This is a genomic window from Bacillus sp. sid0103, from assembly GCF_019219025.1.
Window position 1 is genome coordinate 57,672 of record NZ_JAHUWN010000013.1, and the last position, 57,671, is coordinate 115,342.

A 57,671-nucleotide genomic window follows, 5' to 3' on the forward strand; every position below is an offset into this window, starting at 1 on the left:
TCATGCCCTAAGCGTGACATCCCAATGGAAAAATTGACCTCCGCTCCTGCAACAAAACGATCAAATCGCTCAACATTTTCTAAGGAACCCTCTTGGTTTGCTACAAAGAGTGCCATAGGTTCTCCCACAGTTATAATTCTACTCATACGATACTCCCCTTAATTGCAAGAGAGACATACGCTGTATATGTCTCCCTTGATTTACTTATCAAGCCGTGGCTTTATTTCCGCTTGGCACTACTGATTCTTTGTTTTTCTTTTTCATATATTGTGACCAATAGGCAGTTAAAATCGGAACTAATATCGACGTAACGATCACAGATGCTGCACACAAAGCAGTTGCCGATTGTGCAACCGGAAGAAATTCAGGTTTCATCGTAGCAATGATCATTGGATTGGCCACTGCAGCGCCTGCTGTACTTGATGCTGCAAGTCCTGCTGTACCGTTTCCGCCACCGATAAATTTATCAGCTAGCATTAATGGAATTCCTGTGATAGCGATTACAAGAAGACCCAATAAAATTCCTGCCAGACCTGTCTTCGCAATTACAGTCAGATCAATCGAGTTACCTAGAGCAAAACCAAAGAATGGAATCATGGTATGTGTAGCTTTACTGAAAAATTCACGGAAATCTTTATCCAAGTTACCAAGAATAAACCCTACTAAGAAAGGTAAGACAGCGCCTACAAATGCTTGCGGTTGGAATGCAGCTAACCCAGTTGAACCAAGAATTAACATCGTCACTAGTGGACCTGATTCAAGTGACATAAGTACAAACGCACCAGCTTCTTCTTTACTGCCGTACTGCTGCATAATGGAAGCATATAAACCGCCGTTTGTCATATCCATACAGGCAATTAAAGCGAGAACAGAGAACCCTGCAAAAAAGCCTGTTTGAATCCCGCCATCTGGGATAAACATAGCGGCAACGATGGCAACTACCCATGCAACCGCTATCTTTGTTACCACAAGTGTTCCTGATTTCCGTAAAACAGTACCTGTTGCTTTAATATTGATTCCTGCACCCATACAGAAAAACCAGACTGCTAGAATTGGTACAGTTCCGGTCATTAACCCATTCGTAAATGAACCAAGATACTCACCAGATTTTGGGGCGAGCGTATGAATAATTGCACCTAAAAATAATGGAACCAGCATAAGTCCACCAGGGATTTTTTCAATCGTCTTCATAATTTTCATAATTGCATACCTTACCTTTCGGTTTATAATGGGTAATTTTTTTAGTAAAAAGTCGAGACATGCTGTGTTATGTTCCTGAATCAAATTTTGACCAATCAAAGGCGGCTGGATTTAAGCGATACTGACCTTGAACCGCCTCTGACTTTTGAATCTCTATTTCCTTTTCCCGGATTACCGGGCCAACCAACCGCCATCAACTGCTAAAATATGTCCATTCATATAATCGGATGCTTTACTAGATAAGAAGACAACTACCCCCATAAGGTCTGAAGGATCCGCCCATCTTCCTGCTGGAATACGTGACAGAATTTCCGCGTTTCGTTCTTCATCCTCACGAATAGGTGCTGTATTGGCGGTAGCAATATACCCTGGAGCAATAGCATTAATCTGGATATTGTAGTGACCTAATTCGTTTGCAAATGCTTTTGTAAGTCCAGCCACCCCATGCTTACTTGCAGTGTATGGCGGAATAAACTTACCACCTTGGAAGGACAGCATCGAGCCAATATTGATAATTTTTCCGCTTTCCTGCTTAGCCATAACTCTAGCAACCTCTTGACTTAGAAAATAGACTGCGTTCAGGTTAATATCCATGACCGCATCCCAATCCTCTTGTTTGTATTCTAGTAATGGAGTCCGGCGGATTGTCCCGGCATTATTTACGAGAATATCTATTTTTCCATAGACATTCAGACACTCATCAACAATCTGCTTAATAGTTTCCCTTGCTGTTAAGTCAGCCTGATGAAAGTGGACCTTGCGCCCTGTCTCTTCGATCAGTGCTTTAGTTACATCCCAGTTGGAATCGTGAGATACAATAAATAAATCGGCCCCTGCTTTCGCTAATGCAATCGCGTATCCCTGGCCAAGCCCCGTATTTCCTCCGGTCACAATCGCAACCTTATCCGTTAACTTAAAAAAATCTAGTGAAAAATCTCTCAAACTCATTTGTTAGCACCTCTTTTTTTATGTCTTCTAATCTTGCAGTCTACAAGTTATCTCAATTGGTCCATGGTAACTTGATCCATATCGTTATAGGTTTTATTTTCACCAGCCATGGCCCAGATAAAAGTATAGTTACTGGTTGCACTACCGCAGTGAATGGACCAAGGTGGTGAAATGACCGCTTGTTCGTTCTTCATCACAAGATGACGCGTTTCCGTTGGCTCACCCATCATATGGAACATTCGTGCATTTTCATCTAAATCAATATATAGATAGACTTCCATTCTACGGTCATGGGTATGCGTTGGCATTGAATTCCATACGCTTCCCGTATTTAATTGCGTTAAACCCATAACAACCTGGCAGCTTTGAATCCCTTCATTATGTATCATGCGGCGAATCACTCGATCATTTGCATTTTCAAGTGATCCTAAGCGGTCACCTTCAATACCCTTAAAGGCTACGTGTTGGACTGGATACTCTTTATGAGCAGGGGCAGAGAATAAATAAAACTTTGCTGGACTTACAGGGGATTCACTAGTGAACAGTAACTCTTTCTTCCCTAATCCAACATACAGACAATCTTTGTTGTCCATATCGTACGTCTCACCATCAACGGTGATCTTCCCTCTTCCGCCGACATTGAAAATCCCCACTTCTCTTCGCTCTAAGAAGTAATCGGCTTTGATTTGGTCATATCCTTTTAAAGAAATCGTCTCTCCCATTGGTGTAATGCCACCGACAATGGCACGGTCTTCCATGGTATAAACAAGCTTAATTTCGCCTGGCACAAATAACTCTTCTATAAGATAGTGTTTGCGAAGTTCCTCGGTTGTAAATGTTTTGGCATGATCCGGGTGTGTTGAGTACCTAGTTTCCACAATATCCATCTCCTTATATGTATTTACAATTAACTTGGATTCGTTTTGTTCCACATAGTGGTACGTTGTTTCATAATTTAATTATAGCGTTTTCATTTTCAAATGGCTAGTAGTAATTTGACAAAAAAGTGAATTTTATTTTTAGATGCTTTCGTTGGCTGAACAATCGAAAATGATAGCGAGGTTTAACCCCTTTTGGTAAAATTATCTAAAGCATTTAGGGGGGATGTTCATCATGATTACCTTTCCATATTTAAAAAATGGCGCAACAATTGGAGTGACTGCACCCTCATCAGGGGTGCCATCACCTTTACACGAAGTCCTTAAACTTGCAAGCAGCAGGCTGGAACAAAGAGGTTTCAAGATAGTGCTGGGTGAGACGGCTTGGACTCAGGACAAGGCTAAATCAGCCCCGGCATTAAAACGTGCGACTGAATTTAATGAGATGATACGCGACAGTAACATCGACATCATCATTCCACCTTGGGGCGGCGAGTTATTAATCGAGATCCTTGAACATATTGACTTTGAAACTATAAAAAACAAATGGATTTTAGGCTATTCTGATGTCAGTGCGCTATTGCTGGCGATTACCTTAATGACGGGTATCGCAACGGCACATGGAACAAATATAGTAGATTTACGAGGGGAATTTATGGATGAAACAACAGCCAAGTGGGAGGCTGTTTTAGCAACAAACACGGGGGAATCGATTATTCAGTATTCCTCGGACCGCTTTCAAAAGGAATGGCAGCATGCTAATCCTTCGCCCTGCGTTTTTCATTTAACTGAACAAACTACTTGGAAAACGGTAGGAAATGGTCCCGCTAGGATCGAAGGACGTTTACTCGGCGGATGTATAGATATTATTAGACATCTTATTGGGACACCCTTTGGTGATGTAGATACTTTTAGAAAAAAACATATCAATGGAGAGCCCGTTATTTGGTATTTAGAGAATTGTGAAATGAATACCACGGATTTAAGAAGATCCTTGGTCCAAATGAAATTAGCGGGCTGGTTTGAAAACTGTTCCGGACTGTTGTTTGGGCGGAGTGATGCCAATAAGCCCGTGGAAAACTATACGGTGGAAGATGTTTATCGAGACCTTGCAGATGAGCTTGAAATACCAGTTATTTATGATATTGATTGCGGGCATCTCCCACCACAAATCACCTTCATCAATGGGGCTTATGCAGAGGTGAAAGTTTTCGAAGGTAAAGGTACCGTTTTACAATTTTTCCGGCCGTAATTACAACAATTGTCTGCATGGCATTCGGACAGCTTTTTCCGATTTTCCGCTCCACCTGTCTGAATAAGCCCCGAATTCGGACAGCTTTTTCCGATTTTCCGCTTCACCTGTCCGAATAAGCCCTGCATTCGGACAGCTTTTTCCAATTTCCCACTTCTCCTGTCCGAATAAGCCCCGCATTCGGACAGCTTTTTCCGATTTTTCGCTTCTCCTGTCCGAATAAGATGGTAAGCAAAAATACCTACTTTCTAATTTTTAAAGTGGACCTTAGAAATGATACATAAAAGACCAAATCACCTGCGATTGGTCTCTACTTAAAATGCTATTTGTATTTCTCAACAAATATGAAAGTAACTACTTTACTTGTATACCGGTTCCTTTTTCTTTACTAATTCATAGTAAAGGGCTGTGCTTGTCTGAACCACTAAAAATACGACCAATGAATACTTAATACTATAACCATGCTGATAATGTGTTAGTCCCATAATGCCGGAGACTTTTTCCATTAGCAGACCAATAATGCACCAACCAAGTACATAAAATATAAATGTTTTCCTGCCGATTTTAAATCTTTCATAAAAGTAGATGAAAAAATAGCTGAACGGGGCAAACAAAAAATAGCTGAGCAAATCAAACAGCTCATATTTGTTAGAATCATTGACCTTATAAAAATCAAGCAAGCCACCGCCGATCGTGAAATCGAACAAGGTAGAGCTTGCGAATCCCCAAACTAAAAATAAAATGGTAATCGATGTAGGTAATCTTTTCGGAAATAGAAAAAATGCAGTATAGGTAACAACCAGCATAATTAAGATATAGATCTCATTTTTATCGAAATCTTCCCATAATATCATTAATAACTCACCACATTCCGAGAGACTCTCGCAAATAACTTATAAGAAAAAATCGCAATACCATTTAGAATGAGGAAATAGATTCCATCATACCAGTAATTCCAATGTTTATAGTCGATTATGCCAAAAAAGTTAGAGAGACTACTTACACCAATCATTAAAATAACAACTGAAATAATTAGTGTTATTTTCATCATCATCGTTTTACTCCATTGAAGCAGATTTACCAAAACTAGGACTAAAATTGGTGTGATTACACTTCGATTGAGCAGGAATCCCGTATATTCCAAACCTGATTTAGTAAGTTTTATTAGCTTTAGTTCTTCAATGACAATCCAGGAATAGTTAATACTAACAATTAAAACAACTAAAAACACCAAGGTATTCTCAGCAAATGTTAGTTTCTTCTTTATAACGGCCAAAAGAGCCCCAACCAGCCATGCCAGAAAGAAAAAGACAACAAAGCCCATATAAAGCCTCCCAAAGATTTTTCTATTAGCTTTGCTAATTTATGAAAAATCATACTAAACATAGGCAAACTTCACTGTATTTGGAAGATAACGGCCCACTACATAACTTTTATTAATCTTTTGGATTTGTGAACTCAATATTTAGTGCATCGGCTTGAGCTGGAAAGGATTCTCTGATTCCACCTTTAATCCAAACAACAACCTCTTGTCTTTCTAGATATTTAGAGATATCACCATTTTCTTGTAAGGCGACCCAGACTAACCCCTCGTGCTTATCCTCTACTAGTATCTTATTCCCCTCATAATCGACCTCTTTAATGATCCCCTTAATATCAACCCTTCCTTTCTCTGCATTCCCCCCGTTACAACCAACTAATGTAAAGCAAACGATTAAGATCAACAATAAATGTTTTTTCAAAATGGAACTCCCCCCATCTTAGCACCTGTTATTATGGTCGATTTTAACATGAATAAAGCCACAAACCTGCTATTACAAAGCAGAAATTGACAGGAATGTATGAAGTTTTACTGTTATTATTTAATCAAGGGGTGAGCAAAATGGAATGGGTCGAATCGTTACAACGGGCAATCGATTATATGGAAGAACATCTACTTGATGAACTATCCATTGAAGATATCGCAAAACAAGCGTATGTATCCGAATTTCATTTTCAACGGATTTTTACCATATTAACTGGTATAACTTTTGGAGAATATCTACGTCGCAGGCGGTTAACGCTTGCAGCACAGGAACTATCTAATACAAGCATCCGAATAATTGATATCGCATTGAAGTATGGCTATGACACTCCCGAGGCTTTTTCAAAAGCATTCCGCAGGCAGCATGACCTAACACCCAGTCAAGCACGCAAAACACACGCTAAACTGAAATCATATAATCGCCTGGCCATACAGGTAACATTGAAAGGAGCGGAACCTATGAAATATAAAATTATCGAAAGAGAAAGTTTCCAAGTTGTTGGAATCAAGCGCGAATTATCATGTGAGAATGGTGAGAACTTAACGGAGATCCCAAAAATGTGGGCTGAAGTCCATAATGATGGAACGAACGATTTATTATTCAAGGTGAATAATGGGGAAATTAATGGCGTCCTTGGTGTATGTGCTGAAAAACGAGGCACTCAGTCGCAATTAATGGATTACTGGATTGCTACAGAACATACTGGTGACACGCCAGAAGGTTTAATGAATCTTGAGATACCTGCTTCTAAATGGGCCGTATTTGAAGTTCACGGCGCCATGCCCGATGCTATACAAAAAGTGTGGCAACAAATATATAGCGAATGGTTCCCTTCCAGTCGTTACAAGCATGCTGGCACACCTGATTTGGAAGTCTATTCCGCCGGAGATCCTTGGAGCCCTGATTACTTCTCTGAAATCTGGATTCCTATAAAGTAAGTTGTTATTTTTTTAATCAAACGTTTGATTAGTTTATAACCAAAATTAACTAATGATTAATATTTAGTTCATATTTTATTAATAATATGGAGATATAGTACATATTAGAGGGGATAGCACGCGTGGCTATCATGGTATTAGGCGTAGGCGGAGCCGATACCTTAGGAAGAGCACAAAGCATAGTTGTCGCTCCCTTAAATATGTAATTATTTTTCTCGTTTGATACCTAAGAAAACTAAACTGGAGTGCACCTCTTTAAGAAGGAGGTGTGCTCTTTTTTATTGCCCGTTTTCGTAAATAGTGTTGTTAGAACTAAAGGAGAAGCTCATAAAAATGATATTTCGTGTAAAATTACACTGCAAAATTTGGATAATGTTGTTTTATTTAACGACTTATCTCTTCAATGGACGAATTATTGAGTTTTATGAGCGAATCTTGGATTTCAATGGGCGAATTTTGGGCTTTTATGGGCGAATCTAGTGTTTTAATGGGCGAATTTAAGAATCAACAATCTTGCTCATATATTTGAAAAGGAAGAAGGACAATTAGGGTTAATTGCGGAATAACATGAAATGGAATGACTAAATCTACACCTTTGGTCAAATTTTTAAACATCGAGGGATGGATAATGAGCACTAAACTTATTGTAAGACAAGCTACCATTGAAGATTTGCCTAAGCTAGTTCCGATATTTGATTCCTATCGTGAGTATTTTAAGCATCCAAAGAACCCTTCGAAAGTAGAAAATTTTCTATATGAAAAATTTGAACACTTAGAATCTGTCATTTTTATTGCGGAGCAAGAAAGTGAAGTAATTGGCTTTGCGCAGCTTTATCCTATTTTTTCGTCCTTAAGTTTACAACGTGTTTGGTTATTAAACGACTTTTATATAGCTGAAGACTGTCGTAATAGAGGAATTGGGAAACAGCTTTTTGCCAAAGTAAAGGAATTTACATTATTAACAAAATCTAAAGGTATCGAACTTTCAGTCGAGCATTCCAATGAAAGGGCTTGGCACTTTTGGGAAAAACAAGGATTTAAAATAGATAACGAGTTTCGTTATTATTTTTTATAAGTTATGACATACAAAAAAAGCTTGGGGACAAATCATCCCCAAGTTCTGGTTATTTACCGATAAATTCCTGTGTCCAGTAATTCCCTTGTGACACATAACCCACACCAATATAGTTGTAGTTCGAGCTAAGGATATTCTTACGGTGTCCTTCACTATTCATCCAAGCCTTGACTACTTCCTCAGGAGTCCTCTGTCCCATCGCAATATTTTCACCAGCGTATCGATAGGTAATCCCGTATTTTTTCATCATATCAAATGGTGAACCATATGTTGGGCTTGTATGACTGAAGTAGCCATTAGCAGACATATCACGAGATTTTTCATGAGCCATTTTGCTAAGCGTTACATCCACTTTAAGTGCTGGCAAGCCATTCTTGGCCCTTTCTTGATTGGTTAGATCCACTACTTTTTGCTCATAAGCACTTAAGGCACTTGTAGATTGTGTTGTAGTAGGTTGCGGCGCAGCTGCCGATTGTTGCACAGGTTGTGGTGCCGCTGGTTGAGCAGGTTTCTGTGTTGAGACCGTTTGATTTGGTTGAGTCTGTGCTGGCTGCTTGACCGTATTTTGTGAAAACGAGAATCCTAAACTAGCAAGATAGTTTTCGATGATACTATTAATCTCATTCATATTAGTCCCTTGATATACATAAACCTTTTCCTGCACCGACGGACTTGTTGAGGCAGCATGAGCTTTATTTAAGACTGGATTTGACATCATTAATGCAGCCGCAGCTGCAACAGTTAGAATTGCTTTTTTCTTCATCATCTTTTCTTCCTCCTGTTTTGACAATTTGCCGTTTTTCCACAAATTCATCGTAACATATAATTTTCGTCATATTTGAGGAAGGATTTTACAATAATTAAGCACAGTTTGTTCTTATTAAAGTCTTAAATCTAGCTAGGTCCTGATACTCTAAGTATCTGAGACGTCAAGAATAAAAACCCTCTTTCGCAGCTCTTACTAAATTACGGAACTATTACCAAAAATTATATAGAATAATAGTATTGACAACCTTTACAACGTTCATCATTCTTAACAAATATTTCAGAAAAGTGTCGTATTTTACAATTATTTATTAAGAGTAACCGGAGTAAGTGCTTCACTACCTGTTAAAACACTCAGCATATTATCCGCTGCTAAATGAGCCATTTTCATTCTTGTTTTCAGACTTGCACTTCCAATGTGAGGCAGTGTCACCACATTGGGCAGAGTTAATAAGGGATGATTAATAGACACGGGTTCTTGTTCAAACACATCCAGTCCGGCGCCCCAAATCTCCCCATTTTTCAAAGAATGATATAATGCTTCCTCATCGACAATGCCCCCTCTTGCTGTATTTATCAAGATGGCATTTCTTTTCATAAGGGCCAATTCTTCTTTACCGATTAGGTGATGGGCTTCAGCACTGTAAGGGAGCAACAAGCAGACAAAATCAGATTGCTGCAGCAACTCCTTCATTTCTCGGTAGTGAATCCCGAGCTTTTCCTCCGTTTCCTGTTTCCGTGTCCGATTATAATAAAGAACATTCATATCAAAGCCCTGTGCCCGCTTGACGAGGGCTTCTCCAATTCTGCCTAACCCAATAATTCCTAGGGTGGCCCCATAAATATCTTGTCCGGTCATCTGCATGAGAGACCAGGCGCCCCATTCCCCACTGCGTAAGTAGTCCGATCCCTCGACGACTCTTCGTGCTGCAGCCATTAACAGGGCGAACGTTAAATCAGCTGTCGTTTCGGTTAATACACCTGGCGTATTGGTAACGACAATTCCCCTCTCCGTTGTCGCTTGAATATCGATATTATTGTAGCCTACCGCGATGTTACTAATGACCTTTAACTGTTTCGCTTTACTTAGCACCTCTTCGTCTATCTTTTCCGTTAATAGACAGACTAGCCCGTCGACCTCTTCTATTTCTTTCAATAAAACATCCCTTAGAACAGGAACATTTTCTTCCGGCCACATCTTCACATGAAATTGACTTGAGAGTTTATCGACAATTTCATCGGGTAGTTTTCTTGTAATATAAATCGTTTTTTTCAAACATACCTCCACCTTTCAGCATACACATGATTTAAGCAGTAAACATTTCTAAGAAATGTTCAATAACAATCGAAGACGTCCCTAATGCGGGAGCATTTTTTCCTAAGGAAGAGAGAAATAATTCCTGACTGTTGGTAAGTTGGTCATTACTTCTTGATGAAATAGAATTTCTAATCGAGTTCATAACCATAGGCAGGGCTTCAACAATGTCATTCCGGATAATAACTGCTTTTGGGTTAAATGTATTTAAAATACTTGTCAATCCAATTCCAAGGTAGAAACCGAAATTTTGTAATCCCATTAATATATCTGGATCATTTTGGTTGGCCAGATGGATTAGTTCCTGACTGGAAGTGATCCGGTTGTTTTGCTGAAGAGTATGGAGTAATGCTTTTTCAGAAGCGTATAATTCCCAGCACCCTTTGTTGCCGCAACTGCATTTTAGTCCATTATAGTCGATGGTTAGATGACCCATTTCACCTGCGAACCCATTCACCCCTCGATATATATCATGATTAATGACAATACCGATTCCGATTCCCGTACCGACACTCACGTAAATTAAGTTTTCGTAATTTTTAGCTGCCCCAAAGACTTTTTCTCCATAGGCACCGGCATTGGCTTCATTTTCTATAAAGACAGGTACTTGAAATTCCTTTTCGATATCGGCTTTTAAGTCTAGTTGATAATTCCAATCGATGTTCGGAGTGAAAATAACCTTTTGCTCTGTACTGACGAGACCTGGTACACATACCCCGATACCAATTAAACCATAAGGAGATTCCGGAATTTGAGTGCTAAGTTCCTTAATCATTGAAAATAATATATCTTTGTTGTTATCAAGAGAAGGTTTCTCTAGACGATGGTATTGATCTACGATAATGTTTCCTTTTAAATCTGTTAGAATCCCATTAATAGAATCAACGCCAATATCAATGCTGATTGAATATCCGGCATTTTTGTTAAAAACGAGCATAACAGGCTTTCTTCCGCCGCTGGATTGCCCTTGTCCAATTTCAAAAATCAGCTTCTTTTCTATTAATGTATTTACTTGGGATGATACAGTCGATTTATTTAATCCTGTTATTTCCGATAATCTTGCCCTCGAGATCGGAGAATTAGAAACAATTTCATTCAATAATACCTTTTGGTTCATTTTTTTCACTAATATTTGATCCGCGATCATCAATAGTTTACACCCCGTTTGTATAATGCGTAAATTAAGTCACCATATTATTCTGGTCATTTACTTTCATTATAAATCAATTATTAGTTAAATTACACTTCTATTGTTAAAAACACCTTATTCATTATATTTCGTTAGTTTATCCGAACAACAAACTAATTATTTGTAAAAAAGGACTGATTATCCAGCCCTCGGTGTTTGTTTTATTATTAGCGATTGAAATTAGTTTTAAAGGATCGAGAAGAAAGGCAGGATGATTAAGCAAAGAGAAAGAAAAAGTATGGCCATTGCACCTATTTTTTGTTTTTCCTTCCACAAGGAAACGCCGAATCCCATGGTATAAACAATAATTAAAAACAGACTAACGTAGATTAATTTTTCCAACTATGCCCCCACCTTTGGAGGTTTTTTTGTTCTTTTACCATAATCAACAATTTCAACATCTACTTTCACATGAATGTCCGCTTCCTGATATGATTTTCCCCAATTGAATTTTTTATATTCCTGAATCGTTCCAAAATATCTTCTGGCATACATGGATAATGGATATGGTACACCTTTAAGTTTTGTTTGAGTTTTTTTCAACAATTTTTCGTTCAATGTTTTTATATGAGCGGATATTTGTTTTTTTACTATCTGTTGATTTTTTTTCACTGTATAGTCGACCATTGACGGGTTTGATATAATTTCTATCTTTAAAGGGATGGTTATAAAAATCTTTGGCTTTTGACCCTTTAAGTCCATCTTCACTTTATTATTTTCTGTTTTCATGATTCTTGCTGCAAACTGCAACTGGTCGTCCGAAAAAGGATCAGGTATATCAACCAATATATCTTGGATGTTCGTTGAATCATCTAGAATATTGATATTACGTGTTTCTTGGCCGGTAAGCTTATCAATCATCACGCCACTCCTGAAGACCGCTGACCCAATAAATTGTGTAGCATCCAGTTCGCCTGTAGCATTCAATTGTCCTGCCATGTATTCATCTTCACTTCTTATTTTAGGATTCTTTTCCTTTTCGGCTGTTGTGTACATCGCCAAAAAGAAGTCTGTCCCTCTTTCCAACGTTTTAAAAAATTTAAAGAGGGTAGAATCTGGGATGAACCCATTATCAATTCCGTGATCAATCATGAATTGAAAGTATTTATGTGGTCTTGTTTCCATTTTCGGCCGATTATTAATAAAATACTTACTTGCCTTTTCTTTAGATATGGCTAAATGACAATCCAAGCGAATGTCTTTATCCTTTAAGACGTCGTAAAACTTCCTAATAAACTCTTTGTCTTGTGCATATTCCTCGGAAACAACAATAATTTTTAATAGTTCATAACTAATATCTCGAGAGATGATGGAATTGCCTGTGGCTTTCGCCGCAATGAAATCATTGGCATCAAACGAGACAATTTCCCGCGGCTTTTCGGTTGACCCACCACCACCTTGCATACTGCCGACTTCCGGATTGGCAAGTAACATGGTGACTTTGACTTTCCCTTCAGCTTTGGAGCGATCTAATCCTATTCCGATCACATAGGCTTTGTCTTCAATTTCTTGACGATCCCAACAGCCCGTTAATAAACAAACAATGAGGAAAAACAAAAATATTCTACATACTGTTTCTGTTTTTTTCATGTTTAAATTCTCCCTTTAGCAGTGCAACCAGCCATAAAGTGATCGAAATGACCAAAAATGTAGGACCAATAACACTTCTTAAAACCGGTTTTAGTTGGAGACTGAGATCATATGGTGATTCCGGAATGGATCCAATCAATAAATAAATCGTTGCCAGTGCTGGAATGAGGAATTCAAAGTCTTTAATTTTAAATAGTTGACCGAACATAAGTGCATTTATGTACAAAAATGCTGCAAAACGAATAAATGCCGCCATTACCCAAATGACGAAAAATATGATTTCGATATTCGGAAAAAAAGTTCCAATTGAAATAAAACGAATCGCTGTGTGGAATGGATAACCAGTTCCTTTTAAGGATACATCAAAAAGACAGATGAAAATGATAATACCCACACTTAATTGGATGCTGATGTAAACTAAGGCAATCCACGTACCTTTTCGAAAATCTTTGTATGAGGCGATAGACGGTATAATCAAGGCAAACAGAAAAAATTCAGAAAAAAGGGATAGATTTAGGGAGCTTTGTTTCAATATTTCAAGTTTTCCAGGACCCCAAATGGGGAAAAGGGATTGAATACTGCTATCTTGAGTACTTAATACGAACGCAAAATACAAGAATAGTACTGCATAGTAAATCACAAGATAGGCAACCGATCCGATATGCTGAATTCCCTTTTTCGCACCATATGCACAAACGCCCATTAAGACGGCATAGATGATCACAATAGGTGTCCTATTAAAATAAAACGTCCGTATGATCGTTGTATATGTTCTTGAATCGAACGAAATGGAAAATACATTGATGATAAATATTAGAAGACAGACAAAAAATCCTAGATATTTTCCGAGTAGTTTTTGAATAACAGAAAATAGATTTTTGTTTTGATACAACGACATTGTCTTTATTAATAAAAAGAGCGGGATAAAAGAGATTCCGGCCGTTATGATCGGGATCATCCATGCTGCGTTTTGGACCTTTTGAAACAGAGCAGTTGGTGTGTCTTCAGTTACTTTGGCACCAACCATTAAAATTGCGATGGACAGATATTCACGGATACCAATTTTTCCGGGTTGCTGCTTCATATGTTTTTTTATCCCTTTCCTCGTTTGACAGTATCCTTTGGATTTAAATACCCTGGGCGGAACCTTTCTTTCATGGGAACATGACGAATAATTAAGTCTTTTGAAGAGATGAAATGTGGTGTCATGGGTGCAAAGTAAGGAATGCCAAATGATTTTAATGAGACTAAATAAAAGAGTCCCGGTATAAATAAAGCTACTGCGCCATAAATACCCATAAAGGCTGCCGCAAAAATAAACAAAAAGCGTGTGATGCGAATCGCAAAATTCATGCTCACATCACTGATAATAAAAGAGCTTAAGCCACTTAAGGCAATAACAATGATGACAATCGGACTAATAATATTCGCTTGAACAGCAGCCTGTCCTAAAATTAGTGCACCGACAATCCCAATCGTTGGACCAATAGGGGTTGGCACACGTAGTCCCGCTTCTCGAATGAGTTCAAAGGCGATTTCCATCATTAAGATTTCAACGGTCGATGGAAAAGGGACACGTTCCCTTGTCCCGGCAATGGCCATTAACAAATCAGGCGGGATCATCCCTACATGATAATTTGTAATCGCAATATATAAGGGCGAAGCAAACATGGCGACAAACAAAGCTTGAAATCGCAAAAACCTGATGAAATTACCATAGGGTGTGCGTAGGTAATGGTCTTCCGGCGAATGAAACATTGACCAAAAGGTAGCAGGCAGTACCAGACAACTTGGAGAATTTGTCATTAATAAAACGATGTGACCTTCTTCAATGAAGGATGTCGCCCGGTCAGGACGTTCTGTATATAATATGGATGGAAATAATGACCTTGGTCGATCTTCTAGGTATTGCTCTAAAATACTTAGATCAAGAATCCTATCCGTTTCGAGCGAAGCTAACTTATCTTTAATCGTTTGAAGCAATTCATCATTTACTAGGTCTTTTTCATAAACCAAAAATACATCGTTTCTGGATCGTTTCGTAATAACCTTAGCCTCAACAATAAGATTTTCATTTCTTATCTTTTTACGAAGTAAGGCAATATTATCGATTACCTTTTCGTTAAATGATTCCTTTGCCCCTTTTACAATCACTTCATTATCGGATTTCTCAATGGAACGGCCTGTAATTTTCGTCGTTTCAAATAAGTAGCATTGAGTATCGCCATCCACAAAGAGTGCGGTGACTCCACCTGTAATAAATTCCGTAATTTCCCCAATATTTGTTGCTGTTCTTTCACTTGGGTAGGAAGTGATATTTTGAATCTTACCTGACGGCTGATCGTTACCAATTAATTTTTCCATGATGCCTTCTTGAATGCTCTGTACGTCGACCATCGTACTTATATAAATGATAAAAGCACGGCGATCAAGTGAACCGATGGTAAACTCACGTACCTTGATATCGATATTCTTTGGTATACTGAAAATGGACTTAAATGTCGCTAAATTTTGATCATAATTACTGCTAAAATCTTGTTTTTTTAGTTCAATTTCCTGTGTATTGGACTGTTCGCTAAATTGTGGTTCTGGATTGAGTTTCTTAAAAAGCGGCATTAAGATTTTTTTCTTCAAAATGAACCACCCCCTAATTTTTATATTGTTTTCCAATTTTAGGGGTCTTTATGTATATATCATGAGAATACCGCTACTATATTTTCACAGTTGTCCAAAAGGTAAAATCGGTGGATCTAGCTTAATTTTTCGATTGAGAGATATTCTTGAAATGACAGCCGAGGAATCTGCTAACCTTTGGATTTCATTTGCGGGTAATTCCATCGACACACCGTTTAAGGCAGTCGTGTATTTGTGTCGAACAGCATAGGGGATTTGGTTCTTATCTAGTAACTCGTGCAGTTCCTTTTGAAAGGCGAGATGACTTTCTTCTACATGTTTCTTCGCTTCCTCCATTGTTAAAGGAATCCCTTTTGCTTCTGCTTCTATAACCGCTACTTTAGCTGGTTTAGTTTTGAATTCAATAATAACCGAAATGGTTTGTTCGCTTGAGAGGTCAATCGCAGGATCAACATAGACGGAAGATATCATCGTTTCTTTCACTTCCTTTCCATTTTCGTTAGGACGATTGTTTTCAAAACTACTTTCCTGGCAACCACTCAGAGTAGATAAGATAGCTGCTGCCAAAATGGCTCCACAATAACACTTCTTCATAATCATTGCCTCTCCTTTTACTGAAGGGAAGTTTTTTTACATTTTATCAGAATGGTATCCTTAGTATTCACCTTTAAGGCCGAAAAAAATAACTGCCTGTCTCTTATAATAAGAAACAGGCAGTTATTTTTACTGAATTCCTAACGCACTCTAAATAGCGGCGAGTGTTTTGCCTTTATATTGCTTTACTGGTTTTGGAGCAAGTAACCTTACTTGGGTGGGTGATTTTGCTCATAAGGAAGGTGTGGCACTTTTTTAGGAGTATAGTTAATGACATCTGAAGAATATATCTCGACGGTTAACTTGTTCCCTACCGTTCTTGATTGAATTAGTATTGGTTGATTGTATTTATTTTCAAAAACAAAATCTGGTCCATTCCAACTAACAGTGGCATCCCGCCCAGGTGGAATGTATGTAACCTTTCTGCTGTGTGAGAAGCGCTGAGTAACTTTTAATCCCGCATTATCTACTGCATTAAAAAGGGTAGATGATACCTGACAGATTCCACCGCCAATATCTTTTGCTAATTCACCTCTTAGGATCACTGGTGCAGGCAAGTATCCTTTTCCTGCTGTTCTTTTTCCAACGACTTTATTAAAGGAAAATATTTCACCTGGGAAAAGAACAAAATTATTAATAGCTTCTGTTGCAAGATAAATATTATTGGTTCTTTCTTTGTTAGTTATATTGAAGGTTGTTACATATTTCCCGATTTTTTCATTTTGAATATTTCCAAGTAATTCACTGTCAACTCTTGGATAAATTGCTAGTAAGGGGACCTCTATTTTAGGTGAACCATTGTTAAAATAATAAGAAAAGACTTTTTCTGTAAAGCTCTGACGATATAAACGGTAACCAACATGTTCAGGTATAATTTTTCCGGACTTATCTTTAATTGCATTTTTAGGCATTTTAGAAATATGTTTGTCAATTTGATCCATACATTTGTTTAACTTTTCTGTATTAATAATAGGTATTGCAGGTAAGTTCATCGATAATTCAGTACAATTAACAACCGATAAAGGATGCCCGTTGTTAGTGATTAATAAATTGTCTGGCATATTCACTTGTTCAGATAAAAATAATAACCCAAGTAACCAAGTAAAATTCATTTCCAGATGCCTCCTTTCCTTTAATATGAATTGCATTCTTACATTTCATACAATTCTATTTGTACTTTGAAAACGGTCTGCACATAAAAAAGAACCCTGAAGTTTGTTTTCAGGATTCTTTTTGATATTACTTTTTCAATAGATATTATCATTAGGTCTTTGCAAAAGATTTTTCAAATCTTCTTCGGAAACGTTATACACTCTTTTTAAATGCTTGCTCTTGAATGGATACAGGCCTGAATCCCTCCTTGAGGAAAAAACGAATCACTTCTGGAAGATACTTTTTAGCTTCTATGAGTTTCTCGGCTATTGATAGACGGACGAATGAGAAATACGGAGTTCTGCTAGATAAAGTGGGATCCACGATAATTTCGCTATCAAAGTTCACAAGGTCCACAAAAGGCTCTTGAGAAGGTTGGAAACTCATTTCAAATACTTTTGAATCACTCATTAAGATGTTTTTTAAATCGATCATCCAACACTTCCCTTCCTACTATTAATATTATCCAGTTTAATAGCATTATATACTTAATATACCATTTAATAGGTATTGTTGTTATTTTATGGTTGATTTTTACGTTATTCCAGTTTATAACATAGTAAGATGGTGCCCCCTGCTGTAATCAGCAGTTGAGCAATCAGTCATTTATAAAAGGATTTTGAAAGAGGGGGGATTTACATGAAAGGGAATTTGAGACTAATTATTACCATGCTTATTTTTGGAAGCATCGGGGTTTTTGTTAAAAAGATTGAGCTATCTTCAAGTGAAATTGCATTCTTACGAGGGGTCATCGGAAGTCTATTTCTGCTTATTGCTAGTTTCCTTGTCAAACATAAGCCATCCTATCAAGCATTAAAAGAAAATGCCCTTCTGCTTCTTTTATCAGGCGCAGCGATTGGCCTTAACTGGATTTTTCTCTTTGAGTCATATCGCTATACGACAATATCCAATGCGACGATTAGCTATTACTTCGCACCGATATTTGTGATGATTTTAGCACCGTGGGTTCTGAAAGAAAAACTGACGAGTGTAAAAGTTATTTGCATCGTGACGGCAATGATTGGTCTGTTTTTAATCGTTAATCCTGGTGCTGGCGGTTCCAGCGCTTCACAGAATCATACATTAGGTATTTTCTATGGCCTTATAGCAGCAGCATTTTATGCGAGCGTTGTTTTAATGAACAAATTCATCAAAAATTTATCTGGTTTTGAAATTACCTTAATCCAATTAATGGTGGCTGTTTTAGTCCTGCTTCCCTATATTCTGTGGCAGGGAAATCTTAATTTTGCTGGGTTAAACTCTACTTCGATAATTAATATTTTGATCCTTGGTATTCTGCATACCGGCTTAGCCTATTTTTTTTATTTTACGTCCATCCAAGAACTAAAAGGACAAACAATTGCGGTTCTCAGCTATATTGATCCGATTTCTGCTGTGATTATTGCCGCGATTTTCTTAAACGAAGGCATGACTCTGATTCAAATGCTAGGCGGCGCGCTTGTCCTAGGTTCCACGTTCTTAAGTGAAAAACTAGAGGTAAAATTCGCAAAAAAAGGTCAGACTCCCACTACATCACCGTAATGGCAGTCTGACCCCCAACCAAAGGACAAACAAAATTTCTAGAGCCATTCTTCATTCCTCCTCAATTTAATGCTTTCCTTTCAGGTTTTCCTTCATCAGTTTTGCGATTTGCAGATAATCCGCTGTCCCTTCACTTCTGTGCTTTAAAACCTCAAAGCCTGCATTACAACTCTCCACTTTAATTATGATATACTTTAGAAAGTTTGTTCAACAATGGAGGTCAAAGTAGTGGAGTTACTTAAATCAAATATTTATTCGAAATCGACTTACACCATATGGCTAGTTATTGGGATTGTACTTGTAGCCTTTAATTTGCGACCCGCGATTACCTCAGTAGGACCGTTAGTGGGAATGATTCAAAAGGATGTGGGACTAGCTCATTGGAGTGCAGGCTTATTAATGAGTTTGCCATTAATTGTTTTTGCCGTCATGTCACCGCTTGTCCCGAAGCTCGCCAATCGTATAACAAATGAGATGGCTTTACTAGTAGGTTTAACATCTCTTTTAATCGGCATTTTCATTCGTTCTATTCCCATGGCGTTTTTTCTTTTCACGGGGACTCTTTTTATCGGAGTTGGGATTGCAATTGGAAATGTTCTTTTACCGGCCATTGCAAAGGATAAATTCCCAGAGCAATTCGGATTAATGACAAGTGTGTATTCTACCTCAATGGGATTAATTGCATCACTAGCATCAGGAGTCAGTGTTCCTTTAGCAGAGGGGATGCACCTTGGCTGGAAGGGCGCCTTAAACGTGTGGGGTATTCCGGCTGTAACAGCGATCTTGGTGTGGGCATTTCTTTCTAAATTTAATCAAGGAAATCAAAAAGAAATCAAAAAAGTGACTCCAAGCTCTAATCAAGTCTGGCGTTCACCTCTTGCCTGGCAAATCGCTATATTTATGGGATTTCAATCTTTTTTATTTTATGTAACGATTTCTTGGTTACCTGAAATCTTACATAGTCACGGCATGAGTATGGAAACAGCAGGCTGGCTCTTGTCATTTAGCCAAATTGTGGGTCTGCCAGCTAGTTTCTTGATCCCTGTGATTGCAGGACGATATCGATCACAAAAATGGATATCTTTCATGTTAAGCATGTGCTCAGTGATTGGTTATGGAGGATTACTGCTGGGATCATCCTATCCTATTTTAATCGTAAGTATTATGTTCATTGGAATTGCATTGGGCGGAACGTTTCCACTAGCTCTAAGCTATATCGGACTTCGCTCCAGAAGTGCCGGCCAGGCTGCCGATCTTTCTGGCATGACACAATCAACGGGTTATATCCTTGCGGCAGTTGGTCCCTTGTTTATTGGTTTTTTGTATGATTACACCCATATGTGGACCATTCCACTTATCACACTAATCCTTGTCTCTGTCGTCGTTATGCTATTTGGTATGCTATCAGGCCGAGATCAATATGTATAGAGGGGAACGATGTTTGGCTTGTTCCCCCAAATCACGTTTTAAATTTCGGAACGTATCTTCACATCGTTTATCTCGTATTTTTTAATATGTTCCGAATTTTATCCGTATAAATTTTAGCTAAGTCTTTTTTAGTGTATTCAAAGTATTTCATACTAGATTCTTTCGGTATATCCATATTAACTAATTGTCTATCCAACTTTTCAATCACAAAACGCTCGTCCTCATCATGATTCACTCCACCTACTTGAGCCAAATCAATCTTTGTACCGTCATTTAATTCAATAATGTAAAAGAAATTACCTTTTGAATGAGTAAATGCAGAAGTTCGCCCCTTACCATACACTCCCGTTTTAATCTTAACGATATCGTTGTAGCGATACTCCTTGCCCTGTGGAGATAAAAACGTATAATTGATAATCTGATCATTGGTTACTACAGTGACAGCTGAAACAATGGTATAAACCAAGACAAGATTGAAGACGGTAAAAGCAGCAATCACTTGTTTTCTATATTTTTTAAAAATCTTCCCTTTTCTCCAGGCTTCTCTCCAATTTTTATTGAAAAGGTAGTAAAAAAAACCAAAAAGATAGATCTCAAAAATAATCACTAAACCTGAGTAGGGCGATTTGAAAATCCAGATGAGATAATCTTTCGGAATAAACAATGCCTCTTGAATGATTGAAATTAAAACAAAACTACCTATGGTTATTATAATTACAGCGATAAATGCAAGAACTCGTAAAATGGCTGCTTTTAGTATTTTCATGACAATGGCTCCAGTACAAGTGAACTTATTTTAATCAAGATTAACTGCTTTTTATTATGGAAGCAATATCTAGCATGAGGTTTCGTATAATAAGATCGCACTGACAGAATTTTATTTTGAAGATTCGTGTCGATAATTATCAGAAAATTAGTATAAATTATACATTGATTTCATAATCACCCAAATGTTACCATTGAAAAGTAAGCGTTATCACCGAGGTTTGCTCAATCTTTTAACAACACGAAATACATAGACTACTATTTTTATGGAGGGATTTTATGAGTCAACTAACAGCTGGTTTAAAAGAAAAGGTGGAAAAATTCTTAACTGGGAAAAAAAATCTTTTTATTAATGGGGAATTTGTAGAAAGCCAATCTCAAAAAACCTTTGATACGTACAATCCTGCTACCGGTGAAGTATTAGCCTGTGTTTTTGAAGCTGGACCAGCTGATATTGATCTGGCTGTTAAAGCTGCCCGTAAAGCTTTTGATGAAGGACCATGGTCAAAAATGAGCGCCTCTTCTCGAAGCCGTCTTATGTATAAACTGGCTGATCTAATGGAAGAGAACAGTGAGGAACTAGCTCAGTTAGAGACTTTGGATAACGGGAAACCTATCCGTGAAACTACCAATGCAGACATTCCTTTGGCAGTTGAACATATGCGTTATTATGCAGGCTGGTGTACGAAGATTGTTGGACAAACCATTCCAGTTAATGGACCATTCTTAAACTATACGCGCCATGAGGCTGTAGGAGTAGTTGGACAAATTATCCCTTGGAACTTCCCTCTTCTTATGGCAATGTGGAAACTCGGAGCTGCCCTTGCAACTGGCTGTACCGTAGTCTTAAAACCAGCTGAGCAAACACCATTATCAGCACTCTACTTAGCTGAATTAATACAAGAAGCCGGATTCCCAGCAGGTGTTGTAAATATTGTACCTGGTTTTGGAGAAACAGCTGGCCAGCCGCTTGTAGATCATCCATTAGTTGATAAAATCGCTTTTACAGGTTCCACTGAAGTAGGGAAGCTAATCATGGCAAATGCTTCAAAAACATTGAAGCGAGTTACACTTGAACTTGGAGGCAAGTCACCGAACATCATTCTTCCTGATGCGGATTTAACAAAGGCCATTCCTGGTGCACTTAACGGTGTTATGTTCAACCAAGGCCAGGTTTGCTGTGCTGGTTCCCGTGTGTTCATACAGAAGAAGCAGTTTGATAATGTTGTAGCTGATATGGCAAGTCATGCGAAAAAGATTAAACAAGGGGCTGGAATTCATGCTGATACTGAAATTGGGCCGCTTGTTTCTGCCGAGCAACAAAATCGAGTACTTGGCTTTATTGAGAAAGGGCTAAGCGAAGGGGCACAACTGGTAGCTGGCGGTGATAGGCCTCAGGAGCAAGGTTACTTCGTCTCTCCTACTATCTTTGCAGATGTTCGGGATGAAATGACGATTGCCAAGGAAGAAATCTTTGGACCAGTAATTTCTGCTATGCCATATGATGATTTGGATGAATTAATAAATCGTGCTAACAATAGCGAGTATGGACTTGCCGCTGGTGTGTGGACACGCGATATTGCAAATGGCCACTATATTGCCAACAAGCTTCGTGCCGGAACTGTTTGGGTAAACTGCTACAATGCTTTTGATGCAGCTTCTCCATTCGGAGGATATAAACAATCTGGTATCGGTCGTGAAATGGGATCCTATGCACTCGAAAACTATACAGAAGTGAAAAGTGTCTGGATTGCAATGAAGTAAACTATATATCTATTAAAAATAAAGATTAAGAAGGAGCTCATTTTTGAGTTCCTTCTTTACGTATACCGAGAATCCAATCTATGGAGTTCAAGAGGCCGGCGCTAAGTGCCCAGGAAGCTACCCGGACCACCCGCGAACCGCACGCGCCTGAAGCGCACAAGTCAAACACAGCCAAATGATTAAAAACTATTCTATTAATATTTTTAGTTCTTCCATTTAATAGAACCCGTATCACTATGAGGATGACTATCAGACCTTAGTCTTTTGAATTCATCTTCTAATTCTGTCAAAGATAACTTCGATAGTTGTTCCTCACTGTCAAATATTTTAAAATTAAGCAGGATATTCATTAATGTTTTCCTTCTCTGTTTTACAGCATTACGAAGAATATTCTCCATGCAACCCTCTCCTTTTGATCGTTTGCTAGCTTTAGAGAAAAAGAAAAAGCATCATATCTTACTTAGCAATCCAATCATTTAAATTAAAATCTTTTTTGGCAAATTTGCCTTCCACAAGAAACTTTTTCGTTCCATCCAACAGCTTAAGCCCTTCCTCAGATAATGCTTCATTTTTTAAATTACTTAGCGGCAAAGAATCTTTCATGACATCGACTGGATATCCAATTTGTTCTGATTGGAATTGATAAAAATCGTCAGGTTTTTTTAATACATCCCCTAATGATTGTTTACGGACTTCATTCCAAATCGATAGAAAATCTGGATTCTTCGCTAAATAATCCTCGGTAATAACGGTGACGGTACTTCCCAGTAACTCTGGATGATCCTTTGCCTCATCAATGACTGGATATCCTTTTGATTTGATCAGCGGACCAGAGTTTGTTGGAAACGCATAGGCTGCAATGTCTTTTCGGTCTAAAGCCGCCTCCGCATCACTAGAAAGCATGCTGACAATCTTAACATCGTTATCCAAGCCCTTTTCCTTGAGTACCCCAGTTAAGTATCGATACATATACGATCCTAATTGCGTTGCAACCGTCTTTCCTTTTAAATCTTCAATGGACTTCACTCCATTTTTCGGAGTGATTAACCAGACATTGCTGTTAATAGCCGCTTGATTGATCAAACGTGTTTTCAACCCGTTGGATCTCCCTACAATTGCAGGAGTATCTCCTAAAATGCCCATATCTAATTCTCCGGCTGCTATAGCTTCATTCAAGGGAGGACCATTTGGAAAAGCATGAAATTCAAATTTTTCTATGCCGATTTTTTTCAGTTTTTCCTGAAGGAATTGATGTTGAATCCCCCATCCTTCTACTCCTGCCGGAATATTGTCTTTAGTTGATCCAATAAAACCAATCCGTATGGTAGCTGACTGGGATTTATTAGCTTCCTTTGAGTTTGTAGAAGAACCATTGTTTGTGCACCCTCCAGCTACAGTCAATAAAGCAATTGCGATTAGGAACCCCATTACTCCTCTAATAAATGGTTTACGATTTCTGCTTACACTCATTAAATATCCTCCTACTAGATCATTAATGTCCTGGTAATTTGCTCATTAATTGAAACATTTTATAGGAAGCATCTGAAGCTGCCCCTGGGTTCTGACCTTTTCCCCAGCCAATTTCTCTTCGATAGCTTCCCAAAACCCCGCTTTTTACAAGTTCCTGCTCGTTTACTGTCACTTCATCTACATTTGGAGAGACATACATTGCATCTACAGGGCAATAGATTTCACACATAAAGCATGTCTGGCAATCATCCTTACGGGCGATCACAGGAACTTTCCCTTTTTCTTGGTCAAATACACCAGTAGGACAAACGGAAACACACAAACCACAGCTTACACATTTTGATGAACTAATGAATTCAATCATCTTTTCACTCCTTCCTGCTGATGCAACGGTTTATCAGGTTTGACCCAGATTTCATCCAGTCCTCCAGTAAGAATTCGATAGTGAAAATTCGGATCTTGGTCCTTATAATCTAAACGCTTATGCATCCCCCTTGTCTCTCGCCGCTCTAAGGCTGAAGAATACATCCAGCGAGCGGTTGCCGCCATAGCAGCAGATTCTCTTACCCTCACAACATTTGCATCATTTGCAAGGAGACCTAATCGAATTTCCTCCCAAATCTGGTCAAGACGCTGTAAGGACGACTGGAGCATTTTTTCATTTCTAAATAAGTTAATTTCAGTAGGCGTCACTTCTGCCCGGACACTTTCGGTAATTTCATATAATACCGTTCCTTTTTTATTTGATTTGCTCCATCCCGCTGCAATGGGTGTTGTAGAAATACCTGCTACATCCCGTTTTGAGGCATTTGATCCTAGGTATAGTGCATATTCACCTGCAGCTTCACCGGCCCAAGAACCTGATGACATCGCCCAAGCCGCATTATGGCTGCCTCCGCCCGTAAATCCTCCGCAAATAAATTCTCGGGTCGCCGCATCTCCAGCTGCATATAATCCTGGCACCTTCGTTTCACACTTCTCATTAATAAGGTGGATACCACCTGTTCCGCGAACGGTTCCTTCTAATCTCAAGGTCACAGGAAACCGATCCGTAAATGGATTAATACTCAAGCGGTCAAAAGGAACGAAGAAATTTGGCTGTGCTTGGCGCATCCATTTCTGCATTTCTTCATCTGCTTTATCAAGCCTTGCATAAACCGGCTGTGTTTGCAGTGTTTTCGCTATCACTGACCGACCTCTTTGTGAACCTGCACCTTCAATGATGGAACCATCCTGATAATAAAAGCTAGCCCATGTATACAAAGCGGTTTTGGTAACCGATGAAAAAGCGGGAGCAATGGCATAGGCATTTGAAAATTCCATCCCCGACAGATTAGCCCCTGCTTCTGCGGCGAGTAAATAGCCGTCACCGGTTAAAACATTTGTGCCCAATGCTCTACTTAAAAAGGCACAGCCTCCAGAAGCGATGACTACGGCTCCGGCCTTTACTTTCCAGCGTTCCCCCGTTTCACTAAAAATCCCTGCTGCCCCGCCAACACCGTGTTCATCCGCCAGAAGCTCAAGCGCTGGGCTATGATCCCAAATCTTAACCCCTGCCTTTTTCACCTGCTTCCGCATCAACCGCATATAATCTGGCCCCTGCAGACTTTTTCGATGTTTATATCCATCATCATCTAGTGGAAAAGGATATCCCCATGTATCTAACTGATTGACATTACGGTACGTTCGATTTAATACGTTTTTCATCCATTTTCGATCCTGCAAATATCCGCCAAGCGCTTCTCTACTTTTCATTGCTTTTTCTTGCTCCTCGGGAGTTGGATTCACATACCAAACTCCTGTCCCAGATGGCGCTGTCGCCCCACTTGTTCCACAATACCCCTTATCAACGAGGATAACCTTTGCTCCTTTTGAAGCTGCATGAATAGCCGCCCAAGTCCCTGAAGGTCCACCCCCAATCACTAATACATCGGTTTCTACTTCCCGTTCTCCCTTTTGTTGTATTCCTAAATGTTTACTCATGACTACTAACCTCCCTGTGGTGGATATCTCTAAACAGTAAGTATCTATTAATCTTAATAATCCTAAACGATCAGATGGTACGAACTTTTTTTTGCAAAGATTCCTGTATGTGAGACGGTTTTCCTCCCATAACTCGATCAAGAATGAACCTCTCAAAATAGACAAATTTGCTATCCTTTATACGGGGACGGTCAAGCGTTATCGCAATATCCATCGTTACTTCTCCCTCTTCTATCAAAAGGACACGATCTGCTAAAGAAACAGCTTCACTCACGTCATGAGTAACCAGAATGGCCGTAAATTTTTGTTCAAGCCACAATTTTTCTATCAATTGCTGCATTTCGATCCTAGTCAGTGCATCTAGAGCTCCAAGTGGTTCATCCAGCAGAAGTAAGCGTGGTTCGCCTGCTAAGGCACGGGCTAGCGCGATCCGCTGTCGTTGTCCTCCAGAGAGAACAACCGGCCAATCATTGGCACGATGTTCGAGCCCAACTAATGACAAAGCGGTTTTGGCTTCTTCTTTAGACCGAGATTTCGTCCCAATCTGAACATTTGTCAGGACCTTCTTCCATGGCAGTAAGCGTGCATCCTGAAACATGATTCTTGAATCCGTATGATTGCGTTTAACGATCTCTTCATCTGCATGGACAACCCCATTACTGACGGATTCCAGCCCAGCGATCAGTCTTAGTAGTGTGCTTTTTCCGCATCCACTTCTTCCTACGATGGCCACAAACTCACCTGGTTTGATGGAAAGATTCACCTCCTTCAATACCTTGTTGTTACCAAATGATTTTTCCACTTTTGTAAGCTCCAGCCTTAATCCATTTTGGTTTCTTGCCATCTTGTTCACTCTCACTTTCTATAAAAATACTTGTTTTCGTAAATAATGTTGTTATAACCCAAGGAGAATCACATTTTGTGGAAAATTACTCTCTAAATTTTGGATATTTATGATGTATTTATCGACTTTTTCCTTTTTATGGGCGAATTTTTGATTTTTATGAGCGAATCTTAGGTTTTAATGAGCGAATTATTGGCTTCAATGGGCGAATTTAGTGTTTTTATGGGCGAATTTGAAAAGCACCAAACTTTTAGTTATAGAAACCTTAACTATTTTTCATACGGTTATAATTAGGGTGCCATTGCAGCCAATGCTTCTCTAAAAACTTAGCAGCGGAATCGGAAAGCTTTCCAAGAATGGCATAAAGTAAAATGCTGATAACTACGATATCCATATGCATAAACTCTCTTGCATTCATAGCCATATAGCCAATCCCTGAATCGGCTGATATCGTTTCAGCCACAATGAGTGACAACCACATGATCCCTAGTGCATAGCGGAGACCTACCAAAATGGATGGTAACGCGCCAGGAAGAATGACCATGATAATTAAATGAAGCGATTGAAGTCCGTACACCTTCCCCATTTCAATTAGTCCCTTATCAACAGACCTGATGCCATGGAAGGTATTAAGATAGATGGGGAACGCCACACCAAGTGCAACAAGAAACAATTTGGATGATTCGCCAATCCCAAACCACAAAATCACGATCGGGATAAGGGCTAGGTGAGGAATGGTCCGCACCATTTGAATCGAACTATCTAATAGTTTTTCGGAAGTTCTTGATAGTCCATTTGCTATACCAAGGATAAAACCAATACTGCCGCCGATTATAAATCCAATAAACGCCCTCTTAGCACTTACCCCCATGTTTTCCCATAAAACACCTTCCTTACTTAATTGAATGAATGCTTGTAATACCTCAAGCGGTGTGGGTAAAATATCTTGGCCAATTAGCCCGATTTGTCCTAACACTTGCCAGATAACTAGAACGAGAATTGGCACCACCCATGTTGACCACTGTAGACGAATCGAATTTCTTAATCGTTTCATTAGAATCAGCTCCTTTAATCTGGATAAAAAAAGAGACTTCTCGTTGGTACGAGAAGTCTCTATCCGAATAGTCGACTAGTTTTATAAATTTTTTGAACCAAAAAAGGAAACACATATAGTTGTGTCTCCAGTTGTCTGGTAACATTATTTTTTTAACAAGCATGAAAACATTTTGGTTGAAAATTTTTAATTCCGACAATACTCATCCGATTACTTAATAGAATATTACCATCACCCGATTTATTCTGTCAACAAATAATCGGAAAATTAAAAATTTTACTTCATATTTTTAGGTGTCAGGCACCATGTGAATTTTTCACATGGTGCCTGACACCTTTACTTCTTTACGAAGGATTCCCCACTCTACGATTAAGAAATTAACTATCAAACCTACCCATATATTAACATTGAGTACTTCCTCGACCATTTTCTCTCTCCCGCTTGGAAGGGAGAAGCCATTTATTGTGTAATAGGCTAACAGTAAAATTGGTACTACTATTCGGCCGCTTACTGCCACCAACGTGATGCCGAAACTACGAATCATCCAGTTACGATGTTCTGCAAATTGGTTTCTTACTGCCGTACGATATCCTTTCCAGCAGGTAAAAAGCCAGATAAGCGATAAGACCAGAAAAGAAACAGCTTTCGAGAAATTTTCAATATAAGGAACATATATTAGACCAAGCAATCCGCTTATTAATACACTGCACACGTACACTCTTCCGAGTAAGCGGTGGACTTTAGGTGTTTTGATTCGAATAAGATCCAAGAATTGAAAAAAGCCTGATAGTAACGCGACACAAGCCGTTACAATATGAGCAATTAACATGGGAAATTGCATGCCACTGGATGTAATGGATACACGGCTATTGGCAGGATCTAATGTTACATAAGGAGCAACAAAAGGAATAATTACTCCAATGGAGATAATGAATAATACCCACCAACTTTTTTTAGGTTTCACTACCTACACACTCCTGATTATTCATTTGAATCATTTTTATATTATCCCCCTATTCCCTTACCTATTTTGTTGATCATGTCTTTGCTCCCCTTTATCTTTAAGCATGTTTCGATGCTTTTTTCATTTTTCGCTGTCCCCATGGTTTAAACACTGAAATCACAAACATCAAAACAAGAGAAATAATCTGAAGGATAATGCCAATCCAGAGCTGCCACTTGTTTACTGTGAACGCTGGATCCAATAGAGCGTTTAGCCCTTCCTTAGACGTCAGCGTTACCGCTTTTAGTGTTAAAGTATACATAGCGAAGGGACCCAATAAAATTGAGAGAATCGTCAACCCTTCTTTGATAATAATCCAGTAAAATCTGAACAATCCCCATTGCGTCCATACAGATAGTAATATCCCTGTCACCACTGTGCCTATCGTTGATGCACGAACAGATGTCTTGGAAAGTACATGCATAATGGTATAACAAGCCTTAAGCACACCAGCATCATTCGTATTGGCAGCGGTTATACTCAGTATCAGAAAAACAATAGATACCCCAAACATGATCGCTGCGAATAATAAATGTAAGATGATCAGCCATTTTCTTTGGGTAAGATTCAGTTTCCTCATCCCATTCACCCCTTGTCTCTAAAATATTTCCGTTTTTAATGATAATAGGCATGTCTAAAAGGCCTCTAAATGAAATATAAAAAAAGTATAAAAATGACCCGTTCATTCGCTAGAATATAAAAACGACCTAACCCACATGTGATTAGGTCGCTCAAAATTCCTTCCACTAAACATTAAAACGATATCCCACGCCCCAAATCGTCTCAATATATTGCGGCTTAGATGGGTTCGTTTCAATTTTTTCACGCAATTTGCCAATAAACACCGTCACCGTGGCATGGTCCCCCATAGAATCCAGGCCCCAGATTTTTTCAAACAACTCATCTTTTCTGAACACCCGGTTCGGATGAATAGCCAAAAATAGTAACAAGTCAAACTCTTTCGAAGTAAACGGGATTTCCGTTTCATTTACGAACACTTTTCGAGATACCTTATCAATACGGATACCCCGAATTCGAATTTCGTCTTTTTGTCTCGCGAAGTTATCGGTCATTAACCGGTCATAACGGGCCAGATGCGCCTTGACTCGGGCCACTAGCTCGCCGACACTGAAGGGCTTGGTTATATAATCATCGGCACCGAGGCCGAGGCCGCGAATTTTATCGATTTCTTCTCTCTTGGCCGATACCATTAAAATAGGGATGTTTTTTGCCTGTCGAACCTTCCGGCAAATTTCAAATCCATCCGTATTTGGGAGCATGAGATCGAGAATGATCAAATCATATTCCTCTTCCAGAGCCTTGTTCAGACCTAGATCCCCGCTTGTCGCAAGATCCACCTCAAAGCCGCTTGCTTCTAAATAATCTTTTTCCACTTCCACAATGACTTGATCGTCCTCGATAATCAGAATTCGTTTCACTCTTGTTCACCCTCGTGATTGATCTTTGGCAGCGTAAAATAAACGCTGGTCCCTTCCCCTATTTGACCTTCAGCCCAAACGTTCCCACCTTGCCCTTCCACAATCTGTTTGACAATAGCAAGACCGAGGCCTGTCCCTCCCGTATCTGCATTCCTCGATGGATCTGCCCGGTAAAAGCGATTGAATATATGGAGGAGTTCCTCCCTGTTAATTCCTGGTCCATTATCCCGAATACGGACCATAGCTTTTGCCTCGTCGTCGAACAATTCGACTCTAATTTCCTTTTGTGCCTTGTTCATGTATTTTAAACTGTTGTCGATAATGTTCATGATGACCCTGCTCAGCTTTTCATGGTCCCCCATAATGAGAACCTGTCTGTTGCTGCCAGAAGAGAACGTAATCTTGATTTTCTCCATACGCGGGTCGAGCCGTAATTCTTCTATATAATTTCGTAAATAGGCCTGAATATCCAGAGGCTCTAGATGAAATGGCAGTCGTCTTAGATCAAGCTTGGAATACAACATCAATTCGTCAATCAAATAATCCATATCGTCTGCTTTTTTGGCAATCATATTCATATATTTATCTCTTTTCGAAACCGAATCTGCGATCCCATCTTGAATGCCTTGAACGCAAGCTTTAATACCGGTAATCGGCGTTTTTAAGTCATGTGAAATATTAGAAATTAGTTCTTTCCGATTTTCTTCATACTGGAGTTGTAGAGAAATCGACTCGTTCAAGCGTGCACGCATTTCTTCAAAGGAGGCCCCCAATTCTCCAAATTCATCTTTGCGGTCCAACTTCACCTCATGATCCAGATTTCCCTTTTTAATTTGTTCTGCAGCATGTTTTAGCGCATACAAAGGTTTGATGAAACTGCGGGAAACTAAAAAGGTCAAAACACCATTCGTAAGTGCAATGACGAGAAGCAGTGACAATCCCAGCAGCGGAAAAAACTTCTTTGCTTCCTTGTAAAACGGTTTTAAGTCAGAAAGTACATATACAGAACCAGAAGTATGATTGCTTAAAGAGATATCGTACTTTTCCACTGAAAAGCGACTTTTCCTCCAATAATTTTGTGTCTGACTCGTTTGCAGTTCCTGAATCTCAATATGTAAATCAAGGCTATTCACGAAAGGGGAAGAGTAGCTTACTCGATTATTTTTCATCACCACAAGTCCTGAATGAACACGATTCAATTGTTCATCCGTGCCCTTCAAAAACTCGTTGTCGTTGAATCGGTTAGGGTCTGTTTGTGCCATAAACTTCACGCCAGCAATCAAATCACGTCGTTGATTGGCCGTTTCCCAAAAAGCTGGTATTCCCTCTCCGCCCCCGGTTCCAGCCATATCCTTATAAAAAGCTGAAACAAGAGTTGTAGCAATCAAGGCGAACAACACGATGGGAATTAAGGTCATGGCCATATAGGATAGTAGCAGTCTCGTCTTAATAGACATGGGCAAATCTCCTTGAAGCTGTTTTTTTTCGAACAGATCTCCTTTCACTTATTATCATAACCGCGAATGATAAACCGCTTCTAAACCAATTCTAAAAAAAGTATAAAGATTATTTATCGGTGGGGTTTGTCGACCTATTACGATTGGTTCATATTTAAGGAGGACAATTATGGAAAATGTGTTTGATTACGAAGATATCCAATTGATTCCGGCAAAAAGCATCGTAAATAGCCGCTCTGAGTGTGATACGACTGTTTCGTTTGGCGGACAAACATTTAAGCTGCCTGTGGTGCCAGCAAACATGCAGACGATTATTGATGAAAAGATTTCCATTTATTTGGCGGAAAATGGCTACTTTTATATTATGCATCGCTTTGAACCAGATAAGCGTAGATCTTTTATTAAAGAGATGCAGTCACGCGGATTAATTGCTTCGATTAGCGTGGGAGTTAAAGAGGAAGAGTACCGATTCATCCAACAATTAGCCGAAGAACAGATTTCACCTGAATTTATAACGATTGATATCGCACATGGACATTCCAATGCCGTCATTCAGATGATTCAGCATATTAAAAAATACATACCTGCCAGCTTCGTCATTGCAGGAAATGTCGGGACCCCAGAAGCTGTCCGCGAATTAGAACATGCAGGCGCAGATGCTACTAAAGTAGGGATCGGACCCGGTAAGGTATGTATTACCAAGATTAAGACTGGATTCGGGACTGGAGGTTGGCAACTAGCTGCCCTGCGGTGGTGTGCAAAAGCAGCAAGCAAGCCGATTATTGCCGATGGAGGGATCCGCACACATGGTGATATCGCCAAGTCCATTCGTTTCGGTGCCACGATGGTTATGATTGGTTCTTTATTTGCAGGACATGAGGAGTCTCCTGGAGAAACGATCGAAAAAGATGGAAAACTCTATAAGGAATACTTTGGTTCTGCCTCAGAATATCAAAAAGGCGAAAGAAAAAATGTAGAAGGCAAGCGGATTTTAGTGGGTCATAAGGGTTCGCTAGTGGATACGCTTAAAGAAATGGAGCAAGACCTTCAATCCTCCATTTCCTATGCAGGCGGTACCAAGTTGGAAGCAATTCGCTATGTAGATTATGTAGTAGTTAAGAATTCCATCTTTAACGGGGATATTTATTAAGATAAAAAAGCAGAATGATGAACTAATCATTCTGCTTTTTTAAATCTGATAGAAATAAGAAGGCCATTGAATCTCAACAGCCTCCTTTTAATAGGTCTCGTATATAATTTTTCCTGTCTGAGAAGTATCATAGTCTCCTATAGAGTTAACTTCTGACTGAAACTGATGGGAGGATAAAATTCCCTTTACGGAACTTATTAGTCGTTCAGATTCGGGAGTCTTTAGAATAACCAAGTCATACTTTTCTGTTATTAATGGAACAAAATCGATTCCAACAATTTTTGCAGCCTTTTCAATTCCGACTCCTACATCAGCTATTCCGGTAGAGACAGCTGATGCCACACTTAAATGATTGCTCTCTTCGTGCTCATATCCCTTCATGTTCCTAGAAGGAATCTTGTTGATTCGAAGTTGTTCATCAAGAAGAATCCGCGCTCCAGATCCTTTCTCTCTATTAATGATTTTCACATCATCTCGGTTCAAATCAGTCCAAGTGGTGATATTTAAAGGGTTTCCTTTTTTTACGTACAAACCTGCTTTTCTAGAAAGAAGGTTGATTAATATAAAAGGAAAGCCCACTAAAATTTTTTTAATGTATGGTAGATTATACTCGCCAGTATCCCCATCAAATAGATGCAAGCTAACAATGTCTCCTTCTCCGTTATACATAGAGATAAGGCTGTTTAAACTTCCTGTAAAGGATCTTAATGGATTATAGGTTGAGTCTTTCTCAATGTGTTTGCCTAGAATATCTAAAACCAGGTCTTGTCCACTAATGACAATGTTATGTGAATCCTTGGTTTTATTCCTCTGAAGATCGACATCAGGGGCTTGAAATGTAGGATTCTGTTTCGTTTTATGATCATTAATATAGACTTCCAAGTCTTTTGCATCTATTCTCATCTGTCTTCCTACACGGAATACAGGTAATTCCCCTTTTTTAACAAGGTCATAAAGGGTTAATTTTGAGACTTTCAAAAGCTGTGAAACCTCTTCAATCGTATACGAAAGCTCCTTTGACATTTGCATCCCTCCATTCTTTATTTTAACTTACTGCCTGTTAAAAAGTATATTCCTAATAAAAATAATGAAAAAGTGATTTTTTTCATATCTATTATCGTTATAACTAATTATAATTAGTTATAATTAGTTATATTTAGAAGGAGAGGAAGAGGAAGGATGAAAAAACGATATCTTTTATTTTTCACAATGATGTTATTACTAGTCGTGTCAGGTTGTGCAACCAATGAACAAACTAAAAAGCAAGAAGAGCAAAAACAAGAAGTTTCTGTTAAGAAAGTGGAATTGACGATTTCAGCTGCAGCAAGCTTACAAAATTCCTTAAATGACATTAAAGCAACTTTTGAAAAGGAACACCCTAATGTAATCGTAAACTATAATTTTGGTGCTTCCGGAGCACTGCAACAACAAATTTCTCAGGGGGCACCAGTCGATCTTTTCTTTTCTGCCGCTGAGGACAAATTTGATAAATTGGTGCAGGACGGACTAATCGAAAAGTCTAAAGGAACAGATCTAGTTGGAAATGAACTGGTGTTAGTGGTACCAAACGATTCCAATAAAGGGATTAAAGCATTTGAAGACCTTACCAAAACAGATAAAATTTCCATTGGTACCCCAGAGGCTGTACCAGCTGGCCAATATGCTAAGGAGACATTAGAAAAATTAAATGTCTGGAAAGCCGTTGAAGGGAAAGTAGTATATGCTAAGGATGTTCGCCAAGTGCTTACATATGTTGAGACAAACAATGTTGATGCGGGAATAGTTTACAAAACAGATGCAATGATTTCTAGAAAGGTTAAGATTGTAGCAACCGCAGAGGAAAATACTCATGGACCTATTATTTATCCTTTAGGTGTGATTAAGAACAGTACCCATCCTAAGGAAGCCCAACTTTTCTACGATTATCTTCAAAATGAAAAATCTATGAAGACTTTAGAAAAGTATGGATTTAAAGGGATAAAATAATATTCAATGGCAACTGATTTTTGGTCACCAGTCAGATTATCTATTGAGATAGCTGCTGTCTCTGGCGTATGGGTATTAATCTTAGGGTTATTGTTTGGAAAAGTTATGGCTAATTCGAAATTCAAAGGAAAAGTCTTCATTGAAACAGTTTTCCTTTTACCATTAGTATTGCCGCCTTCAGTCGTTGGGTTCTTGTTAATTGTTTTATTTGGTAGGAGTAGTCTAGTAGGAAGATTGATAGAATGGACCTTTCATCAACCTGTTATGTTTACGTGGTGGGCAGCTGTGATTGCCTCTACCATTGTGGCTTTTCCTCTTATGTATCAATCGGCTAAGACAGGATTTGAAGCTATTGATGAGGATATTGAGAATGCGGCTCGTGTTGACGGGGCTAATGAATTCAAATTATTTATGAGTATTTCCATTCCTCTAGGAATGAAAGCAATCATTTCCGGCGCCATATTAAGTTTCGCACGAGCATTAGGCGAGTTTGGTGCCACTTTAATGTTTGCTGGTAATATTCCTGGGAAAACCCAAACCATTCCAACAGCAATATATGTTGCCATTGATTCAGGCAATTTGGAATTAGCTTGGTTATGGGTAATGAGTATGATCGGTATTTCTTTTTTAATGTTAATATGTGTTCATCTAATTAAATCCTGATGAGCGAAAAGAGAACTAATCAAATGTTTGATTAGTTCTCCCTCTCTTTAACTACTTTTGAAATTCGGAAACTTTATTCCCTTTGGCAAATGGCCAAGTAAACACCTTCTGGCCCACACCGCTGCCACCGAATTTAAAGACGATAATCCCGCCGACGATGACCAGTACTCCAATCAATTGATTGATAGTAAACGGTACTTTATTAAGTCCTAGCCAGCCTAATGAATCCCCCAGTAACGCAATCAGCAATTGTGAAGTCAACGCGATTGCAATGGCATAAGTTGCTCCAAGGCGCTTGATTCCTTGCACGAGACAAACCACCACACCAACTCCAATCATACCGCTAAACCAGTACCACGGCTTCATATTTTCCAAGTGGAATAACTGTCTACCTTCAAAAAGAAGACCGAACGTAAGTGAAGCGAGAAATCCCATCCCTAATACTAAGGTCGTCGTTGCCCATGACCCCGCCCGTTCATTGACTTTACTGTTAAAAATATTTTGCAAACTAACCAGCGAGCCGGCAATGATTGCAAACAATAATCCTATAATCATCCAATTTCTCTCCCCATTATTGATATACCAACCTTATTCGTAAATATTATCCCCAGCGAGGTCCTTTAACCCTTTTCTGTCCTTAACGAAAATGGAACCTCGATTTCGGTCAATCAGTCCCTCTTCACAAAATTGGGTGATGACCCGATTTAAATGACGATAACTCGTTCCGACTAAATTGGCGGCATCCTTGATACTGATTCTTAGTTGGTCTTTGTAATGTGTATCCGATTCATCAAAGGAAACCGACAATAGATAACTAGCCAAGCGTACTTCTACAGGATACATAATATTGAAGGTCATCGAATTGTTTTTAAGCTGAAACTTCTTCGTGATAATATCCAATAAAAATTGCAGGAACGGTGCATGATTACTTCCATATTTCTTCAACCAGCGATAGTGAATACCAATCATACTAACCGGTGATACCGCCTCGACCGTATTGATAATATCAATGCCGCGGACATACTCAATATCGCCAATCACTTCAAGCGGTTTCTTAAAAGACAGAATGAGAGTTTTACCTTCTGGTGAACTGGTATAGATTTTCACTTTTCCCTTAACAAGGACATACAAATACTCTGATGTTTCCCCTTGGGAACAAATCAGTTCACCCTGGTCAAAGCTGTGCAGCGACAAATATGGAATCAATGGTTCATGGAATATTGATTCTAGTTGATATATTTGGATATAAGCGTGCAATTGCTCCAGATCGTTTCGTTCTTTCACTCGGGTTCACCTCCATTTTCACCTGCATCAGTCTGGAATCACTTGGCGATTATGACCTTAGGATTACCACACCTGCTATCATCATCCCGATGCCAATAAACTGCGGCAGTCTCATTTTCTGCTTTTCAAGGCCGAACCATCCGTTACTATCTATAATAAACGTTAATGTTAGCTGTGCAATCAGGATCGCCGATATACTAAGGGTTACACCGATTTTCTCAATCGAACGGACATTACTGAAGATGACAATCGCTGCAAACGCGCCCCCAATTAAATATAATGGCTTCACTTGTTTGAAGCCTTGCCATTTACCTTCTCGAACAAACATTAAGATGATGAACGCCAATATAAATCCCGTCATCTGAGTAATAGTTGCTGCTTGCCATGTACCAATATCTTGACTAATTCGTGTATTCGCAATTCCTTGCAGGGTAATAAATGCCCCGCCTAAAAACGCAAAGATAATCCCCTTCATAATCTTCTCCCCTCATTTCGATTTCTCTCTTTATTAAAAGATATCTCCAAGCAGTTTGGATAGGACATATGTCCTCAACTCAAAAAATTGTATAAACCTGCCGCATAGTTACTCTTCTAATTGAGACGATATGGAATGGAGGTGATTGCAATTATGAAAAATGATGGCAAGGATTTACCGAATAAAATCCAATATAACATTTGGGATACCCGGACCGAAGAAAATCTTCAGACAATGAAAAAGGAATTTGCCGAGGAGATCGAGCACACTAATTTCAAATCAAATCCAACAAATCAGAAGAAGCAGCCGTAACCGGTTGCTTTTTTAATAACAAGGCTATGTTAAAGCTTATTATTGATTTTGGCACCCTGTTGATTGGAGGGGAAGGCGCGAAGACTCCTGCGGGAGGACGGGGCAGGAGACCCCGCAGGAGCGTAGCGACGAGGAGGCTCCCCGGACCGCCCGCGCCTGGAGCGGAAATCAACAGGTAAGATAACAGAACCAATAACAAAAAATTAGGCAACCTCGGCTCAGAGTGTCGAATTGAGCAAAGGTTGCCTAAAAAACTAATCCTATTCAATTGTCAGCCAGGTTTGTGACCATTTTTCAAGTTCTTCAACAATTGGCTTTAACGCGAGTCCCTTATCTGTAAGGGAATACTCAATACGGACGGGCGTTTCCGGAAACACCTCACGTTTCACAATCCCTTGACTTTCTAAATCTTTCAGTCGCTCTGAAAGGACTCTTCCACTTATCCCCATAGACGCTTCCAACGTGCAAAAACGTTTTGGGCCTGTTAACAGCTGATAAATAACTAATCCTGTCCAGCGCTGGCTCATCATTCCCATCGCTTTTTCAAATCGAGGACACATGACTGACTCGTCCATTGATCTTCCCCCCTCATAGCCTATTGCATTTAACAATATAATTAACTTGCTAAACAAATTTAATTGACATATTTTAGTTTTAAAAATATAATTACTTACATAAAGTAACTAACTAACGAATAATCATTAACTATAAATATTTTACTTTAATCAATTACGATTCGTCAATACATCATAGACAGTTAATAAGGTGGTTATTAAATATGAACCTTGAGGCCGATGTTTGCATTGTAGGTGCAGGTCCCGGCGGCGTTTTACTTGGATATTTGCTTGCGATGAAAGGCATCTCAACCCTTGTTCTCGAACGGCACACTGGGATTGACAAGGAATTCCGAGGTGAACATCTCAACCAGGACGGAGAACGAGTGTTAAAAAAATATGGACTATATGAACAAGTGGAAGATACTGGGCTGTTATTAATGGAACGAGTGGAATACTGGCAGCACGGAAAGGTAATAAAGACGGTTACACCTGGTGCCGGTGAAGAGCATGTCGGCATTCATGTCCCACAAAAAAATTTGTTAAGTGTGTTGATTCGAGCATCTGAACCTTATCAAAATTTCAAGCTGATGATGGGGACAAAGGTAACAGAGTTAATGTTTAATGATACGGGTTGTGTAACTGGTTTAAAAGCAATGAATGGAGCACAAGAAGTGATGATAAACAGCAAAATTGTTGTTGGTGCCGATGGCCGCTTCTCGACTGTACGAAAACTGGCAGAGATGCCTTATACAACGATAACACATGGATATGATTTACTTTGGGCAAAAACTCATAGCCCAGCAGGCTGGGAGCCAACCATTAAAAATGCATTGGTAAATGGAGATCAGTTAGCTTTATTTACCCAGGCTGGCGGTTTCATTCAAATCGGCTGGAATATTAAAGAAAACTCGTATCCATCTTTGAAAAAGCAATCATGTGCACCGTTTATTGAACAAGTGAGTGAGGCTTTCCCAGAGTTAGCCGAAACCATCCGTACACAGATTCAAACATGGGACGATTTTATTTTATTAAAAGTACAAAGCTCTCATAGTCCAACATGGGTTAAGGACGGATTGGTGATTATGGGTGATGCAGCACACACGATGAGTCCAACTGGTGCATTTGGAATCAATTGCTCCCTCTTGGATGCAGATGTTTTAGCTGAAGTTCTGAGCGAAGCACTCGACAAACAGAATCTAAGTAAGGCACAATTAAAAAGATTCGAACAAGCACGACGTGATCATACTGAAAAACTACAGCATCAGCAATGGGTGAAAGAGACGACCTATCAAGACAATTTTGCTGTTCCTGTCCTTTCTTAAGAGAGATCAGAGTCGGAATAAATCTATGAAAATATGGAATTGGGGGAATTCATAGTGGAACAAATAGAATTAAAAGCAGATGCTCTCTCTTTTTTAGAGGATAAAATAAAACTAATAAAAAACGCTGATGAAGCGATCTACCTAGTGGGACCAATTAAGCTTCCAGTTAATTTATACGGAGAAACGGTTGAATTTAAGTGGTATAGCTGGCTTAAGAGCGAAAATAGAACAGAAGATTTCCAGCAAGTCATTGATCAGTTATCTTCCGTAAATCTAGCTGAATATCAACAGTCGAGTGTTCTTGTTTATGGCGATTTTGAATATGGTGAGGATGCATTAATCAGAATGCATTCGATTTGTCATACTGGAGATATTTTTGGAAGCAAGCGCTGTGATTGCGGCTTTCAACTCAAACAATCGATGAAAATGATTGCCGAACATGGAACAGGAGCGTTATTTTACTTAGCCAATCATGAAGGCCGAGGAATAGGCTTATTTAGCAAGGCAATGGCCTATCTTCTGCAAGAAAATGGATACGATACAGTGGAGGCTAATGAAGGTCTTGGTTTTTCAGATGATTCAAGGAATTACGATGATGCTATCGAAGTTCTTAAAGCGCTAAGAACAAAACCTGTCACCCTTATCACCAACAATCCGAAAAAACTTAAAGCCCTAAAAGCTGCTGGTGCACCGGTTTCTGGACGAACTCCTCTTTGGGGCGATATCTCCGAGTATAATGAAAAATACTTACAGACGAAAGTAAAAAAATCCGGACATATGGTATAACAAGCACCTGTTTGATGGTAGAAGGTGACTAGCCACCGTTCGCTCCGATGTTCATTATTGACATTTCGTGTCATTTAATTTAAAGTAACAGAGTCAAATTAAATACCAAAATTCATTTATTTGTTGTGGACTTTTTTAGAGATATCTCTATTTTCGCCACACAGTTCTCATGTGAGAGCTGTGTGGCTTTTTTGTTGTCTGAAAACAGAACCTAGGGGCAAAACGCGATTTTTTTTACTTGGATTCAATATTGAAAGGGGAAGAAAAAATGAAAACTTGGCACTATGCACTAATTGTTTTTTTAGGCGGATGTTGTTACGGAGTTTTATCAACCTTTGTAAAGCTGGCTTACTCGGCTGGTTTTACCGTGAAAGAGGTAACAGGAAGTCAATTCCTACTTGGGACCTTGCTTATTTGGATCGTTGCACTTTTTTCAAAGAAGAAAAAACTTACACTGCCGAACATTAGTAAATTACTATTATCAGGAATTCCCGTTGGTTTAACGGGTGTGTTTTATTATAAGTCCTTGCAAACCCTTGATGCTTCACTTGCCATCATCTTTTTATTTCAGTTTGTATGGATTGGCACATTTATTGAGTGGATTGTTTATAAAAAGATACCAAGCACCGGAAAAATGGCTTCGATTGGTATACTAATTATCGGCTCCATTCTTGCAGCCGGCATTATTACAGAAGGCGGCGTAGAATTATCCTGGCAGGGGACTGTTTGGGGACTGCTTTCAGCTGTAACCTATACCGCTCTCATCTTTCTCAGCAGCTCCGTGGGAAAAGATACACCACCTGTACAGAAAAGTGCCCTCATGTCCACTGGCGGGCTGATCACGGTATTATTGGTTTTTCAACCAACGAATTTGCTCCATTTACCAGTAATAACGGGAGTAGCACCATATGGATTGTTCCTCGGGTTACTTGGCGTAGCCTTGCCACCACTCTTATTTTCAATTGGAATGAAGCATGTCGGCCCAGGACTTGGAACCATCTTGACTGCCTCTGAGCTTCCGATTGCTGTGATCTTATCCTCATTGGTCCTAGCTGAGAACGTAAGCTTGTCACAATGGTTCGGAGTGGTCCTCATTTTAGGCGGAATTGTTGCAGCGAATGTTAAAAAACCTACTACGAAAATGAAGTCTGTTTCTTTGGAACGTAAATCGGTATTTTAAGATTAGTAAGGGGGAGCACTATTGAGTTAACTGGCTCCGTTTTAAGGTGCAGACGGACTAATAATCATACAAAAACACATATGAATTCACTCGTTAATTCACACATGAAAAATCTGTAAAAAATAATCTATCCAATCAGGTGCAATGTAGTTTTTGTCCCTCATTAATTTTATGAAGGACAATTCATCAGGAATGTAATTAAGTTTTGTCCTTCATCGGTGGTATGAAGGACAGTTCTTTAGATATCTTTATTGGTTTTGTCCTTCATCGGTCTTATGAAGGACAGTTCTTCAGATATCTTAATTGATTTTGTCCTTCATCAGTGTTGTGAAGGACAGTTCTTCAGAAATCTTAATTGATTTTGTCCTTCATCAGTGATATGAAGGACAGTTCTTCTGAAATCTTAAAGGTTTTGTCCTTCATCAGTGTTATGAAGGACAGTTCTTCTGAAATCTTAATAGATTTTGTCCTTCATCAGTGTTATGAAGGACAGTTCTTCAGATATCTTAATAGATTTTGTCCTTCATCAGTGTTGTGAAGGACAGTTCTACTGAAATCTTAATAAGTTTTGTCCTTCATCAGTGTTATGAAGGACAGTTCTTCAGAAATTTTAATAGTTTTTGTCCTTCATCAGTGGTATGAAGGACAGTTTTTCAGAAATTTTAATAGTTTTTTCCTTCATCGGTAGTTAGTCGCCAATTATGCGTACTAGCTCCCCAATTTCTCATAAACATTCACATTGAACAATAAGTTTTGTCACTTAAAAGAAAAACTTTGTGAAATAGCAAGGGAAAACGGAACAAAAATAGAAAAATCATTGATACAATAACAAAAATTAAGGCTGAATTCCTATGTTAATTCATGCCTTAAACAAAATGTGATTTACCTTTTTGCCCCCCCGTATCGGAACCCATTACTCTTAAGACCCCCCTTTTTAATGATAGGATGGTCTTTTTAAAGAGCATTTACTTGCTTCTTCCTGTAAACTTTGGGCGTAGAAACTTAACTTCTTAATAAAGTAACAGGTTTCGGGAAAATGATGCTCTAAAAATCGTAAAGTGGTTTTATTCATCAATTTATTTTCTTTATATTTAATCACCATGTTGTAGACAAAATTGCTCATCTCCAGGGTTGTTTTTCCCACCTCATAAGCAAATTCGGTTTGACGAGCAAAGCCTGGCTCTTTAAACCGCAGATAACCTTTCATGTGGTGATTTTGAACGATAAATACTTGAAATTTACTAATATACAGTTCCGCTTGATTACTGACCATTATTTCAATTGGATCAATGATATTTTTAAAAAGAACGGCATGTCCCAGCTGGTCCTCTAGCCATAAATCCATAAGATTTTCTAAAGGAAGAGGTACAGGCTCTTTTCCATAGACCAAAAAACTTAAAAATCGCAGATATTCTTGATTTTCCGCTAATGTTCCGTTTAGGTAGGTTGGCGATAAATTTAAATTCACCTTATTATCTATTCTAAGCGCCTGCAGCTTCCCTTCAAATTCAAAATATCCTTTCGCTGCCTGCCAAGCTCTCTGGGAAAAATAAATCATTGAGTCATCAGTATGAGTAACCGAACGAGGAATAGTACTTAATGTCGCAATTAACTCCCCAAATAAATTGATATACTGTTGGGATGTGTTGACATATTCACCTTCACTTACAGAAAGATGATCTCGTACAAAATAGGCATGATCTTGTAATATTTCTAACCAAAATAACTGTTCCTCCCATAACGAAATCACATTGCTGTTCAGAATGATCTCTCCCCCCTTTATTCCCTTATATATATATTTAAAATAGGGTTATGAAAGAATAAATTAATTCCTAATTTATCAAAGTCCTATAAAAACAAACCAAAAAAGAGTCTGAACAGACTCTTTCTTTAAATCGGTTTATCAATACCTCAAAAAAGTGCTTGCATAGGAACTGTGAGATGTTCACAGAGCCCGTCTACCTCAAAAAAGTGCTTGCACGGGAACTGTCAGATGTTCACAGAGCCCGTCTACCTCAAAAAAGTGCTTGCATGGGCACTGTGAGAAGTTCAATTGATTAGTTTTAAACCCCAAAAAAAGTTCCTCCCTATGAGGAACATCCGCTACCGCAACTGGAACAACTGGAACAGCTAGAACCTCCATCATGACCGCCTCCATGCCCCCCATCCCCGTGACCAGAACCATCCGAGGCAGTCCCGCAAAAAATAGCTGTAGTGCAGCCGCTCGTATAATTTGCCGCTTGGGCAAACGTATACACTTTCGCATAATTCCAATAATCTTCAAAATAAAAATAAGAGAAAAATACCATAACAAATGACAGGTTCGTCATTTCACCATATGTCCGCTGCTTAGTAAATTTCCCTTTCTCGTCCTCTTGATACGTTTTTTCGGCCTCACATACTTGCTGCTTCATTTGCCTGACGAGATACTCAATAGTACCATTATTTTCTTCATTAACTTTAAAATATCTATTCATCAACCATTCATTACTTTCTTCCTTGAACTCCTTTAGAACCTTTTTATCTATTGGATAGTTGAAAAAACTGCCCCAAGACTTCCAGCTAAATTCAGTGATGGTAAACAAATGAGAAAACACCCAATCAAAAAATGCTCGTTCTTGTGGTACAGGCGTTGGATTTGTGTTAGGCGTATGATGTAGCATTTTCCCTGCATATCGTTCCGAAAAGGTTTGATATTTTTGTGTAAATAGCAACATCGTATGCCAGATTTCATCTACTTCTTCACTAAACATAGGCGTTTCCTTTAATATATTTGTAAGCAAAAAATAACGCTTTAATTCAAAAAGCCGCCATTCAAACTCATCTTCCGTCCGTTTCGGATTTTCTTGAAGAAAACGCTGCTTTACTTGTTCAACATAGTCTACATCCAAAGCGGAATCAAATTTTTCAAGCAATGGTGCTACTGGAACAAGGGTGTGCATCCCCAAATGCTCAGGAATATTTTCTTTCGCTAATTTAGGCCGTCTCTTTACTGCTAGTGCCACTACTCCTGTAACAACTCCAGCTAGCAAAAGAGCAGCAGTTACAACTCCTGTAACCAAATGAATCCCCCCTTATTCCATAATAGTTTATTACGTGTTAAAAATTGTAAAAGTTTCATAAATAATCAAAAAAATAACAATACTCCTATTCGAAGTATCGTTATTTTACGTTTGCATCTATTAAACTAAGTAGCCTCCCAACGCCACCATTGCCTTCTTCAACGCTTGTTCATAGGCTTTATCCTTTCCAACTACAGTACGAAAATCTGCAACATCTCGTACAGTCGAACGCCCTTCTATTTCATAACCATTATTAAAAATAAGAAGACATATCGTTGATTTCTCACTCATACGATGGAACTTTTTCTCAACGATCATTTCTTCTAATTTACCACGTTTTTCATCCTTAATCGGGTGTGTTCGAGAATAGGGAATGACGATATGGTCATACATATGACGATTCTTACAAGTTACGATAAGGATTTTTTCTCCTTTATGTTCGACTTGATTGATCTCTCCGCATTTTGGACAAATACTATCTATGAACATGCTTACCATTCTCTGCACTCCCTTTACATTATTTATTAATAGAATAAGAAACTTCTATGAACTGAAGTTGTATTACTTTATATATTTGATTTCCACAAAAAAATACCTTCTAATATTGAAGGTACAAAATTTAAATCTTATTTTAATTTCCTATGGCTGAAGCAAAGGTGGGAAATCATTCTGTATACAACTTCGTCTTTAGTGAAACCAGAAAAAAGAGCCGCCGCAGCAACCCATGTTAACACAAGTATCGGTTTGTTCAATTTGCAATACCTTATATTTCATCTATATTTTTAAATGATAATATTGGAATCGATGTTATAGAATACCTTGTATATCCATTCTAGAAACCACTCATGCCCATGCCTGGGGGACCTCCCATGCCCATGCCTGGGGAACCTCCCATACTCATGCCTGGGAAACCACCCATGCCCATGCCAGGAGAACCTCCCATGCCCGTACCAGGGAAACCACCCATGCCCATGCCTGGGAAACCACCCATGCCCGTGCCTGGGAAACCACCCATGCCTGTGCCTGGGAAACCACCCATGCCCGTGCCTGGGAAACCACCCATGCCCGTGCCTGGGAAACCACCCATGCCCGTGCCTGGGAAACCACCCATGCCTGTGCCTGGGAAACCACCCATGCCCGTGCCTGGGAAACCACCCATGCCCGTGCCTGGGAAACCGCCCATGCCCATGCCTGGGAAACCGCCCATGCCCATGCCTGGGAAACCGCCCATGCCCATGCCTGGGGAACCTCCCATGCCCATGCCCATGCCCATGCCAGGAGAACCTCCCATGCCCATGCCATGAAAACCGCCCATAATACGTTGAGAATCAAATGTCATGTTTTCACCTACTTTCTTTTACATACTATGCATAAAGAAAATAGGGGAGCCTATTCTACTTTAAAATTGGGCAGATTAACTGCCGATACCAGATTATGTACAGAAACTAAAGGGACGCCTGCAATTTAAAAAGCGGCAGCCTACTCCTTTTTAGACGGCATTTGTCAGCTCCCTTATATGCAGAAAGCATTGGTGAATAACTAACCTCAATACTCCGGTCCAAATAAAAAAAAGCCCAGTATGGACTCTTAAACGAGTGGCATTTATTCATTTTAATTTATTCAAAATCCTTCAATCTCTATATCTTCTCTATAATAATCTTCATCACTTTCTGTATTTTTAAACCAACTATTTATAAACCAATTAATAATCTTCGAGAACATATTGACCACTCCTTATAGATCATTTTAGATTTAAAAAAATGATTGATCTAACTTCGTTCTATTTCAGAATAGCGATCTAATGTTAAATAAGTATTAATTAACTCTAAAGTATTTGTTAATTTATGATTAAACATAATTTTATTTTTGAAATAGGCATTTCAGTTGTTTCTTCCATTTTAGCTTTATCATCATGACCATCAATTGATGTTCCAGCAACGATGCAAGCAGTGTGATTTCATATGAGAAACACACTGCTTTTATATTTGTATTTATATTCGCTTTTTCCTAAGAGGATACCTCAAAAGAGAGCGGCTTATGGTATTCGAAGCATCACTTTTGTTAGATCTTCCTAATGGCTTCTATATCTATCTGGTTCTCTAATTTGTAATTTGGTTAGATCCTTTCGGCGATATACACTTAAGACAATACCAATCTAATAAAATTGGCTATCATTTACTCTTAAGAATGTCTGTTAATGAAACATGATACCTTTTGATAGGTGAAAACTTCGTAATTCTATGATTCTTCCAATAAATAATCATAGATATGCTTACCAATTCTACTTATTTTCTGCTTTCCCACAAATACATCATCAAGTCGGTCCATTAAGACCGCTGCATAGACTGTTTTCCCCTTATAGGTTATCACCGCACAATCATGTTCCACTCGAAGAAGACTGCCCGTTTTATTGGCTACAAATACCTTGTCCAGATCCATCATACCTGGAAGTCTATCTTGAAATTGCTGATAACTCATTATTTTTAATGCAGCCGCTTGACTTTCCTCTGTTAAATAATGCCCTTCATGGATAACTTTCAAACATTTCAACATATCCAATGGACTTGTAAAGTTATCAAGACCCTGTTTAATGGCCTCAAAGTCCATCATTTTCCGATTTAGTGCGGTATGTTGAAGTCCCATTTTTCCAAAGGAACTATTAATTACTTCCATTCCCAATCGATCTATTAACATGTTGGTGGCTGTATTATCTGAGACCGTAATCATTAAGGTCAAGAGATCCTTCATTGTCAGCTGCGCATCACGAGAAAATACCTGCAATACACCAGACCCGCCTACATGATTAGTAATCGATACCAATTGATCCACGTTTAGCATGCCTATCTCACTCTGACGAAATCCTTCTATTAAAATAGGAACCTTAATCAAACTTGCAGATTGAAATTCGCCCTCGCTATTAACATAAAAACTCTCGGCCCCTATTTCGATCGCCAAACCGATTCGGCCACTGAGGCCACGGAGTTCTTCCTCGATTTTTACCTTTAATTTGTCCATCGCTTACCTCGTGACAGCAACCTGAGAATAATCATGATCACCGGTTTTATTTTTATCATACAAATGACAAGCAATATAATGGCTATCCTCGACTTCCTGCCAGACAGGTTTTTCTTTGGCGCAAACATCCATGGCCATTTGACAGCGGGTTCTAAATACACATCCGCTAGGAGGGTTAATCGGGCTTGGAAGTTCCCCTTTTAAAATAATCCGTTCGCGTTTGTCCTCAATATCTGGGTCAGGAATAGGTATGGCTGAGAGCAATGCCTGAGTATATGGATGCAGCGGATTTTTATATAGCTCACTACTTGTTGTTAATTCGACCAATTGTCCCAAATACATGACACCAATACGGTCACTAATTTGCTTTACCATCGAAAGGTCATGGGCAATAAATAAGTAGGTTAATCCTTTTTCCTTTTGCAATTTCATCAGCAAATTAACGACCTGTGCCTGAACGGATACGTCCAAGGCAGATATCGGCTCATCGGCGATAATAAAATCAGGGTCGAGGGAAAGAGCCCTGGCGATCCCAATCCGCTGACGCTGTCCGCCGCTAAATTCGTGCGGATAGCGATTGGCATGTTCGCGATTTAAACCGACATCTTCTAATAATTGATAGACCCGATTTAATCGTTCCTGTTTGTTTGGATACAGGCCGTGTACTTCCATCGGCTCAGAAATGATTTCACTTACTGTCGATCTTGGGTTTAAGGACGCATATGGATCTTGGAAAATCATTTGCATTTGCTTATGAAAAGCAAATCGCTCCTTCGAAGAAAAATCATGTATATTTTTCCCTTTAAACACAACCTCACCATCGGTTACGTCATAAAGCCCGATAATGGTTCTGCCTGCAGTGGACTTCCCGCACCCGGATTCTCCAACAATTCCGAATGTCTCGCCTTTATTAATGTGAAAGGTTACTCCATCAACGGCTTTTAAAACTTGATCTTTACCTAAGTTAAAATGCTTTCTAAGATTGTTTACCTGTAATAACTTTTCCATGATTATGCCTCCGTCTCAACCCAGTAGCGCCTTGCAGCACATAATTCACGCTCGTATATCGTTCCTTCTAACGGAATAATTTCCACCGTTTTCCCAGTTTTAGGGGAATGAAGTAATTTTCCATCTCCGTAATAAATTCCGACGTGATGGATCCTCCCTTTTCCTTCTTCATAAGCAAAGAATAGTAAATCACCTGGTTCGATTTCTGCTATTTCAACTTTTTTTCCAGCAGCTGCTTGGTCGTGTGCATCGCGAGGAATCACATACCCATTTGCCTTACACATCGCGTAGCTGAACCCTGAGCAATCATAGCCATAGCTACTCATTCCACCCCACAAATACGGTAAATTTAAAAACTGTTCACCAGCAGATACAATCGCATGGCCATTTCCTCGAACAGGAGAATCAGAGACAACGACATTCTCTGAATCAAGAACGCCAGTCCCATCAGGGATTTTAACGTAAACCTTGCCTTCAGCTTCATATAAAAAAGGTAGAGCTGTTAAATAAGAGAGTTCTATACTAGATTGGCGATTCTCTTTAAACAACTTTCCCTTACGGCTCGTCACAACTGCAACAGGGACATCTGTCAAATTCCAGCCATCAAAGGCCTGCTCTAGTTGAGTTTTAGGAACCCAGCCTGGATAGCCTTGGTCTTCCTTTGATGTTGGCTGACTAGGAATGGTAACATGTGCCCAATCACCATTCTCCTCAATAACCATAACCTCTTCACCATATAATAACTGCGTTTGAACAAGGTTTTCGTTGCATAATTCAAGCCTTGTTTCATACGTTAAACTCTCTAACCAAGAATCGATCGACACCGGATTGGCTACTGCATCGTTATCTATTTCTCGTGCCGAATCAAAAGATGTCCATACGGTTGCTACTGGAACATTTACAATCCATTTAGCCAATTAAGACCCCTCCTTCAACGTCAATACTCTTAATCCCTAGGCCAGGAGCCTCAGGCATTGTTATAAACCTACTATTATAGTGGACTCCACCTTCTACAATTTCTTTAGCTAGCATTAGCGGTGCATCAAAGTCAAAACGATTAATGTTTTGCTTACTTGCTGCAAAGTGAGCAGCGGCTGTAATTCCAAGACGGGTTTCAATCATACTGCCGACCATACACTCGACTCCACATGTTTCAGCTAGATGGTTGATGATTTGAGCTTGATAGATCCCACCAGCCTTCATCAGCTTAATATTAATCAAATCGGCACTTCTCGTTTTTAATACTTGAAAGGCCTGTTTCGGTGTAAACACACTTTCATCAGCCATAATGAGTGTGTCGACTGCGTCCGTTACCTGCTTCAGACCTTCAATATCGTCTGCTTTTACAGGCTGTTCTACTAGTTCAATCCGTAAATCACTATCTTCCATCTTACGGATAGCGCGGATTGCATCCTTCGCTGTCCAACCCTGATTCGCATCCAGTCGAATTTTAATATCCTTCCCTACCCGTCTTCTAATCTCCTGGATTCGTTCAATATCGGAAGCAATATCATCTTTCCCTACCTTTACCTTAAGGACATTAAATCCTTTTTGGATATAGGAAACGGCATCCTCGCCCATTTCCTCTGGTCCATTCACGCTTACGGTAAAATCTGTTTCCATTTCCTTTTTATGACCACCAAGAAATTGATAGAGTGGCAGTTTACAAAACTGGGATAAACAATCATAAATGGCCATATCAATGGCAGCCTTTGGGCTTGGATTTCCAACCAATAGCGTCTTTAGGGCCTGAAAAATCACCTCATATTGTAAAAGGCTTTTCTTATGTAAAAATGGCTTGATCACATGGTGGATCGCCGTTTCAATACTCGAAAGGCTATCCCCAGTAATAACAACAGTAGGAGGTGCTTCACCCCATCCCACGATGCCATTGTCGCAGGTAATTTTCACAAAAATTGATTCCGCTGTCGTCACAGTTCGAAGGGCCGTCTTAAACGGTTTTATTAATGGAACAGCAACTCGGAATGTTTCAATTTGCTCAATAATCATGGGTTAATCATCCTTTACATAATGCCGCTATCGACAATTAATTTTTTTTCATAAGTATTCATTGAAGCTGATACACCAAATGGAATAGCAATATGTGGATTACAATGTCCCATCATAAATCCCTTTACTGCCGGCTTATTTGCGAGTTGAACATAATGAGCGATGACTTCGTCGAGCGATAACGAAAGATTCCTTTTTGGGGTACAATCACAAAAGTCTCCAATGAGAATGCCGTTAGCATCTCTGAATTTACCAGCCATATAAAGCTGATTGAGCATCCGGTCAACGGACCGAGGTTCTTCATTCACATCCTCGATGAGCAGCAGCCTCCCCTTCGTATCTATTTCATAAGCTGTACCAAGAGTGCTGACTAGAAGAGACAAATTCCCACCCACGATTTCCCCCATTGCCACACCATCCACAAGAACTTCTAATGGAGAAATTTGTTCCGTATAGACTAAGGTAGTGGGTTCGAATAATTGCAAGAATCCTTCTTTTGACAATAGGTGCGAGTCCTCTTTCCCAATATCTGATGCAAGCATCGGCCCATGAAAGGTAACTAGCCCCGATTGTTGCCGAATGGTCGTATGTAAAAAAGTAATATCACTATAACCCCAAAAAATTTTGGGATTGTTTTTAATTAGTTCATAGTCAATTTGCTCGGCAATTCTTCCAGTTCCATAACCGCCACAGGCACAAAATACAGCCTTAATCTTGGGATCGGTGAACATTTCATGGAAATCTTCCAGTCTATCTTGATCGGAGCCTGCTAAATAGCCATTAACTTGGGAAACATGTTTTCCAACTTTGACGTTTAGTCCTAAATCCTTCAAAAAAGTGATTCCTCGTTCTAGACTTTCTTGATTCGGAGGGCTTGCTGGGGCAATTACACCAACGGTATCTCCCTTTATTAGCCGATTTGGCTTTACTGCGTTCATTTAAAAAACCCCCTTTTCGACACCATCTATAAGTCTATGTTTCTAGGGTAAAAGGGATGTTCGTTTGAACATCCCTTTTATTTGGAAATAACAAGATGATAAGCGGAGATTACTGCGCTGATATAGGCGCTATCGCTTTTTATTTTTTATCTGCCCATTTGAATTCTAAATATCCGACTGGGTGACGAACAACACCGGTAACATCCTTATTTTGTAAATAAACTTGATTATAGAAGTGAATTGGAATAATTGGTGCTGCATCAAATAATACTTTTTCTGCCTTGTGCATCATTTCAAAACGTTTCTTCTCATCTTTTTCATTTTTTGCATCTTTAATTAATTGGTCAAATTCAGTATTGCTCCAACCTGTCCGGTTCATTGGAGATCCAGTAATAAAGTTTTCCAGGAAGTTGATTGGGTCCGCATAATCAGCAAGGAATGAGCTTCGTGATAGCTGGAACTTTAATGCTTTTTGATCGGTTGCAAAAACGCTGCTTTCCATATTAGCAAGCTTCACGTCAACACCCAAATTTTCTTTAAACATTTGCTGAAGGGCTTCAGCAATTTTCTTGTGTTCATCGCTTGTGCTATAGGTAAGGGTTACTTCCGGAAGTTTCGTATATTTTTCCTCTTCCATTCCCTTTTTCAACAGTTCTTTTGCCTTCTTAATATCAGTTTTAATGAGGTCACCACTTGTTTTACGGAAGTCCTCACCTGCCGGGTCCTTAAATCCGTAGGAGACAAAACCATAAGCTGGTTTTTCTTTATTTTTTGTAACAAGGTCAACCATTTGCTCCTGGTTCACCGCCAAAGCGAATGCCTTGCGGATATTCTCGTTTTGGAAAGGTTCTTTTGTAAGATTAAAACGGTAGAAATACTCACCCGCTTGATCTTCTACCTTCACGTCCCCTTCTTTAAATAGCTTTTCAGCTAATTCAGACGGAACGTCCGATGAATCAAGCTCACCTGTAGTGTACATTTGATATTCAGTATTTTCGTCATCAACCATAGCCCAATGGATTTTATCTAATTTAACATTTTTCGCATCCCAATATTTTTGATTCTTTGTAAAAGTGAAATCACTATCATGGTTCCACTCAGTTAAATTGAAGGGTCCATTACCAACGAATGAACTTGCTTCAGCAAACCATTTTGGATTTGCTGCTGCTACTTTTTCATTGATTGGGAAGAAGGCAGGATTTGCAATAACACTTAAGAAGTATGCCTGCGGGCTTGTTAATGTTACTTCAAACGTCTTGGTATCGACCGCTTTTACTTTCACAGCATCAGCTGTCCCTTTTCCAGTGTTGAATGCTTCTCCACCCTCGATGAAATAGCCTAAGAATGCAGCCGATGATCCTGTTTTTGGATCTAAAAGGCGTTTCCAGGCAAATACAAAGTTACCAGCAGTAAGGTCGTCACCATTCGACCATTTTGCATCCTCACGAATATGGAAGGTATAGGTTTTTCCATCCGAAGATACATCCCAGTTTTTAGCTGTGGCAGCTGCAGGTTGATGACTCTGATCTAGACGAGTTAGACCCTCCATAAGATTGTTCAATGCATTCCAAGATACCGCATCAAAGCCAATTGGCGGGTCAAAGGAGGTAGGTTCTTGTCCATTATTCCAATTTACAACTTTTTCTACTTTTTCGTTTGACTTTCCTTTTCCATCATCCTTTTTTGGCTCACTTCCTGCATCTTTATTTGCTGTGCAAGCTACTAAAGCAAATACAAGCAAAGAAGTTACCAACATTGTCATAAACTTTTTCATGTTTTTCCCCCTCAGTTTTTTTTTATATTTAAGCTCTGTTAAACTAGCCTGTTGATTTCCGCTCCAGGCGCTTCGCTTTCCGCGGGCGGTTCGGGGAGCCTCCTCGTCGCTTCGCTCCTGCGGGGTCTCCCCTGCCCCGTCCTCCCGCAGGAGTCTTCGCGCCTTCCGCTCCAATCAACAGGGTGCCAAAATCAACAATAAGCTTTAACATAGCCTAAATTTATACAAATGTTGAAACCAATTTTTTAGCCCGTTCGTCCAGTAACCAGCAATCAACCTGATGATTGCTGCTAAGCTGTGTTTTAAACGGGTACGCCTTATCACAAACTTCCATCGCATAGGGACATCGTGCTGAAAAAGCGCATCCAATCGGCGGGGAAAATAAATCTGGCGGTGTTCCTGGTATCGGAACAAGTTCTTCCTTCTCCATGTCCAGTCGTGGTACGGACTGAAGTAATCCCTTCGTATATGGATGCTGGGGTTGATAAAAAATTTCCCGCCTAGTCCCTACTTCAACGATTTTCCCTGCATACATGACCGCAACTCGGTCAGCAACCTGTGCTACTACACCCAAATCATGGGTGATAAGAATAATGGATACCCCTGTTTTCTTTTGGATATCTCTAAACAACTCCAAAATCTGAGCTTGTATGGTAACATCAAGTGCTGTTGTCGGTTCATCGGCAATTAATACATCTGGTTGGCAGACAAGCGCCATGGCAATCACGATTCGCTGCCGCATTCCTCCGCTAAACTGATGAGGATATTGTTTTAAGCGTTGTTCAGGACTAGGAATTCCCACAAGTGTAAGCATCTCGATAGCCGCTTTTTTTGCCTGGTCTCGTGATATCTTTTCGTGTTGGATAATTCCTTCCATGATTTGCTCACCAATCGTCATCGTAGGATTTAACGCAGTCATCGGATCTTGAAAGATCATCGATATATTGGCACCGCGAAGTTTCCGCAGTTCCGGTTCTTTTAATTTAATTAAATCCATGCCTTTGAATAGGACTTCACCGCCCGTTATTCTTCCGGGAGGACTGGGAATAAGCCTCATTATGCTTTGAGAAGTGACACTTTTCCCACAGCCTGATTCCCCAACAATCGCTAGGGTTTCACCTTTATGTAAGTCAAAGCTGACACCGCGAACGGCATTTACTTCACCACCATAAGTTGAAAAGGATACTTGTAAATCCTTAACTTGAAGAATTTTCTCCATGATGCTACCTCCTCAGTTTAGGATCAAGGGCATCCTGCAATCCATCACCTAAAACATTAAACGCAAACATTGTTAATGAAATGAACAATGTTGGAAAGAACAAACGCCACCAGTATCCCGAGAGAATAGTAGATAAGCCATCGTTAGCCATTACCCCCCAGCTTGCATGCGGTGCCTGGATTCCGAGACCGATAAAGCTTAAAAACGCTTCTGCAAAAATAGCAGACGGAATCGTAAGCGTCATTTGAACAATGATAGGGCCCATTGTATTTGGCAGCAGATTTTTACGGATAATCCGTGCCGTTTTCGTACCAAATGTTTTCGATGCTAGAACAAATTCATAGTTTTTAATTTGCAAGACTTGGCCACGGACTATTCTTGCCATCCCGACCCAGCCGGTAATGGACAATGCTAGAATAATAGTTGTTAATCCCGGTCCAATAACGACCATGACTAAAATGACAACTAATAAATATGGAAGGCCATAGAGGATTTCCACAAATCTCATCATCAGGTTATCGATTCGGCCTCCTTTGTATCCGGAAAAACCTCCATAAATAACACCAACGACAAAGTCAATTAGGGCAGCCATCAATCCCACAAATAATGATATTCGAGCACCATAACATGTTCTTGTAAACACATCTCGACCTAAATCATCCGTTCCAAACCAATATTGACTTGATGGAGGCAAATTCTGCAGTGTTAACGATTGTTTTTCCACCGAATGTGGTGAAATCATCGGTCCGAAAATGGCCAACAAGGTTAGGAAGGCTAAGAAAACTAATCCTGCCATCGCCAATTTATTTTTTAACAGCCTCAGCCAAGAATCCTTCCAGTAGGACAAGCTCGGTCGTATGACTGCTTCTGCCTCTGTTTGATTTCGTACTTTAGGAACAAACCATTCATCTGGAACCTCTGGCGAAATATTCCGTTCTTCATGTTTCCGTAGTTCCATTATTTCGCCTCCTTTTTATGGAGCTTTATTCGAGGATCTAATACCCCATAGGCAAGATCGACTATTAACAGCATCAAAATCAAAATGGCGCTATAAAAGACGGTCGTGCCCATAATGACTGGATAATCTCGAGTATTGATACTGTCAACAAAATATTTTCCCATCCCGGGAATCGCGAATATTTTTTCAATAACAAACGTGCCGGTTAAGATACTGGCAGCTAATGAACCCAAAACGGTAACAACCGGCAGTAAGGCATTTCTCAAGGCATGCTTGAAGACAATCTTTACCGGGGACAATCCCTTTGCTTTCGCTGTTTTTATGTAATCCTGTGTTAATACTTCAAGCATACTTGTGCGAGTTAAGCGGGCGATAATCGCCATTGGTCCTGTTGCTAAGGCCAAAATCGGCAATACCATATGTTTTGGGCTTGACCATGTAGCAACTGGAAATAACGGGAATCTTACCGCAAGTTCCTCAATCAAGAAAGTAGCCATTACAAAGTTCGGGATCGAAATTCCTAGTACCGCGATACTCATCGCTGCATAGTCGATGATTCCGTTATGTCGAAGGGCAGCAAGTACACCGAGTAATATCCCCGAAAAAATGGCAACTAGGAGTGTATAAAATCCAAGTTCAAATGATACCGGAAATCCTCTTCCCAGCATGTCGTTAACGGTCTGTGATGATTTTTTAATGGAAGGGCCAAGGTCTAACTTAACAAGTGCAGCTAGGTAATTACCATATTGGGCTATAAGTGGCTGATCTAAATGGTAATAAGCTTCAAGGTTCTTTTGGACCGCTTCATTTGTAGTTCTTTCCTCATTAAATGGGGATCCTGGTACCGAATGCATTAAGAAAAATGTGGTAGTAATGATGAGCCATAACGTGATAATCATTGCTGCAAAACGTTTAATGAAATATGTATTCATGCTTGTCCACTTCCTAACAGAATGTTGTTCTCATCGCCAATTCCGTCATTACTAGCATTGCTTGGTATGCTTCTAAAATGTCTTTCGCTTGAAAACGAACAATGGTCGTTTCTGGGACTATTTCTGTGCCTGGCATTAGGTTTGCCCATTCCGCTTCCCCATAGTTGGTAAATTCAATCGCTAGAAGTGGTCTATCTGGTGGTGTAAGCGGTTTCACTTTCCCTCTATGGTTTAGTGCTATAGCCGTTTTTTCGCGGAGTAGTTGTCCCGCTTTTACCGGTGTCAACGATTTGACGGCAGACCTTGAGATGGATTCTTTTACAATTGCGGTTGTCACACCCGGGATTAACTGCTCTGCCTCAAAGGCTGCACGATCATCACCCGCTACCATCAATAAAGGTACATCGTAATATCCTGCGACATAGGCGTTAAATCCCAGTTCACCTACCGCTACATCATTTATGTACATATTTCGAACGCCAAAGATCATTGAATGGGACATTACCCCTTTTAATGCGGCGCGAGCATGATAACCAACAAATGCCGCCCCTGTAAAGGATTTATCCAAGCCTTGGACCATTGAAAATGGTTTCACATCACCTGTTATCAGTTGCGTCTCAGGGTGGAGCCTCTCAATTAATAGATTATTCATTTTAGAATGGCTGTCATTTACGACTACTTCCTTACATCCTGAATCAAAAGCAGCTGTTATGACATGATTCGCTTCATCCGTCATAATAATGCGGCTACGCTCATAGTTATGCTTGCCAGAATCAACTTGGGTATGATCAACCATCCCAGTGATCCCTTCCATGTCGACGGAAATATATAATTTCATCACAATACCCCTTTCTATTAATTTATAATTTTCTTACTATTATTATAATTTATTTTTCCTTCGTTTTACTAACTTCTCAAAAAACACTACTAAAGTACCATATTTTTCCTCAAAATTA

62 protein-coding genes (1 of these 62 only partly in view) are annotated in these 57,671 nt (G+C 39.4%); 13 read left to right on the forward strand and 49 right to left on the reverse strand.

Features of this window, described 5'->3' with window-relative positions; genetic code table 11:
- From KW850_RS15565 to kduI, 4 genes are all read right to left on the reverse strand, one after another.
- Positions 1-146: the 5' portion of a sugar kinase gene (locus KW850_RS15565; protein ID WP_218348502.1), read on the reverse strand. 805 nt of this gene lie to the left of the window's left edge; only the first 146 of its 951 coding nucleotides appear in the window; its start codon is at positions 144-146; its stop codon lies off the left edge, out of view.
- A gap of 61 nt (positions 147-207) precedes the next feature.
- On the reverse strand, positions 208-1,200 hold the full coding sequence (gene kdgT, locus KW850_RS15570) for a 2-keto-3-deoxygluconate transporter (RefSeq protein ID WP_218348503.1): 993 nt from the start codon (positions 1,198-1,200) through the stop codon (positions 208-210).
- Positions 1,201-1,371: 171 nt separating this feature from the next.
- On the reverse strand, positions 1,372-2,148 hold the full coding sequence (gene kduD / locus KW850_RS15575) for a 2-dehydro-3-deoxy-D-gluconate 5-dehydrogenase KduD (RefSeq protein ID WP_218348504.1): 777 nt from the start codon (positions 2,146-2,148) through the stop codon (positions 1,372-1,374).
- A 47-nt stretch (positions 2,149-2,195) separates the two neighbouring features.
- Positions 2,196-3,026, reverse strand: a complete 831-nt coding sequence (kduI, locus tag KW850_RS15580) for a 5-dehydro-4-deoxy-D-glucuronate isomerase (RefSeq protein ID WP_218348505.1) — start codon at positions 3,024-3,026, stop codon at positions 2,196-2,198.
- 235 nt (positions 3,027-3,261) lie between these two features.
- Here kduI and KW850_RS15585 point away from each other — a divergent pair, with 235 nt between their 5' ends.
- Positions 3,262-4,278, forward strand: a complete 1,017-nt coding sequence (locus KW850_RS15585) for a S66 family peptidase (RefSeq protein ID WP_218348506.1) — start codon at positions 3,262-3,264, stop codon at positions 4,276-4,278.
- Here the strand turns inward: KW850_RS15585 and KW850_RS15590 are convergent, their stop codons facing one another.
- The 4 genes from KW850_RS15590 to KW850_RS15605 all read right to left on the reverse strand — a co-directional run bounded on the left by KW850_RS15590 (position 4,279) and on the right by KW850_RS15605 (position 6,020).
- Positions 4,279-4,458 (reverse strand): hypothetical protein, encoded by a 180-nt coding sequence (locus KW850_RS15590; RefSeq protein WP_218348507.1) that lies wholly within the window; start codon positions 4,456-4,458, stop codon positions 4,279-4,281.
- A gap of 179 nt (positions 4,459-4,637) precedes the next feature.
- On the reverse strand, positions 4,638-5,132 hold the full coding sequence (locus tag KW850_RS15595) for a hypothetical protein (RefSeq protein ID WP_218348508.1): 495 nt from the start codon (positions 5,130-5,132) through the stop codon (positions 4,638-4,640).
- Positions 5,132-5,602 carry a hypothetical protein gene (locus KW850_RS15600; protein ID WP_218348509.1) on the reverse strand — a complete coding sequence of 157 codons (471 nt, stop codon included), beginning with the start codon at positions 5,600-5,602 and terminating at the stop codon, positions 5,132-5,134. Before KW850_RS15600 ends, KW850_RS15595 begins: the two co-directional genes overlap by 1 nt.
- 112 nt (positions 5,603-5,714) lie before the next feature.
- Positions 5,715-6,020 carry a DUF3221 domain-containing protein gene (locus KW850_RS15605; protein WP_218348510.1) on the reverse strand — a complete coding sequence of 102 codons (306 nt, stop codon included), beginning with the start codon at positions 6,018-6,020 and terminating at the stop codon, positions 5,715-5,717.
- A 140-nt stretch (positions 6,021-6,160) separates the two neighbouring features.
- Between KW850_RS15605 and KW850_RS15610 the strand changes: the two genes are divergently transcribed.
- Positions 6,161-7,021 carry an AraC family transcriptional regulator gene (locus KW850_RS15610; protein WP_218348511.1) on the forward strand — a complete coding sequence of 287 codons (861 nt, stop codon included), beginning with the start codon at positions 6,161-6,163 and terminating at the stop codon, positions 7,019-7,021.
- Between the two features lie 628 nt (positions 7,022-7,649).
- Positions 7,650-8,096, forward strand: a complete 447-nt coding sequence (locus KW850_RS15615; RefSeq protein WP_218348512.1) for a GNAT family N-acetyltransferase — start codon at positions 7,650-7,652, stop codon at positions 8,094-8,096.
- A gap of 49 nt (positions 8,097-8,145) precedes the next feature.
- On the opposite strand, the gene KW850_RS15620 is transcribed toward KW850_RS15615, so the two are convergent.
- The 10 genes from KW850_RS15620 to KW850_RS15665 form a co-directional block, all read right to left on the reverse strand.
- On the reverse strand, positions 8,146-8,859 hold the full coding sequence (locus KW850_RS15620; RefSeq protein ID WP_218348609.1) for a CAP domain-containing protein: 714 nt from the start codon (positions 8,857-8,859) through the stop codon (positions 8,146-8,148).
- Between the two features lie 306 nt (positions 8,860-9,165).
- Positions 9,166-10,137 carry a 2-hydroxyacid dehydrogenase gene (locus tag KW850_RS15625; RefSeq protein ID WP_218348513.1) on the reverse strand — a complete coding sequence of 324 codons (972 nt, stop codon included), beginning with the start codon at positions 10,135-10,137 and terminating at the stop codon, positions 9,166-9,168.
- Between the two features lie 31 nt (positions 10,138-10,168).
- Complete coding sequence (locus tag KW850_RS15630) at positions 10,169-11,326, reverse strand: ROK family transcriptional regulator (RefSeq protein ID WP_218348514.1); 1,158 nt, start codon at positions 11,324-11,326, stop codon at positions 10,169-10,171.
- A gap of 225 nt (positions 11,327-11,551) precedes the next feature.
- Positions 11,552-11,707 (reverse strand): hypothetical protein, encoded by a 156-nt coding sequence (locus tag KW850_RS15635; RefSeq protein WP_218348515.1) that lies wholly within the window; start codon positions 11,705-11,707, stop codon positions 11,552-11,554.
- On the reverse strand, positions 11,708-12,955 hold the full coding sequence (locus KW850_RS15640; RefSeq protein ID WP_218348516.1) for a Ger(x)C family spore germination protein: 1,248 nt from the start codon (positions 12,953-12,955) through the stop codon (positions 11,708-11,710). It lies immediately after the preceding gene.
- On the reverse strand, positions 12,930-14,039 hold the full coding sequence (locus tag KW850_RS15645; protein WP_218348517.1) for a GerAB/ArcD/ProY family transporter: 1,110 nt from the start codon (positions 14,037-14,039) through the stop codon (positions 12,930-12,932). The genes KW850_RS15640 and KW850_RS15645 overlap by 26 nt, the downstream gene beginning before the upstream one ends.
- A gap of 8 nt (positions 14,040-14,047) precedes the next feature.
- A complete protein-coding gene (locus tag KW850_RS15650) occupies positions 14,048-15,589 on the reverse strand; it encodes a spore germination protein (protein ID WP_256358273.1) in 1,542 nt (513 codons plus the stop codon).
- Between the two features lie 84 nt (positions 15,590-15,673).
- Complete coding sequence (locus KW850_RS15655; RefSeq protein ID WP_256358274.1) at positions 15,674-16,183, reverse strand: protease inhibitor I9 family protein; 510 nt, start codon at positions 16,181-16,183, stop codon at positions 15,674-15,676.
- Positions 16,184-16,392: 209 nt separating this feature from the next.
- Positions 16,393-17,295, reverse strand: a complete 903-nt coding sequence (locus KW850_RS15660) for a VanW family protein (RefSeq protein ID WP_218348519.1) — start codon at positions 17,293-17,295, stop codon at positions 16,393-16,395.
- Positions 17,296-17,488: 193 nt separating this feature from the next.
- Complete coding sequence (locus KW850_RS15665; protein WP_218348520.1) at positions 17,489-17,770, reverse strand: M15 family metallopeptidase domain-containing protein; 282 nt, start codon at positions 17,768-17,770, stop codon at positions 17,489-17,491.
- A gap of 204 nt (positions 17,771-17,974) precedes the next feature.
- On the opposite strand from KW850_RS15665, the gene KW850_RS15670 reads away from it, so the two are divergent.
- Both KW850_RS15670 and KW850_RS15675 read left to right on the forward strand, forming a co-directional pair.
- Entirely contained in the window at positions 17,975-18,877 is a 903-nt protein-coding gene (locus KW850_RS15670) for a DMT family transporter (RefSeq protein ID WP_218348521.1), read from the forward strand.
- A 228-nt stretch (positions 18,878-19,105) separates the two neighbouring features.
- Positions 19,106-20,305 carry a CynX/NimT family MFS transporter gene (locus KW850_RS15675; RefSeq protein ID WP_308128810.1) on the forward strand — a complete coding sequence of 400 codons (1,200 nt, stop codon included), beginning with the start codon at positions 19,106-19,108 and terminating at the stop codon, positions 20,303-20,305.
- A gap of 67 nt (positions 20,306-20,372) precedes the next feature.
- Here the strand turns inward: KW850_RS15675 and KW850_RS15680 are convergent, their stop codons facing one another.
- Entirely contained in the window at positions 20,373-21,071 is a 699-nt protein-coding gene (locus tag KW850_RS15680; RefSeq protein ID WP_218348523.1) for a hypothetical protein, read from the reverse strand.
- 278 nt (positions 21,072-21,349) lie between these two features.
- Between KW850_RS15680 and KW850_RS15685 the strand changes: the two genes are divergently transcribed.
- On the forward strand, positions 21,350-22,834 hold the full coding sequence (locus KW850_RS15685) for an aldehyde dehydrogenase family protein (protein WP_218348524.1): 1,485 nt from the start codon (positions 21,350-21,352) through the stop codon (positions 22,832-22,834).
- A 203-nt stretch (positions 22,835-23,037) separates the two neighbouring features.
- Here the strand turns inward: KW850_RS15685 and fbpA are convergent, their stop codons facing one another.
- From fbpA to KW850_RS15735, 10 genes are all read right to left on the reverse strand, one after another.
- The gene (gene fbpA, locus KW850_RS15690) at positions 23,038-23,232 is read right to left on the reverse strand and encodes a Fur-regulated basic protein FbpA (protein ID WP_218348525.1); all 195 of its coding nucleotides are present in this window, start codon (positions 23,230-23,232) and stop codon (positions 23,038-23,040) included.
- 58 nt (positions 23,233-23,290) lie between these two features.
- Positions 23,291-24,304 (reverse strand): ABC transporter substrate-binding protein, encoded by a 1,014-nt coding sequence (locus KW850_RS15695; RefSeq protein WP_218348526.1) that lies wholly within the window; start codon positions 24,302-24,304, stop codon positions 23,291-23,293.
- 22 nt (positions 24,305-24,326) lie between these two features.
- The gene (locus tag KW850_RS15700; RefSeq protein WP_218348527.1) at positions 24,327-24,668 is read right to left on the reverse strand and encodes a 4Fe-4S dicluster domain-containing protein; all 342 of its coding nucleotides are present in this window, start codon (positions 24,666-24,668) and stop codon (positions 24,327-24,329) included.
- Positions 24,665-26,287, reverse strand: a complete 1,623-nt coding sequence (locus tag KW850_RS15705) for an FAD-dependent oxidoreductase (protein ID WP_218348528.1) — start codon at positions 26,285-26,287, stop codon at positions 24,665-24,667. Before KW850_RS15705 ends, KW850_RS15700 begins: the two co-directional genes overlap by 4 nt.
- Before the next feature lie 70 nt (positions 26,288-26,357).
- A complete protein-coding gene (locus tag KW850_RS15710; protein WP_218348529.1) occupies positions 26,358-27,131 on the reverse strand; it encodes an ATP-binding cassette domain-containing protein in 774 nt (257 codons plus the stop codon).
- A gap of 265 nt (positions 27,132-27,396) precedes the next feature.
- Complete coding sequence (ssuC, locus tag KW850_RS15715) at positions 27,397-28,185, reverse strand: aliphatic sulfonate ABC transporter permease SsuC (protein WP_218348530.1); 789 nt, start codon at positions 28,183-28,185, stop codon at positions 27,397-27,399.
- Positions 28,186-28,501: 316 nt separating this feature from the next.
- Complete coding sequence (locus tag KW850_RS15720; protein ID WP_218348531.1) at positions 28,502-29,149, reverse strand: DUF2306 domain-containing protein; 648 nt, start codon at positions 29,147-29,149, stop codon at positions 28,502-28,504.
- A 97-nt stretch (positions 29,150-29,246) separates the two neighbouring features.
- Positions 29,247-29,768: a DUF2269 family protein gene (locus tag KW850_RS15725; RefSeq protein ID WP_218348532.1), complete on the reverse strand. Its 522-nt coding sequence runs from the start codon at positions 29,766-29,768 to the stop codon at positions 29,247-29,249.
- A gap of 166 nt (positions 29,769-29,934) precedes the next feature.
- Positions 29,935-30,627: a response regulator transcription factor gene (locus KW850_RS15730; protein ID WP_218348533.1), complete on the reverse strand. Its 693-nt coding sequence runs from the start codon at positions 30,625-30,627 to the stop codon at positions 29,935-29,937.
- Complete coding sequence (locus KW850_RS15735) at positions 30,624-32,084, reverse strand: sensor histidine kinase (RefSeq protein WP_218348534.1); 1,461 nt, start codon at positions 32,082-32,084, stop codon at positions 30,624-30,626. The genes KW850_RS15730 and KW850_RS15735 overlap by 4 nt, the downstream gene beginning before the upstream one ends.
- 169 nt (positions 32,085-32,253) lie before the next feature.
- On the opposite strand from KW850_RS15735, the gene guaC reads away from it, so the two are divergent.
- A complete protein-coding gene (guaC, locus tag KW850_RS15740; protein ID WP_218348535.1) occupies positions 32,254-33,234 on the forward strand; it encodes a GMP reductase in 981 nt (326 codons plus the stop codon).
- 87 nt (positions 33,235-33,321) lie between these two features.
- Here guaC and KW850_RS15745 read toward each other — a convergent pair whose 3' ends face one another.
- The gene (locus KW850_RS15745) at positions 33,322-34,257 is read right to left on the reverse strand and encodes a substrate-binding domain-containing protein (RefSeq protein ID WP_218348536.1); all 936 of its coding nucleotides are present in this window, start codon (positions 34,255-34,257) and stop codon (positions 33,322-33,324) included.
- Positions 34,258-34,413: 156 nt separating this feature from the next.
- On the opposite strand from KW850_RS15745, the gene modA reads away from it, so the two are divergent.
- Positions 34,414-35,220, forward strand: a complete 807-nt coding sequence (gene modA, locus KW850_RS15750; RefSeq protein WP_218348537.1) for a molybdate ABC transporter substrate-binding protein — start codon at positions 34,414-34,416, stop codon at positions 35,218-35,220.
- A gap of 6 nt (positions 35,221-35,226) precedes the next feature.
- Positions 35,227-35,883, forward strand: a complete 657-nt coding sequence (gene modB, locus KW850_RS15755) for a molybdate ABC transporter permease subunit (RefSeq protein ID WP_218348538.1) — start codon at positions 35,227-35,229, stop codon at positions 35,881-35,883.
- Between the two features lie 51 nt (positions 35,884-35,934).
- Here the strand turns inward: modB and KW850_RS15760 are convergent, their stop codons facing one another.
- The 3 genes from KW850_RS15760 to KW850_RS15770 are packed head-to-tail and all read right to left on the reverse strand — an operon-like array spanning position 35,935 to position 37,642.
- Positions 35,935-36,438: a DMT family transporter gene (locus KW850_RS15760; RefSeq protein ID WP_218348539.1), complete on the reverse strand. Its 504-nt coding sequence runs from the start codon at positions 36,436-36,438 to the stop codon at positions 35,935-35,937.
- A 33-nt stretch (positions 36,439-36,471) separates the two neighbouring features.
- Positions 36,472-37,167: a Crp/Fnr family transcriptional regulator gene (locus tag KW850_RS15765; RefSeq protein ID WP_218348540.1), complete on the reverse strand. Its 696-nt coding sequence runs from the start codon at positions 37,165-37,167 to the stop codon at positions 36,472-36,474.
- A gap of 49 nt (positions 37,168-37,216) precedes the next feature.
- Positions 37,217-37,642: a DMT family transporter gene (locus KW850_RS15770; protein WP_218348541.1), complete on the reverse strand. Its 426-nt coding sequence runs from the start codon at positions 37,640-37,642 to the stop codon at positions 37,217-37,219.
- A 153-nt stretch (positions 37,643-37,795) separates the two neighbouring features.
- Between KW850_RS15770 and KW850_RS15775 the strand changes: the two genes are divergently transcribed.
- Complete coding sequence (locus tag KW850_RS15775; RefSeq protein ID WP_218348542.1) at positions 37,796-37,954, forward strand: hypothetical protein; 159 nt, start codon at positions 37,796-37,798, stop codon at positions 37,952-37,954.
- 260 nt (positions 37,955-38,214) lie between these two features.
- On the opposite strand, the gene KW850_RS15780 is transcribed toward KW850_RS15775, so the two are convergent.
- On the reverse strand, positions 38,215-38,529 hold the full coding sequence (locus KW850_RS15780) for a winged helix-turn-helix transcriptional regulator (protein ID WP_218348543.1): 315 nt from the start codon (positions 38,527-38,529) through the stop codon (positions 38,215-38,217).
- Between the two features lie 203 nt (positions 38,530-38,732).
- Between KW850_RS15780 and KW850_RS15785 the strand changes: the two genes are divergently transcribed.
- From KW850_RS15785 to KW850_RS15795, 3 genes are all read left to right on the forward strand, one after another.
- The gene (locus tag KW850_RS15785) at positions 38,733-39,833 is read left to right on the forward strand and encodes an FAD-dependent monooxygenase (protein ID WP_218348544.1); all 1,101 of its coding nucleotides are present in this window, start codon (positions 38,733-38,735) and stop codon (positions 39,831-39,833) included.
- 54 nt (positions 39,834-39,887) lie between these two features.
- A complete protein-coding gene (locus KW850_RS15790; RefSeq protein ID WP_308128811.1) occupies positions 39,888-40,619 on the forward strand; it encodes a GTP cyclohydrolase II in 732 nt (243 codons plus the stop codon).
- Between the two features lie 268 nt (positions 40,620-40,887).
- The gene (locus KW850_RS15795) at positions 40,888-41,799 is read left to right on the forward strand and encodes an EamA family transporter (RefSeq protein ID WP_218348546.1); all 912 of its coding nucleotides are present in this window, start codon (positions 40,888-40,890) and stop codon (positions 41,797-41,799) included.
- A 934-nt stretch (positions 41,800-42,733) separates the two neighbouring features.
- Here the strand turns inward: KW850_RS15795 and KW850_RS15800 are convergent.
- From KW850_RS15800 to KW850_RS15870, 15 genes are all read right to left on the reverse strand, one after another.
- Positions 42,734-43,549 (reverse strand): DUF2935 domain-containing protein, encoded by an 816-nt coding sequence (locus KW850_RS15800; RefSeq protein WP_218348547.1) that lies wholly within the window; start codon positions 43,547-43,549, stop codon positions 42,734-42,736.
- Between the two features lie 337 nt (positions 43,550-43,886).
- Positions 43,887-44,861 (reverse strand): glycine-rich domain-containing protein, encoded by a 975-nt coding sequence (locus KW850_RS15805; RefSeq protein WP_218348548.1) that lies wholly within the window; start codon positions 44,859-44,861, stop codon positions 43,887-43,889.
- A gap of 120 nt (positions 44,862-44,981) precedes the next feature.
- The gene (locus tag KW850_RS15810; protein WP_218348549.1) at positions 44,982-45,359 is read right to left on the reverse strand and encodes a Gp49 family protein; all 378 of its coding nucleotides are present in this window, start codon (positions 45,357-45,359) and stop codon (positions 44,982-44,984) included.
- Positions 45,360-45,693: 334 nt separating this feature from the next.
- Complete coding sequence (locus KW850_RS33380; RefSeq protein ID WP_256358275.1) at positions 45,694-45,996, reverse strand: hypothetical protein; 303 nt, start codon at positions 45,994-45,996, stop codon at positions 45,694-45,696.
- A 1,103-nt stretch (positions 45,997-47,099) separates the two neighbouring features.
- Positions 47,100-47,876 (reverse strand): serine hydrolase, encoded by a 777-nt coding sequence (locus KW850_RS15820; RefSeq protein ID WP_218348551.1) that lies wholly within the window; start codon positions 47,874-47,876, stop codon positions 47,100-47,102.
- A gap of 3 nt (positions 47,877-47,879) precedes the next feature.
- Entirely contained in the window at positions 47,880-48,884 is a 1,005-nt protein-coding gene (locus tag KW850_RS15825; RefSeq protein WP_218348552.1) for an ABC transporter ATP-binding protein, read from the reverse strand.
- A gap of 2 nt (positions 48,885-48,886) precedes the next feature.
- Positions 48,887-49,801, reverse strand: coding sequence for a C40 family peptidase (locus KW850_RS15830; RefSeq protein WP_218348553.1), 915 nt, complete (start codon positions 49,799-49,801; stop codon positions 48,887-48,889).
- Positions 49,794-50,894, reverse strand: coding sequence for a dipeptide epimerase (locus KW850_RS15835; protein WP_218348554.1), 1,101 nt, complete (start codon positions 50,892-50,894; stop codon positions 49,794-49,796). The genes KW850_RS15830 and KW850_RS15835 overlap by 8 nt, the downstream gene beginning before the upstream one ends.
- 14 nt (positions 50,895-50,908) lie before the next feature.
- Positions 50,909-51,832: a S66 peptidase family protein gene (locus KW850_RS15840; RefSeq protein WP_218348555.1), complete on the reverse strand. Its 924-nt coding sequence runs from the start codon at positions 51,830-51,832 to the stop codon at positions 50,909-50,911.
- Between the two features lie 139 nt (positions 51,833-51,971).
- Complete coding sequence (locus KW850_RS15845; RefSeq protein ID WP_218348556.1) at positions 51,972-53,606, reverse strand: peptide ABC transporter substrate-binding protein; 1,635 nt, start codon at positions 53,604-53,606, stop codon at positions 51,972-51,974.
- Positions 53,607-53,649: 43 nt separating this feature from the next.
- Positions 53,650-53,817, reverse strand: a complete 168-nt coding sequence (locus tag KW850_RS15850; RefSeq protein WP_218348557.1) for a hypothetical protein — start codon at positions 53,815-53,817, stop codon at positions 53,650-53,652.
- A gap of 9 nt (positions 53,818-53,826) precedes the next feature.
- Positions 53,827-54,825 (reverse strand): ABC transporter ATP-binding protein, encoded by a 999-nt coding sequence (locus tag KW850_RS15855; RefSeq protein WP_218348558.1) that lies wholly within the window; start codon positions 54,823-54,825, stop codon positions 53,827-53,829.
- Between the two features lie 4 nt (positions 54,826-54,829).
- Positions 54,830-55,783 carry an ABC transporter permease gene (locus tag KW850_RS15860; RefSeq protein WP_218348559.1) on the reverse strand — a complete coding sequence of 318 codons (954 nt, stop codon included), beginning with the start codon at positions 55,781-55,783 and terminating at the stop codon, positions 54,830-54,832.
- Positions 55,783-56,715 carry an ABC transporter permease gene (locus tag KW850_RS15865; protein WP_218348560.1) on the reverse strand — a complete coding sequence of 311 codons (933 nt, stop codon included), beginning with the start codon at positions 56,713-56,715 and terminating at the stop codon, positions 55,783-55,785. Before KW850_RS15865 ends, KW850_RS15860 begins: the two co-directional genes overlap by 1 nt.
- A gap of 13 nt (positions 56,716-56,728) precedes the next feature.
- Positions 56,729-57,553, reverse strand: coding sequence for a M55 family metallopeptidase (locus KW850_RS15870; protein WP_218348561.1), 825 nt, complete (start codon positions 57,551-57,553; stop codon positions 56,729-56,731).
- Positions 57,554-57,671: the final 118 nt, after the last annotated feature.

What these genes read in the sequence shown, in the direction of transcription:
- kdgT (WP_218348503.1), bottom strand. Translation starts at nt 1,200, where the DNA reads ATGAAAATTATGAAGACGATTGAAAAAATCCCTGGTGGACTTATGCTG.
- kduD (WP_218348504.1), bottom strand. Translation starts at nt 2,148, where the DNA reads ATGAGTTTGAGAGATTTTTCACTAGATTTTTTTAAGTTAACGGATAAG.
- KW850_RS15585 (WP_218348506.1), top strand. Translation starts at nt 3,262, where the DNA reads ATGATTACCTTTCCATATTTAAAAAATGGCGCAACAATTGGAGTGACT.
- KW850_RS15590 (WP_218348507.1), bottom strand. Translation starts at nt 4,458, where the DNA reads ATGCGGGGCTTATTCGGACAGGAGAAGTGGGAAATTGGAAAAAGCTGT.
- KW850_RS15595 (WP_218348508.1), bottom strand. Translation starts at nt 5,132, where the DNA reads ATGATATTATGGGAAGATTTCGATAAAAATGAGATCTATATCTTAATT.
- KW850_RS15600 (WP_218348509.1), bottom strand. Translation starts at nt 5,602, where the DNA reads ATGGGCTTTGTTGTCTTTTTCTTTCTGGCATGGCTGGTTGGGGCTCTT.
- KW850_RS15610 (WP_218348511.1), top strand. Translation starts at nt 6,161, where the DNA reads ATGGAATGGGTCGAATCGTTACAACGGGCAATCGATTATATGGAAGAA.
- KW850_RS15615 (WP_218348512.1), top strand. Translation starts at nt 7,650, where the DNA reads ATGAGCACTAAACTTATTGTAAGACAAGCTACCATTGAAGATTTGCCT.
- KW850_RS15620 (WP_218348609.1), bottom strand. Translation starts at nt 8,859, where the DNA reads ATGAAGAAAAAAGCAATTCTAACTGTTGCAGCTGCGGCTGCATTAATG.
- KW850_RS15640 (WP_218348516.1), bottom strand. Translation starts at nt 12,955, where the DNA reads ATGAAAAAAACAGAAACAGTATGTAGAATATTTTTGTTTTTCCTCATT.
- KW850_RS15645 (WP_218348517.1), bottom strand. Translation starts at nt 14,039, where the DNA reads ATGAAGCAGCAACCCGGAAAAATTGGTATCCGTGAATATCTGTCCATC.
- KW850_RS15655 (WP_256358274.1), bottom strand. Translation starts at nt 16,183, where the DNA reads ATGAAGAAGTGTTATTGTGGAGCCATTTTGGCAGCAGCTATCTTATCT.
- KW850_RS15660 (WP_218348519.1), bottom strand. Translation starts at nt 17,295, where the DNA reads ATGAATTTTACTTGGTTACTTGGGTTATTATTTTTATCTGAACAAGTG.
- KW850_RS15665 (WP_218348520.1), bottom strand. Translation starts at nt 17,770, where the DNA reads ATGATCGATTTAAAAAACATCTTAATGAGTGATTCAAAAGTATTTGAA.
- KW850_RS15670 (WP_218348521.1), top strand. Translation starts at nt 17,975, where the DNA reads ATGAAAGGGAATTTGAGACTAATTATTACCATGCTTATTTTTGGAAGC.
- KW850_RS15680 (WP_218348523.1), bottom strand. Translation starts at nt 21,071, where the DNA reads ATGAAAATACTAAAAGCAGCCATTTTACGAGTTCTTGCATTTATCGCT.
- KW850_RS15685 (WP_218348524.1), top strand. Translation starts at nt 21,350, where the DNA reads ATGAGTCAACTAACAGCTGGTTTAAAAGAAAAGGTGGAAAAATTCTTA.
- fbpA (WP_218348525.1), bottom strand. Translation starts at nt 23,232, where the DNA reads ATGGAGAATATTCTTCGTAATGCTGTAAAACAGAGAAGGAAAACATTA.
- KW850_RS15695 (WP_218348526.1), bottom strand. Translation starts at nt 24,304, where the DNA reads ATGAGTGTAAGCAGAAATCGTAAACCATTTATTAGAGGAGTAATGGGG.
- KW850_RS15700 (WP_218348527.1), bottom strand. Translation starts at nt 24,668, where the DNA reads ATGATTGAATTCATTAGTTCATCAAAATGTGTAAGCTGTGGTTTGTGT.
- KW850_RS15705 (WP_218348528.1), bottom strand. Translation starts at nt 26,287, where the DNA reads ATGAGTAAACATTTAGGAATACAACAAAAGGGAGAACGGGAAGTAGAA.
- KW850_RS15710 (WP_218348529.1), bottom strand. Translation starts at nt 27,131, where the DNA reads ATGGCAAGAAACCAAAATGGATTAAGGCTGGAGCTTACAAAAGTGGAA.
- ssuC (WP_218348530.1), bottom strand. Translation starts at nt 28,185, where the DNA reads ATGAAACGATTAAGAAATTCGATTCGTCTACAGTGGTCAACATGGGTG.
- KW850_RS15725 (WP_218348532.1), bottom strand. Translation starts at nt 29,768, where the DNA reads ATGAGGAAACTGAATCTTACCCAAAGAAAATGGCTGATCATCTTACAT.
- KW850_RS15735 (WP_218348534.1), bottom strand. Translation starts at nt 32,084, where the DNA reads ATGTCTATTAAGACGAGACTGCTACTATCCTATATGGCCATGACCTTA.
- guaC (WP_218348535.1), top strand. Translation starts at nt 32,254, where the DNA reads ATGGAAAATGTGTTTGATTACGAAGATATCCAATTGATTCCGGCAAAA.
- KW850_RS15745 (WP_218348536.1), bottom strand. Translation starts at nt 34,257, where the DNA reads ATGTCAAAGGAGCTTTCGTATACGATTGAAGAGGTTTCACAGCTTTTG.
- modA (WP_218348537.1), top strand. Translation starts at nt 34,414, where the DNA reads ATGAAAAAACGATATCTTTTATTTTTCACAATGATGTTATTACTAGTC.
- modB (WP_218348538.1), top strand. Translation starts at nt 35,227, where the DNA reads ATGGCAACTGATTTTTGGTCACCAGTCAGATTATCTATTGAGATAGCT.
- KW850_RS15760 (WP_218348539.1), bottom strand. Translation starts at nt 36,438, where the DNA reads ATGATTATAGGATTATTGTTTGCAATCATTGCCGGCTCGCTGGTTAGT.
- KW850_RS15770 (WP_218348541.1), bottom strand. Translation starts at nt 37,642, where the DNA reads ATGAAGGGGATTATCTTTGCGTTTTTAGGCGGGGCATTTATTACCCTG.
- KW850_RS15775 (WP_218348542.1), top strand. Translation starts at nt 37,796, where the DNA reads ATGAAAAATGATGGCAAGGATTTACCGAATAAAATCCAATATAACATT.
- KW850_RS15780 (WP_218348543.1), bottom strand. Translation starts at nt 38,529, where the DNA reads ATGGACGAGTCAGTCATGTGTCCTCGATTTGAAAAAGCGATGGGAATG.
- KW850_RS15785 (WP_218348544.1), top strand. Translation starts at nt 38,733, where the DNA reads ATGAACCTTGAGGCCGATGTTTGCATTGTAGGTGCAGGTCCCGGCGGC.
- KW850_RS15795 (WP_218348546.1), top strand. Translation starts at nt 40,888, where the DNA reads ATGAAAACTTGGCACTATGCACTAATTGTTTTTTTAGGCGGATGTTGT.
- KW850_RS15810 (WP_218348549.1), bottom strand. Translation starts at nt 45,359, where the DNA reads ATGGTAAGCATGTTCATAGATAGTATTTGTCCAAAATGCGGAGAGATC.
- KW850_RS33380 (WP_256358275.1), bottom strand. Translation starts at nt 45,996, where the DNA reads ATGGGTGGTTTCCCAGGCACAGGCATGGGTGGTTTCCCAGGCACGGGC.
- KW850_RS15820 (WP_218348551.1), bottom strand. Translation starts at nt 47,876, where the DNA reads ATGGACAAATTAAAGGTAAAAATCGAGGAAGAACTCCGTGGCCTCAGT.
- KW850_RS15825 (WP_218348552.1), bottom strand. Translation starts at nt 48,884, where the DNA reads ATGGAAAAGTTATTACAGGTAAACAATCTTAGAAAGCATTTTAACTTA.
- KW850_RS15835 (WP_218348554.1), bottom strand. Translation starts at nt 50,894, where the DNA reads ATGATTATTGAGCAAATTGAAACATTCCGAGTTGCTGTTCCATTAATA.
- KW850_RS15840 (WP_218348555.1), bottom strand. Translation starts at nt 51,832, where the DNA reads ATGAACGCAGTAAAGCCAAATCGGCTAATAAAGGGAGATACCGTTGGT.
- KW850_RS15845 (WP_218348556.1), bottom strand. Translation starts at nt 53,606, where the DNA reads ATGAAAAAGTTTATGACAATGTTGGTAACTTCTTTGCTTGTATTTGCT.
- KW850_RS15850 (WP_218348557.1), bottom strand. Translation starts at nt 53,817, where the DNA reads ATGTTAAAGCTTATTGTTGATTTTGGCACCCTGTTGATTGGAGCGGAA.
- KW850_RS15855 (WP_218348558.1), bottom strand. Translation starts at nt 54,825, where the DNA reads ATGGAGAAAATTCTTCAAGTTAAGGATTTACAAGTATCCTTTTCAACT.
- KW850_RS15860 (WP_218348559.1), bottom strand. Translation starts at nt 55,783, where the DNA reads ATGGAACTACGGAAACATGAAGAACGGAATATTTCGCCAGAGGTTCCA.
- KW850_RS15865 (WP_218348560.1), bottom strand. Translation starts at nt 56,715, where the DNA reads ATGAATACATATTTCATTAAACGTTTTGCAGCAATGATTATCACGTTA.
- KW850_RS15870 (WP_218348561.1), bottom strand. Translation starts at nt 57,553, where the DNA reads ATGAAATTATATATTTCCGTCGACATGGAAGGGATCACTGGGATGGTT.